The organism is Pedobacter sp. B4-66 (genome assembly GCF_018492665.1).
In the GTDB taxonomy this organism is placed as follows: Bacteria; Bacteroidota; Bacteroidia; order Sphingobacteriales; family Sphingobacteriaceae; genus Pedobacter.
Genome location: NZ_JAFVME010000017.1, coordinates 57672 through 115342 on the forward strand (window position 1 = coordinate 57672; position 57671 = coordinate 115342).

Here is a 57671-nt window from a genome sequence, read left to right on the forward strand (position 1 = left end):
CTTGACGCATTGAAATTATTAAAGGACAAAAACTTTGCTATATTTTTCGTTTCTGCTATCCTTATTTGTATCCCTCTGGCATTCTATTATCAAAATGCACACCCTTTCTTATCTAATATCGGTGTTGAAGGCCCAACAGGTAAAATGGCAATAGGCCAGATTTCAGAAGCGTTGTTTTTACTACTAATTCCTTTCTTCTTTAAGAAATACGGATTCAAGAAAACTATCCTTGTGGGTATGCTTGCGTGGTCTGTTAGGTACTTGTTATTTGCCTACGGAAATGCAGGAGAGCTCAGCTTTATGATCTTAATTGGCATTGCTTTACACGGTATTTGCTATGATTTCTTCTTTGTATCAGGACAGATCTACACCAACTCAAAAGCTGGTGAAAGATATAAAAGTGCTGCTCAGGGATTAATTACCTTAGCTACATATGGTGTGGGTATGCTTATCGGATTTGAAGTTGCAGGATGGATTACAGATACCTACAAAGGTGCTAATGGTGCTGCCGACTGGAAAATGGTTTGGCTAATCCCATCTGGTATTGCGTTGGTAGTTTTCTTATTGTTTGCTTTAACCTTCAACGATAAAAAGAAAATTGAAGACGAAGCAATCGCCCATTAATCTATTTGAACCAAATCAAAACTTAGATAATTAAAACAATGGAACCAGAATTAAGCAGGAGATCTGCACTGAAGAATATTGTTGCCGGAACCGCCGCTTTAGGTGTTTCGGCAGCTCTGCCGGCCTTTGCGCTTGAGCCATATCAGTCAACTATGTTAAAAGGAAATGTGAACCACTCTGTTTGTCGTTGGTGCTTCGGCAATATCGACCTTGATACTTTATGTATTGAAGCCAAAAAAATCGGGATTAAAGCCATAGACATTGTTGGGCCAAAAGATTGGCCTACGTTAAAAAAACATGGCTTATACTCTGCCATGTGCAATGGTGCAGAAATCAGTATAGATGATGGATGGAATGACCCTAAATTTCATGAAACACTGATTAAGAACTACTCAGAAATGATTCCAAGAGTTGCTGAAGCCGGATATTCGCAATTAATCTGCTTTAGTGGAGCTCGCAGAGGAAAAGATAATGAGACAGGTTGGAAAAACTGTGTAGATGGCTTAAAACAAATACTCCCTATTGCTGAAAAGCATAATGTAATAGTTGTTATGGAACTATTGAACAGTAAAGTTGACCATAAAGATTATCAATGTGACAATACTCCCTGGGGTGTTGAACTTTGCAAAAGACTAGGTTCTGAAAACTTTAAATTACTTTACGATATTTACCACATGCAAATTGATGAGGGAAATGTAATCAGTACGATACAAAATAACCATCAGTACATTTCTCATTACCATACTGCTGGTGTACCGGGAAGACATGAGATTGATGATACTCAGGAATTATTTTATCCTGCGGTTATTAAAGCTATTGTTGCAACGGGTTTCAAAGGATACCTGGCTCAGGAATTTATCCCGAAAAACAAAGACGGTATAAAATCGTTAAGAGAAGCAGTAAATATTTGTGACGTATAATTCAAAAAATATGAATTCTAGAAGAAATTTTATTAAACAGGCAGGTATTGCTGTAGCAGGTGCTGCATTATTACCTTCTTTTGCTTGCAGCGGTACTCCAGCCGGACCTGCTCATCCAATAGGTTTACAACTTTACACGCTAAGAGATCTATTACCTAAAGACGTAAAAGGTGTAATAGAGAAAGTAGCAAAGGCAGGATATAAGGAAGTTGAAACTTATGGTTATACTGCTGAAGCAGGATATTGGGGCTTGGATGCAAAATCATTTAAAGCCTTGCTTGATGCTAATGGATTAAAAGCTCCTAGTGGTCACTTCGGATTAGATGGCTTTATTAAAAGTGGAAACCTTGACGAAGTTAAGCCTCTGATTGAAGGTGCGGTTGCACTGAACATGGAGTACCTTACTTGCCCTTATCTTGATGCATCTTTAAGACCTGATGCTGATGGTTACAAAAAAGTTGCGGCAAGATTAAACGAAGCAGCAGAGTTATGTGCAAAATCTGGCTTACAGCTAGGTTACCATAATCATAACTTTGAATTTGATAAACTAGGCGATACTACCGGATACGAAATATTGCTTCAGGAAACTGACAAGAAAAATGTTCAGTTTGAAATGGATTTATACTGGGTTGTAAGATCTGGAAATGATCCACTTGCATTATTTGCAAAACACCCTGGCCGTTTCGTAATGTGGCATGTAAAAGATATGGACAAAGCTGATAACACCATCAATACAGAAGTAGGAAGTGGAAAAATCGACTTTAAGAGCATCTATAAGCACGCCAAGGAATCAGGACTTAAACACTTAATTGTTGAGCAGGAGAATTTCTCAAAGGATCCTTTTGTAAGCATTAAGCAAAGCTTTGATTACGTAAATCGCGAACTGGTTTAAGAAGATATATCTTAACAACAAAAGGGAAGTGGTTTATAAAAATCACTTCCCTTTTTTGTTTATAAGTACCCTGCTTTGCAGAAACATTTACTTAATGCTGAAATATTTCACATCTTTGGGGACTTATTAAACATAAAGCCTTTATAATTAATTAAAAACAAGTAAAAAACAATTAGAAAAAAATGAAAATTGCAGTAGTTGGGGCCACCGGTTTGGTAGGCACCGTAATGTTAAAAGTATTAGAAGAGCGTAACTTCCCGTTAACTGAATTGATCCCTGTAGCATCTGAGAAGAGTGTTGGTAAGGAGATTTCGTTCAAGGATAAGAAGTATGCTGTTGTAAATATGGAGACTGCAATTGCAATGAGACCAGATATCGCATTGTTTTCTGCAGGTGGTGGTACCTCATTAACATATGCACCTCTTTTTGCAGAAGCAGGTACAACAGTGATTGACAATTCATCAGCCTGGCGTATGGATCCTTCAAAAAAATTGATCGTTCCTGAAGTTAACGCAAGTGAATTATCTATTGATGATAAGATCATTGCAAACCCGAACTGTTCAACCATACAAATGGTAGTGGCTTTAAAACCACTTCATGATAAATACAGAATCAAACGCGTTGTAGTTTCTACTTACCAGTCAGTTACCGGTACCGGAGTAAAAGCTGTTGAGCAAATGATGAATGAGCGTAAAGGTATTACTGATGGCCCTATGGCTTATGCATACCCTATCGATTTAAATGTTATCCCTCAAATTGATGTGTTCACTGAAAACGGATACACTAAAGAGGAAATGAAAATGATTCTTGAAACACGCAAGATCATGGGCGATGACAACATTAAAGTTACGGCTACTACAGTACGTATTCCTGTTATGGGTGGTCACTCAGAATCAGTTAACATCGAGTTTGAAAACGACTTCGATCTTGCTGATGTAAGAGACTTACTAACCAAAACAGAAGGAATAATTGTTGTTGATGATCCGGCAAACCTTAAATATCCTATGCCTAAAGATGCTCATGAGAAAGATGAAGTATTTGTAGGCAGGATCAGACGTGATGAGTCTTTACCAAATACATTAAACATGTGGATCGTAGCTGACAACTTACGTAAAGGTGCTGCAACAAACGCCGTACAGATTGCGGAATATTTAGTTAAAAGTGAACTGATATAAGTTTTAACAAATCTAGTACCACTAGATCAATAACGCGGTCGTCATCCTGACGCAGGTCAGGATCTCAGAATAGCAGGACTCATCTTTCTGTTCCGAGGTCCTGAAATAAATTCAGGATTACGACCGTTTTATTTGAATACCGATTGCCAAACTATGTCTAAAAAACCATTCTTACTCCTTTTGTTCTTTCTGAACACGGTTATCGTTCTAGCCCAAACACCTGCGCAAAAACTAGAGCAAGCTTTTAACAACTTACTTGCAGATCCACAAGCTAGCTATGCACTAACATCCTTGTGTGTACTTGATGCTAAAACCGGGCAAATCATATTTGGCAGAAATGAAAATATAGGCATTGCAACGGCCTCGACTTTAAAAACTATTACATCAGCTACTGCATTCGGACTATTGGGCAAAGACTTTCAATACCAAACGACATTGGCTTATAGTGGTACAATTGATTCGGATGGGACATTAAAAGGAAACCTCATCATTGTTGGTGGTGGAGATCCTACCCTTGGTTCATGGAGATACGAAAGCAGTAAGGAAAATGTAATCTTAAATCAATGGGTAAATGTGATTAAAGCGGCTGGGATTAAAAAGATTGAAGGAAAAGTTATAGGTGATGACAGTTTATGGGGTAGCCAAACAACTCCTGATGGCTGGATATGGCAAGATATTGGCAATTATTATGGTGCGGGAGCATCTGCACTTAGTTGGAGAGAAAATCAATTTGACATTCACCTAAGGGCAAATAGAGCCGAAAACAACGTAAGTATCTTAAAAACGGTACCTGAGATGCCTTATATTAAGTTTGTCAACGAACTTAAAGCAGGTGCGCAAGGCACGGGTGATAAAGTTTATTCTTATTTACCCCCTCTAGGCAATACAGCTTACTTAAGAGGAAGCTGGGCAATAGGCATTTCAAAATCAGGAGTTTCTGCCGCCCTCCCTGATCCTTCTTTTGACGCAGCATTTAGATTGCAAGACACTTTAAATCGTATTGGGATAGCTGCTTCTGAAACAGCTACAACAGCACGGCAGTTAACAGTCGAGCAAAAGCCAATGCCAACTGTAACACAAAAACTAGCTACTATCAGTTCCCCTACCCTTGGCGAAATTGTGTACTGGTTTAACAAAAAAAGCGTAAACCTATATGGTGAACACTTATTAAAAACCATTGCCTGGAAATCGGGAAAAGAAGCAACTACACAAAACGGAGCAGCAACCGTAATTAATTACTGGTCAGCAAAAGGAATAGATAGTCGTACTTTAAACATTATGGATGGCAGTGGACTATCACCCGCTACCAGAGTAACCACCGCAGCTATGGCAAATGTTCTTTTTCAGAGCCAAAAAGAAAGCTGGTTTCCCATATTTTACGAGTCTCTTCCAGAAAACAATGGAATGAGACTTAAAAGTGGGAGCATTAGTGACGTTTCTGCCTATGCAGGTTATTACACCGACAAGAATGGAAATAAATACATCATTGTCATAAATATAAACAACTATTCCGGCTCCGGAATCAGCAAAAAATTGTTCAGGGTACTCGATGCCCTTAAGTAAAATTGTAAATTGCGGCAATTATGAAAAATACCTTTTACCTGTTATGTCTAAGTCTCTTAAGTATTCCTGCATTTGGTCAATACGCTCCTAACACCGAAACAACTACAGAAACTATTGCCATCGTAAACAATGCACCTGATATTGCAATTATCCCAGAACCGGTATCGGTTATAAAAAGTGACGGATACTTTGTACTTCCATCAAATGTGGTAATACAAGCACCGGCTATACCGGAAGTTAAACAGGTAGTTACTTTTTTACAGGAAAGGCTTTCTATTCCTACCGGAAGTTATGTGGCTGAGGTCAGCACCCCTTCTACTTCCTCAACCATTAATCTGATTTTAAATGACAAGCAGAACTCGGCATTAGGTGCTGAAGGTTATCAGCTGTCAGTAACACCAAACCACATCACTATAAAAGCAAACAAACCTGCGGGGTTATTTTATGGGGTACAGAGCCTTATTCAGCTATTTCCAAAAGAAATCGAGAGCAAAGAAGCCATTGAAGACATAACATGGAAAGCTCCTTGTGTAGAAATAATAGATTATCCTCGTGTTGGATGGAGAGGCTTAATGTTTGATGTTGCCCGTCACTTTTTTACAAAAGCCGAGGTGAAACAATACATCGATGCTATGGTCCGCTATAAATATAACGTCCTGCATTTACACCTTACCGATGACGAAGGTTGGAGAATAGAAATAAAAGGCTTTCCTAAACTAACTGATGTTGGTGCCTGGAATGTAAAAAAGGTTGGCGAATTTGGGAACTTCTTCCCTCCATCCGCTGATGAACCGCGGAATTATGGTGGCTTTTACACACAAGACGACATAAAAGAACTGGTGCAATATGCTAAAGAAAGATTTGTAAATATTTTACCCGAAATAGATGTTCCAGGTCATAGTTTAGCGGCAATAGCATCTTATCCGGAGCTCTCATGCACACCGGGTGCAGAGAACTATCGTGTACGTTCAGGCGAGCGAATCATGGACTGGTCAAGAGGTGCTCCTCCTATTGCTTTAGTCGACAATACGCTTTGCCCTGCCAATGAAAAAGTATACAGTTTTTTAGATACAGTAATAACCCAGGTAGCACAATTATTCCCTTTCGAATACATCCACATGGGTGGCGACGAGGCTCCTTTCAATTTTTGGGAGAAAAGCGATAGCATTAAAGCCTTAATGAAAAAGGAAGGATTAAAGAACATGCATCAGGTTCAGGGCTATTTTGAAAAACGCATTCAGAAGATTGTGGAATCAAAAGGAAAGAAATTTATGGGCTGGGATGAGATTCTGGATGGAGACATGCCTCAAAACATTGCAGTGATGAGCTGGAGAGGCATGAAATACGGAATTGAAGCCGCCAAAAGAAAACACGAAGTAGTGATGAGTCCTACTACTTATGCGTACCTCGATTACATGCAGGCCGATGCTATTACAGAGCCCAGAGTATATGCTTCATTAAGGCTAAGCAAATCATACGAGTTTGATCCCATACCTGCGGGTGTCGACAAGAAATACATCAAAGGCGGACAAGCTAACCTTTGGACTGAACAGGTATACAACATCCGTCAGGCAGAATATATGACCTGGCCAAGAGGACTGGCAATAGCCGAGTCTGTGTGGTCGCCAATTGAAAAGAAAAACTGGAACAATTTCTTTAATCGCGTTGAGCAGCATTTTAAAAGGCTTGACGTAGCAGAAACGAAATATGCCCCTAGTGTTTATGACCCTATATTTAGCGTAAGCAGATCGGCTGATAAACAGTTAATGATCGAATTAAGCACCGAGGTACAAGGATTGGATATTTATTACAGCTTTGATAACTCATTCCCCGATCGCTTTTACCCTAAGTACACAGAAAAGATGACGCCTCCAAAAGATGCAACTACAATGAGAGTAATTACATACAAAGGGAAACAACCAGTAGGCAGAATGCTTTCTATGCCAATTGATGAATTAAGCAAACGATCTAGAAGATAAGAAATTGAGATACTTTGTCCATATTGGCTACAACGGATTACATTATAACGGCTGGCAAAAACAACCCGGAGTACTAAACGTACAGGGTGTGCTTGAAAAAGCACTTACTCAGGTGCTAAAAACTGAAGTATTTATTAATGGCTGCGGAAGAACCGATGCGCATGTACATGCAAGTCAATTCTTTTTCCATATGGATATAGAACACGAATGGGATTTCGATCTGATGTTCAGATTAAACAAACTCCTACCTGCCAATATTGCCATATTTGACATCATTGCTATGGATGGTTTACAACATGCCAGATTTGATGCCGTCCAAAGATCGTACGACTACTTTATCCACACCTATAAAGACCCATTTTTAAATGGGCTGAGTTCTTTTTATTTGCTACAAGATTTGCATTTTGATAAAATGAAAGAGGCAGTCGATGTACTTCCAAAGTACAAAGATTACAGAGCCTTTTGCACCAGTCCCGATAAATACGAGCACACCATCTGCAATGTCATGTCGGCAAATCTTGCTGTAGATCCCAGCGGAGATAAGTTACGCTTCCAGATCTCTTCAAATCGCTTCCTGAGCAAAATGATTAGGATTATCATGGGGCAAGTTTTAAAAGTAGGCAAAGGACTTTTAACTGTAGATGAATTTGAAAGTTACCTGATCACAAAGCAAACTCCGGAATTAATTACACCCGCACATCCACAAGGATTATACCTATCAAAAGTGACTTACCCTTATCTGAATTTACCAAGAAGAACCTCATTTTCATCGATACTACAGAACCAGGCTGACCTTTCCTGGAAAACATTATAATATATTGATTGTTAATATCTTGCTATTGATTATTTAATCAATTTTAATTAGCTTTAATAGACCATTATAAAATAGGAGGCATTATCATGACTGTTATTCAAAAAATCGAGCACTGGGGCGATGTACATCATGCCAAATGGCTGGACATTATCCGTATTGCATTAGGTATTCTCATTTTCAGCAAAGGCATTGCAATTGTCAGCAATACAGAAGCGCTTCAAAATTTGTTATTGCAAAATAACGTATTTGGCTTTTCCGGAATGATGGCGAGTCTAGCGGTTCACATCATTGGATTTGTGCATCTGGTTGGAGGCCTCCTAATTGCCATCGGACTTGTTACAAGGTTTGCATCTGTAATACAGATTCCAATACTACTCTGCGCCGTTTTCTTTGTAAACCTGTCGCATGGTTTTTCAGCTTTGAACTCCGAATTATGGCTATCAATTATCGTATTGCTATTATTGGTTCTTTTTTGGGTTGTTGGATCTGGCCCCTACTCGGTGGATCACTCCATGAAAAAGAGACAAGATATCAATAGATAAATAGGCTTATATAATAGCGATTCTATGATTCTTAGTATCTTTCGGCATATTTTACATGCATGAAAAGACTACTGCTTGCCGGATTGCTATTATATACTTCGCACAGTTTTGCGCAAGATCCTACATCAACATATTTTGACCTTACCCGTAATGGGTTTAATGAAAAAAACGCCATTGAAACTACAGCTTTTGTGGAACAGCGGTGGCGTTTGCCTGGAAACAAGGGGTTTAATGAAACTATCTATTACGTAGAAGGTCTGTTAAAAAAAGCTGGATTTGTGCAAGAGCAAAATAATGAGTCGGAAGCATTATTAACTTATCGCATTGAAAAACGTCCCATGAAACAAAATGCATGGGACCCAATTAATGCAATAGTAAGCATTGAAGGAGAGCAAGAACCACTGCTTGAGTTTAAAACAAATCGTAATATGATTACGATAAGCTCTGCCTCTTCCCCTCCGGAAGGTACCACAGCAGAAGTAGTTTATCTAAATCCTATAGACATCAGTTCAATTGACGATAAAGACATTAAAGGTAAGATTGTATTTTCTGAAATTGGAACAGGCAGACTGTTCAATGTGGCTATCAATTCAGGAGCATTAGGTGTTTTAGGGTATTCAATGCCTACCTACACACAACCGGAAAAGCATCAAACTTCTATTCAATTTTCAGGGATTAATAATCCGGATGGCAAAGGCTGGGCCATTAACCTATCATACAAAGCTAAAGAACGCTTAAAGAGTGCTTTGGCAAAAGGACCCGTTAAACTGAATGTTAAAGTCGAAACAAACACCTATCCTTCAAATGAGCTAACCATAATTGCCAATGTAAAAGGCAGTACCAATCCTAACGAACGTTTTGTATACAGTGCCCATGTTCAGGAGCCCGGAGCAAATGACAACGCATCAGGTGTTGGTACACTGGCTGAAATGGCAAGGCTTACTGCTGATTTAGTAAAATCTGGAAAGTTGACACCTCAAAGAACATTAACCTTTTTATGGGGTGATGAAATTGTATCAACCCAACGCTACATTAAAGAAGACAGTGAAAGAGCAAATGGAATTATGTGGGGGATGAGCCTCGATATGGTAGGTGAAAACACAGAAAAAACAGGAGGATCTTTTCTCATAGAAAAGATGCCTGATCCTTCAGCAATATGGACTCGAGGTGAAGACAAGCATACCGAATGGGGAGCTGGCGATGTAAAGGAAGATGATCTTTTCCCTCACTACTACAATGACCTGGTTATGAAAATTTGCAGCGACCAGGGCAGACATGTAAACTGGACGGTTAATTATAACCCTTTTGAAGGAGGTAGCGATCATACACCCTTTATTAGAAGTAAAATCCCTGGCTTACTAATGTGGCATTTTACAGATGTGTTTTACCATACTGACAATGACCGATTAGATAAAGTATCTGCCACAACTATGAAGAACGTAGGGATAAGTGCTTTAACTACAGCTTATACACTTGTAACTGCTGATGAAAGCACCGCATTATTTGTCATTAATGAGGTAAAAACCGCAGCTTTAAAGCGATTAAAAACAGAATTCGACTTAAGTAAACAAGCCATTGCTAACGGAAAATCTACTAAACAAGATGAAAAACATATCTTATCAACCTGGGGAAAATACTATACTGATGCACTAGCCACCATCCCTTCTATCCCTATAAAAACAGAAACAACAAGGATAGGTTCAGCAATTAAATTCGCTGTGCTGGAAGTAGAAAAGCAAACCAATCAGGATTTAGAAGCCTTGAGATAGCTGAGCTAATGCTCTATCGGGGGTCAGGTTAATTCCATCCACGATTAAAGCAGCACGTTTATAGAAGCTATCTCTTTCTGTAAGTTTCGATTCTATAAATTTGATGAGTTGCTCTTCACTCATATCTCTTAACAAAGGACGTTTTTCTTTACCTTTCTCCAATCTCTTGGCTAAGGCAATCGGCGGCATTTCTATATAAAAAGTAATTCCATTATTATTCATCCATTCCATATTATCAAAATAACATGGAACGCCGCCACCAGTTGCAACAACACAGTCTGAAGGATAGTTATGTTCTTTAAGTACTTTACTTTCCAGAGCTCTAAATGCATCCTCTCCATTGGCAGCAAAATATTCTCCAATGCTAGAGGCAATCTGATCTTCAAACACCTGGTCAAGATCAATAAAATCAAACCCTAACTTTGAAGCTAATTTTTTGCCTAAAGTACTTTTACCACAACCCATAAATCCAATCAGAAATATCTTCATTCTTAAGCCAATTTTACCCTTGGATCAACAAAGGCATATAAAATATCTACAAAAATATTAATTACTACAAAAACAAAGGCAATAAAAAGTATAGACCCCATAACTACCGGAAAATCCGACATCTCCAAGGCAGTTACTGTAGTACGTCCTAAACCATTATAACCAAAAATATACTCTACAAAAAAGGATCCGGCAAGCAAAGAAGCAAACCACCCTGAAATAGCAGTGATAACAGGGTTTAGTGCATTTCTAAGCGCATGCTTATAGATAATTGCATTTCTGCCCAAACCCTTTGCTTTGGCAGTCCTGATATAATCCTGAGCCAGCACATCTAACATGGCACTTCGAGTTAACTGTACGATTATCGCTAAAGGTCTTAAACCTAAGGTAACCATCGGCAACCAAAGATTTTTCCATGTAGTGACCTCACCCTCAAAAGGATCATAACTGTACAAGCTACCCGACATATTTAATCCGGTATAATCACTTAATACAAAGCCAAAAAACCATGCAATAATAATCCCAGCAAAAAAAGAAGGAGCCGATATTCCCAAAATAGCAAAAGCATTTGCAGTTTTATCAATCCAAGTATCTTTATGAACTGCTGATATAACGCCTAAAAAAATGCCTATAATGGCCGCAAATATCATTGCCGTAAAAGCCAGAATAAAAGTATTAGGGACAGTTTCTGTTAAAATAGTAGTTACATCACGTTTGGTTTGATAAGAGCGGCGTAAATAAGGCCATTTAAGCACAACCACATCATTACCAACAGAAAACAGCTTTACATAACGGTACTTCTCTTCAGTCTCCTTGTTATTGTCATGAAGGCCTATTGGCGAAAGATCATTTAAATAAAGAAAGAATTGCACTGGTCTTGATCGGTCTAAACCGAACTCTTTACGCACAGCTTCTAAAGATTGTACATCAGAACGTTGTCCTAAAGTCATTCGTGCCGGATCGCCTGGCAATACATTAAACAGTATAAAAACGACTACAATTACGCCCGCCATAACGGCAAATCCATAGATGAATTTCTTAAAGGCGTATTGTAACATGGTTATTTAGCGAAATACTTTTCAGCAAGTTCGTCAAAACTAGGCACATTATTATAATGCCATTTATTAATGACTACCCCATTCTTTAATAAAAGTATACCAGGGTTCGCTCTTACCATACTTTTTAAAGGAACAGCATCAGCATAAAAAATTTCGCTAAACAACTTCATTCTTTTGCTGTATTCATCTGCATTTTGTGCTGAGCTGGAGGTTAAAAGCACAGACCTAATATTGAATTGTTCAGTAGCATTTAATGCTATTGCATTTAACTTAGCCATACCCTCCTCATTAGCATCTTTTAAATTATAAGCTACAATTACCAGATTATAATATGGATTCTCTATCAGTTCTTTGGTATAATCAGTACCTGAAGCATCAGTTATTTGAAGGTCTTTAATTTTAGGCTCATAACCTTTTTTAATTAATTTGCTTTCTGGCTCACCTACAATTTCCCAATTCTCATCTTTCCAAATCTCTGTTTTCAGATAATCTTTATCACTCATCACCTTCGTTTCACCTGTCTCCTTATTCTTCATGTTGTACATGATTAAATACTCGTCAAGCTTTGCTCCCGGAGGTATTTTCATCAACTCAGGTAAACTTGCTCCAACTTTGTAAGGCAAGAAATCTAATATTGGCAATCTGCTATAAGTAAACTGACTAAACATTAAAGAGAAAGTAAGCACAATGGCAAATAGGCCACTTTGCCATCCCGCATGGTTTGTAACCGGATTTATCTGGTCCCTGTTTTTAAACAGGTAAACGATCATTGCCAATAGGACAAGGTCTTTAGAGAAGGATTGCCACGGCGTTAAAGGAATAGCGTCACCAAAGCAACCACATGATGTTACCACTTTAAATGCTGCTGAAACAAAGGTTAAGAAAGTAAAGAAGATAATAACAACCAATAAGCCGGTAGTTACTTGTTTACGCCAAAAACCAAAAAGCAATAAAGCTCCCAATACTATTTCAAAAACACAAAGCAGGATAGCAATTCCCGTAGCCATACCGCTAAGGAATGGCATGTGAAATACTTCGAAGTACTCTTGCAATTTATAGCCAAATCCGAGTGGATCATTGGCTTTTATTAATCCTGAAAATATAAAGAGGACACCAACAAATATCCTTGAAAAGTTTAATGCAGCTATCTTCATTGTTTACCAGCTATTTTACTCCTAACTTAATTAAAGCAAAAACAGCATAGTTTAACATATCCTGATAATTTGCATTTACTCCTTCTGAAGCCAGAGTATGGCCAGAATTGTCTTCTATTTGTTTTACCCTTAAAATTTTCATTAAAATCAGGTCTGTTAAAGAGCTGATGCGCATGTCTCTCCAAGCTTCACCATAATCATGATTTTTGGCAAACATAAGTTCTTTAGTGCCACCGACCTTTTCATCGAAAAGCTTTTCAACTCTTTCTACTCCTAGTTCATACGGATCATCTTCTCCAAGTTCAAGTTGCATCATAGCAATTGCACAATAATTAATAATGCCGATATACTCAGAAACTACGTCTTCCCCTACTTTGGATACTTTTTTTTCTTCAAGCGTGCGAATGCGCTGCGCTTTAATGAAAATCTGGTCTGTTATAGAAGACGGGCGTAATATTCGCCATGCCGTTCCATAGTCATTTGTTTTCTTTAAAAAGAGCGATTTACAAACCGCGATTACCGAGTCAAATTCTTGTGAAGTGTTTGTTGCCAAAACGATTAAAATAATAAGTTTACATACGTTTTAATACAGGATCCTAATAGAGTTAAATCATTTAAAGATTTTATCTAAGTTTGTATTCAAACAATGGCTAAAGATACATTTTTAAACCGAAAGACCACACTAAACGTCAAAGGCAAACTGACGGATATCAGTGTTCCATGCGTAATGGGCATACTAAATCTAACTCCCGACTCATTTTACAATAGCAGCAGAGCAGGCTCTATTGACGATGCATTACAGAGAACAGAAGCCTTTCTGAAAGATGGAGCCAAGTTTATAGATATAGGAGCATACTCCTCTCGTCCAGGGGCAGCAGAAATTAGTACTGAGGAAGAGCTAAAAAGGATAGTTCCTGTAGTAGAAGCCATCACAAAAAAGTTACCTGAAGCAGTAATTTCTATTGATACTTTTAGAGCTAAAGTAGCCAAAGAAAGTATTGAGGCGGGCGCCCATATCATAAATGATATTGCATCAGGCGATCTGGATGAAGCCATGTTTGACACTGTTGCTGCACTTCAGGTTCCATACATTATGATGCACATGAAGGGCAATCCACAAACCATGCAACAGGAAACAGCATACAAAGATCTTGCATTAGACATAACGGATTATTTTTCTGCTAAACTTACTCAATTACAAAAGCTGGGAGTAAAAGATATCATTTTAGATCCAGGGTTCGGTTTTGCAAAAACTTTAGACCAGAACTATCAACTGCTAAACCATTTGGAAGATTTTAACATCTTTGAATTACCCTTACTTGTGGGCTTTTCCAGGAAATCTATGATCTATAAATTTCTGGGCTTAACACCTCAGGAAGCCCTAAATGGCACATCAGTATTGAATACAATAGCGCTACTAAAAGGGGCAAGCATTTTACGCGTTCACGATGTAAAAGCTGCGGTAGAATGCATAGCTTTAGTCCAAAAGACACAGCAACAATAAAAAACCATAACTTGGCACTAATGAAAGGCTTAGAATTTGATTTCTTAAAGGTAACAGTTACAGATGCGGTAGACATTATTCTTGTCGCTTTAATTATCTATTACATCTACAACCTGATTAAGAATACCCTCGCAGTAAATCTTTTACTAGGTATGGTTATTATACTGGTAATACATTGGGTTGTAGATGCATTAAAAATGAATTTGCTCTCTACCATCATTAACCAGTTTATAAGCGTAGGAATTATAGCCTTAATCATTATTTTTCAGCCAGAGATAAGGCGTTTTCTCTTGCTCATCGGAAAAAACACTTTCCTTCAGCAAAACAAAGCATGGTGGGGTTATCTATTTGGAAGTAAAAACATAGAACGAGACAACCTAATCCGTATAAAACCTATTATTGATGCTTGCAAAAGCATGAAAAAATCCAGAACTGGGGCTCTAATTGTATTCGTAAAGTTTTACGACGATCAGCTTTTCGCCAACAGTTGCGAACTAATAGATTCAAAAATATCCAAGCGATTACTGGAAAGTATCTTTCAAAAATATAGCCCCCTACACGATGGTGCAGTTGTTATTGCCGAAAACAAGATTAAAAGTGCAAGCTGTATTCTACCTTTAACTGATAATGACAAACTACCACCGCAATTTGGTCTGCGTCACAGAGCCGGAATCGGTGTATCCGAAACCACTGATGCTGTAGCCGTAATTGTTTCTGAGGAAACAGGAGAAATTGCTTATGCCAAACAAGGCAGGGTAAGGATGAATGTATCTTTTGGAGAGTTGGAGAAACTGCTAAATAAAGACTTTTAAATTAAGTGATCTGTTCATGGGCTGGAACAAATTGCGCTGAAGGGCGCAAATGGTTCCTAGGCCCCATCTCAGACACTGAATTTAAGGAAATAGCATGAGGGAATGACCACGAAAAAACAAGCTCACCTCTCCCGGGTAAAATATGACAACCCATCGAGTATAGCTTGAAGCTACTACTAGTAAAGTATAATACTAATTGTAGCATAATAATTAATGTTTCCTATCTCAAAAGCTAGCCCCCCTGCTTTCCTTTAAAATCACCTTCTTCGATGAGACCTAGGCGCTGTTGCTTTTCGCAACAGATGCCAGACTTAGCGAAGAACGGTTATTTTCCTCCCTTTAATTTTGAACTTTACCAAACCCGTGTTTTCCAAAGATTTTAAAGTCGCGGAGATGTTATCAAATCTTGAAACCGACAAACTAAACAACTCCTTACGTACTCCATCATTAGTATAAACTATTTCGACATCATACCATCGGGAAATGCTTTTCATAATAGTTTCCAGACTTTCTTCCTGAAATAAGAACCGCCCATTTTTCCAGGCAACTGCTTCTTTAGTATTTGCAGCTGTTATTTGTAAACCATTTTCACCTCTTATAGACTGTTGATCTGCTTTGATAAGATTATAGTAGTTGATTTGAGCTGCCCCTTCTAATACTGTAGTTATTGTATATTCGTCATCAGGATAACCACTAATGTTAAAACGAGCTGCCTCAACTTCAATTCTCTGTTTCTCTGATACCACAATAAAAGTCACATTAATCGTAGTATCATTACCTGGAATAAGAGATTTAGCAACGATTTTTGGCACTTCAAAATAAGCTTCACCTATTAATTCGACCTTTCTTGCTTTACTTGGAGGGAATGACGCTGGGTAAGTTAATTTTGAACCAGCATTTAACCACACTTTAGTTCCATCGGGTAATCGTACCTGATATTGACCACCTAATGGGGTTTCAAGGCTATTAACACCTTTACTTTTAGTGGCATCAGCATCCGCCCCTTTTTCATTAACAGCATAAGTAATTTGTCCTGTACCTGTACGTATAATACTTGAACCCGACTCCTGGGCTAAAATCCCATTGGGTGCATCATCCAGAATAATCTTTTTACCATCGGCTAAGGTCAATGTTGCTCTGCTGGTACCTGCATGAATATCACGTTTAGCAAATCTGTTTTCTTTTAGTGGTTTTGGATGATGGTTATAAAAAAGTGCACCAATAGCACATGCAATTAATGCGAGACAAGCTATTGCTAAATACCTAAATGCCCAGGTTTTATAAAAAATTGGCTTTTTTTCTGACTCTGTATTCATATTTCTACTCTTTCTTCTGACTTAATTAAATTTAACCTTAATGAATCGGGGTCTGTACAACTGAGGGTCCTTATCAAGATCTTTAAAGAACTCAAAAGAATTAACATTATAACTAATTAAAAGTTCACCTTTTCCAGATAAACTAGGATGTGCCTTGGCATTATACGGAAAATAAGATTTCTCTTTTAATGCATCAGAACAATCCCAAAGCTTTATTATAGGTCCAAAAGGACCAACAGGAGTTTTCCCTAAACGCATCCCTACCGTCCTACTCAATCCACTTTGCTGAAATACCAAAGCATACCTGCCATCAGGCAATACTGATAAACTGAGTTCATTCGATACCTGATCTGTTACCGGTTCCGCTTTCTTAATATCTGTGTTCCAAGTAACACCATCCCAAAAATTCCATTTGGAATAGTCATCAAACTCCTTTGGTTTTACTCTTGCTACCAACAGTTTTTTAGCCATCCCCTTTACGCCGTAAATGTAAATATATCCATCAGGATTAGGAGCACCGGCTTTTGCAGTATTCACAAATATTCCTGCACCAAACGATCCCATTTCTTTTTCCGTTTCGCTTTCACTCAAATAAAAGGGGGTATCCTTTTGTTCAAAATTTTTAAAAGGAGGTTGTTCTTTTTGAGATATTTTTATCAGTGTATTACCTACCTCCGAAAAGCCAAACGCGCCATCACCAACTTGTTTCACTCTGTATCCAAAAATATAGATAGCATCATTTTGTTCCTGATTGACAAAACCATCTCCAAGCCAGTAATAATCTTTAGGGCCAGTTAAAGGAGTTTTTGGCACAAATACAGTTTCGGCACTATCCTTGGCATCATTTTTCGAAAAAAAAGATATATTTTCCTTTACGGGCTTCACTCCTTTTAGTACGGCCACGCTATTGTGGATCATTCTAGCTCCCGGTTCCATTTTACCATCTTTAATCTTCCCGATCATGCTATCGCTAAAAATAAACAATGTTTTTTTAGCTTCGGGCTTGCCAGATTCTACGCCATTTAATGGAATACTGTAAATGCCATCGCCACCAAACCACCCATTCTCTCTTACAAATAAATTTGTCCATGCTGTATCTTCAGTCGCTGTAAATTTTATATTGGTCAAATCCTGAGCATCAGCATTCGCGAACGAGCCTGCTAAACAGCATAACAAAAAGATATTTTTTATGCTTAATGTAAATTTAAGTCTATTCATCAGGCATAAATATATCAAAAGTATTATAGATGTTTTTTAATTAATATTGTATCAATGAAAATTCAATTACACTTTTCGGGGGTATTTATTAAGAGAGTCGTCCTAAGTATGATTCTCTTATCGAGCGCACTAGGCTCCTTCTGTCAGGATCAGAAAGCAATTAAATTTATCTTACTGCTCGACAAAACTGTGCAGCAGATACACAACATTGGTGGATCTGGTTGTTGGTATACAGAAGAAATCGGCAAGCAATGGCCATTAGCTAAAAAGCAACATATTGCAGAGTTACTATTTAGCAGGGAGTTTGACAAAGATGGCAGGCCGAAAGGGATCGGTTTATCGGCATGGCGTTTTAATATTGGAGGAGGCACAGCCGAACAAGGCGATAGCAGCGGAATTGCAGATCCTGCACGCAGAGTAGAGTGTTTTTTATCCCCTGATGGGACTTACGATTGGAGCAAACAGCAAGGTTACACCTGGATGTTACAGCAGGCAAAAAATTATGGTGTAAAGGATCTGATTGCATTTGTAAATAGTCCTCCTGTACAATTTAACAAAAATGGCCTCGGCTATAAATCACAAAAGGATGGATCCACAAACCTAAGACCCGACAAATACAATGCTTATGCAAACTTCCTTACTGAAGTAATAAAACATTATGATAAAAAGAACCTTCATTTTAACTACATCAGCCCTATAAATGAACCCCAATGGGATTGGTTAAAAGAATCCAATCAGGAAGGCAGCCCATGGACAAATGAAGAAATGTTTGAAATCATTAAATCTTTAAACACCAGTTTAGCCAAGCAAAAGCTTAAAACAAAAATTCTTGCTACTGAGGCTGGCCAACTTGATTATCTATATGAAGATAAAGGCCGTACATCTCGTCAAATAGATAACTTCTGGAATCCAAAAAGCCCTTTATATATTGGTGGTCTTAGCAATACTACAAAGTTTGTTGAAGGTCATGGCTATTTTACAGAAAATGGCGACAATACGCTAATAACCGTGAGAAGATCTTTAAGAGATACTTTAAAAAAGTACAAGGGACTAGAATACTGGCAATCAGAATACTCAATGCTTGGCAATGGTTTTAAAGATAAAACTTCGGGCAATCCAAACGAAATGGATCACGCATTATTCCTTGCTAAAGTAATTAACCATGATTTTACCATAGGCGATGCCTCTGCATGGCATTTCTGGAATACTTATGAGCCGGGGAATCCATTAAACCCCCGTTATTTCCTTATTGCTATAAATCCAAAGAGGGCAAAAAATCCTGAAACCATGTACACCATCACTAAAAATTTATGGGCATTGGGACACTACAGTCTATTCATTCGTCCCGGCATGGTTCGGATTGAAACCCAAAGAAACGATGGTTTAAATGACATGGAAATTGCTCAACAGATTATGATTTCTGCATTTAAAGATCCCAAAGGAAAAAGTATTGTTGTAAATGTAATTAACTATACCCACGAAGCTAAAAAAGCTGATTTTGTGTTGGAGGGATTAGCTAAAGGAAAGCTTAAAAAACATTACATAACCTCCGAAAAACAAGACGATAATATACGTCCTTACCCGGTTGATGATACTACCCTACCTCCACGATCAATAAGTACTTTTATATTTTCTGTTCCTTAAAGAAAGGTGTTTTTATTTAAACGCAAAGAGGGTATTTGACAAAATCAAACACCCTCTTTTTATAATTTCTAATTCCTACTAGCAGTACTGGTCAAAAGCACCAATAAGGCTATCAGCAATCATTTGTGCTGGACGGCCTTCAATTTGATGACGCTCAATCATATGAACTAATTTACCATCTTTAAATAAAGCCATTGAAGGTGATGATGGAGGAAAAGGCAACATATAACCTCTAGCCCTATCAACCGCTTCTTTTTCCATACCAGCAAAAACCGTTACTAATTTTGCAGGGTGTTTTTCATTTGCTGCAGCCAATCTTGCTGCCGGACGTGCGTTTGATGCTGCACAACCACATACTGAGTTCACTACTACAAACACAGTCCCTTCGCTTGTAATGGCGTTATCAACTGCTTCAGCAGTTTTTAATTCTTCAAAACCTACATTTGTAAGTTCAGCACGCATTGGCTCAACTAAATATTCTGGATACATATGCTTAATATTTTTATTAATTTTCTTCTTTAAGTATACAAAGGTACTGTACCCACAACTAGCATCAAAACATTGGCGATAAGACCTATATAGTTTTGACCTTCAAATTACTTTGTATCCACTAGCCAGAACACTGTATTTCTCTGTTCAAATCATCATTTCTTGTCTTTCCCTTTCTTTCCAAACTGTCTCGGATAGTAAGATATAGTGGCCATAAAATATTGCTTCAGCACATTCTGTGTCCCTATGGTAAAACTATTGGCATTGCCATAATTGATCACACTGGTGTTCTGGTGTAAAAGATCCAGTGCGGAGAATTTAAATTCTGCGTTATTGCCTTTAAGAAAGCGATAAACCGCACTGGCATTCCAGATGGTAAAATTGATGTCGTCGGCTATAGAGGACGAATTCTTGTTGAAAGTTACATTGCTGTTCAGCGTAAATCTTTTGGTTACATTATAACTACTGCTCAGCGTAGTACCCATATTTGTACCGCTGTATTCGGTATTAAACGCCTCCTGTTTGGAATGCGAGGTATTGTAAGACTGTCCAAATGCAACAGCCAGGTAGCTTTTGTAGGTATAATTGATATTGACGTTTGTATAGGTGTTCAGATTGGTCGAAAAAGTAAAAACACTGTTGGTATATCCGGGGTTTTTATTTGCATTGAAGTTACTGCTCAGACTCAGCTGAAGTTCTGAAGACTTCAGCTTGTACGCCTTTCTGATGTTGCCATAACCGTTGATGTATTTGTGTCCGTTTGCGTTAACCAGGTATACCGTACGCCTGTTTTGTTCATCTATCAACAAACTATCTACAATATTATTGGCAATCAGACCTGCGTTGATACCCACGTAATAATTGAGGGTATTTTTACTTCGCTGGTCATTACTGTCGAACCTAAAAGACAATTCCCGCTGCACCCCTTCTTTCAAGTTAACATTGCCCCTTTGCAGGTAGTACAGGTTGGTGCTGTCCGTGAGCGGTGCCATCTGATTGATATTAGGTATATTGATCTTCGTAGAGTAACTAAGATCATAGCTTCTTGAAGTTTCCCCATATTGGTGATTGTAGAAACTAAGGCCGGCATCAGGAGCAAATCTGCTGTAGTTGCGTTTTAGGTTTTGAAATGACCGGTCAGATTTATTGTCCTGGCTAATCAATAGTTGTTTGGGATGAAACCGGATAGTAAATGATTTATAATAGCGGTTAGACAAGCTTTTCTGAAAAGATTTTTCTATTTTTAGTCCTGGTGTTTCCTCGATCAAGTTAGTGCGGATCTGGTTGTCCAAATAAGCATTTGTTTTGTATACATTAGTCAGAGTGTCCAGATCCTGTACCCTGTTGATGTTTTTATCCGAGTTGAGCACCAGTTTATTGGTGAGGTTAAAGTTTAATCTGGAGTAGTTCTTACTGCCAAAAATTAACCTTTTTACATCCGGTATTGTCAAATTAAATTCCTGTCTTAAACCATCTGAGCTAGTATTGTACTTTCTGTTAAACTTCTGATTGGAAGCTGTGCCGGTAAATGATTTAAACTCGGTGATGTTCAACCGCTCACTTTCGTTATTGTAAGTATTCAAGCTGTATTCGGCATTAAACCCCCTAAACCGTGTTTTGGGGGTAATAATGTATGGAGAATACTGATACTGACCGCTAAACCTGAAACTTTTGTTGTAGTTATTGCTGGTATTTAACGAGTTGTTGGTACTGGTCAGCACATCCTCCACATTGGTAGAACTACGGAAAGTTTGGTTATTGTTTTCTCCCCGGTCGAATTTTACTTCCTGAAAAAATTCTAAATTATGACCTTTTTTGGCATACTCATAATAGGAATCAAACTTTTGTGTCGTGTTGGAAGATTCATTGATGGTCTGGTTCTTCTCGATCACCTTGTCAGTGCTGTTAACAGAGGTCGTAGTTTTGAAATCAGACAGGTAGTCGGTGTTCCTGTCCTGCAAAAAGTAATTGGACTTTAATGTGCTTTTGAGTTCGTAGGTTGGTTTTTCTATGAAATTGTAACTGAAGTTAGCTCCTAGTGCACTGGGCCGGGAGATGCCTTCGGCCCTAAAATCAGGCTGATATTCCACATTGGTACCCACCCCCTTAAACGTGCTGTTGGACATGAGGTCGCCAGTGTTGTCTGCAATCTTATTGATGTTATTAATGGCCCCCACCACAGCAAGTTGCATTTTTGGGGTAAACATATTGATGCTGCCATCGGTCTCAAACCGGTTGTTGGTACCATAACCAAAACCAATCTTACCAAAAAAGCCTATGTCCTTTCCCTTTTTGAGCTTAATGTTCATTTCCAGTGTAGAATCTACCCTGCTGGCACTTCCCTGGTTCCTTGACGTGTTATATACCTGTATTTTTTGAACAGAATTCTTGGCCAGGTTTTGAGTGGCTAGCTTCATGTCGCCTCCAAAAAAGGATTTTCCGTTTACCAGCAGATTTTTGACTTCTTTGCCATTGACGGTGATCTTCCCGTCGCCCCACAGCGTAATGTTTGGGATCATTCTCAGTAAATCTTCTACCACAGCATTGCTGTCCAGCTTAAAGGCGGCAGCGTTAAATTCAAGCGTATCTCCATTCATGCTGATCGGCGGCACAGAGATGACCACATCATTCAGCATGACATCCCTTTTGGTTGCTATAATGGTTTGGAGATCAATCTTATTTTTGTCGGCAGGTATCGTAAACTGTTTTCTGGAAGTCATGTAGCCCACATGGCTGACATCAAGTCTCAAAGGAAGATTGACGGGAAGATTTTTAAAGTTAAATTCACCGTAGTTATTGGTGACCTGATAACTAAGCAAAGTACTGTCTGCTGCTTTATACACAGAAATGGTGGCCGATTTAAGGACATAATTTTGCGCGGTATCCCTCACCAGGCCTTTTACGCTTCCCGGATTGACTTGTTGCGCACGGAGTGTAATACAGGTAATACTCAGCAAAAATGCCAGAGTTAGCTTTGTTAATTTAGACATGGAGCGTTAGTTTTTCTTTGGCTTTAATTTGATGATTACCGGGTTGCTTTTCTTGTTCTGTGTTTTAAAAAATTGTGTTAAAACGGCATCGTACTTCCTGTTTTTTTCTTCATTCTGTTCTTTAGCCGTAAACATTGTCAAAGAAGAATAACTCGTATAAAAATATTCGGGGTTAACGATCAGAAAACCCTTGTTGGTAAAGTCGTATTGAGAGGCTAAATCAGTTACAGGCAGGAATTGGGATATAGAATCGGGTTCAATGTCTGCTATTGAAGTCAGTTCAGTTGTTTTCAGGTTGTAGATAAAAGCCTTTTTCTCATCGCGGCTCCAGTTGAAGTTTCTGACCTGGAAATACAGATTATTGAAATGCAGATAACTGTTTGTCATCTCATAAAAAGCATCCCTGTTTTTCTCATAGTAATCAAATGCTTTCCCTTTGTAAACTGGGTTGGTACCATAGTCCATCGGCAGGGAATTTGCCGCCGGGAAAAATATCTGATAGGCCAAGGAAAGCTTGCTGGAAGTTAGTTTATAAATATTATACTGGTAATTCTTGATGAATAGAAATTCATCAGGATTACCGTAGTCGTATACGCGCCCGCCATGCCACCTGTCATCACCCTTACGGTCTTCGGTTTTGTAAGAAAAATAACTTTCTACTCTTTTATTGTCTTTAATCAGGCTCAAATAATAGTAAGTGCTGTCTTTTTCGTCCTTTTCCAGGAAATTCTGATCGATCACTGTGCCATCGCTGAACTTTTTATAGTTGGTATAGTTTTTCTCTTTAGGTACAGGCACTTTTTTGATGAGCTTACCGGAAAAATCAAAATAATATACTTGTTTGCCCGCCCTTATCTGGATGGTCTGCTTATCATCCTCTTTGACGATATTGAAGCCATAAAAACTTTGATCCTTTACATCCGGATCTTTTTCAAACTTGCTGGCATTGATTTTTGCTACGTATTTGCCAGCTTTAGTAAATATCAGCACTGCTTTAGTTTCTCCATCGTAAACCACATAATGCTCATCGGTCATTTTAAGTTGTTGAATAGCTCCAAAAAGGCTTTCCTTGGTGGTTTCCAGTGGCGTGAAGGTAACTTCATCAAAGAATTGAGAGACCGCTGCACCCCTGGCAGCCAAAGGGTCAATACGGAGGGTTGTCATTTGAGAACTGTCGACTTTACTGGCCTGGCCCATTATTTGGCCATAAGAGAGAATGCAGGTTATTAAACTGCAGAGAGCGAATTTTAACATAAAGGCGTCATTTGGTTTCTTAAATATATTAATTTTCAGAAAACAAATGATTTTATATGAAGTTCAGCCTCTGTTTTTAACACTAATTAACATTCAGACAAAATACCTGGTCCTGCTCATATGGAAATCTTTGTGATCGCAAAAAAGGCCAGAACAATTTGAATTGTACCCATTGATTTTTTGTTGCAATAAATAGACATAAATAGTCGTAAATTTGTGGCTGTTTACTAGAAACTTAATCACATATCAGGGTAACCGATAACCGCAGCTCTAAATATTTCGCTCTTCCATATTCGTATGACGAAACGAAGTATAAAAAGATTGTTGAGGGCAAGTATTTGACCACAACTGACGACAAGAAAGCACAAGATGCTGCGGAACTTGGAGCAATTAAAGCCCTTACTGATGCCGGTGTTTTAAAACCATACTTATCCAAAGCAGAGGCTTATAGATCGATGGCTGAAAGAAAACCTATTAGTTCCTGAAAAGGATGGTGATGGTGGTGCAAAAATAAGGTAAGCAAGATAAGACTTGAAGTACTAGCCAAAACGTCAAATCGCGTTTCTTGGTTCAAGAGCTTTAGAACAGATCAATTTCACAAATAATCAGCAATAATTATAAATTATTTAATAGCAACAACAGGTTCAGATGGTCCTTGATCAGGAGAAATAGAATATTCAATTACAAGCTTCTTACCTTCTATATCTGCCCTTTCAAGCAATTCATAAACGCGATCTGCATCAACGTATAGTGCAGTCATCAGCACCTGTGAATAATCGTCTTTCTTCTTCGGGTATCTCTTTAATAGCTCTTGTCCAGTCATTTTATTCTTATTCAAGAATTGAAATTTAATTTGTAATTATACAACAACAAATACAAACACAAAATATTGCTATTTTTTTTAGTAATTTTGCTTTGCAATTTTTTAGGGGAAAGGATGAAAGCGATGCAATTCTGGATAGATTGCGAGATGCTGGATGGATTGATTATACAATGAAGATATTTTGTACCACATTAAGATACAATAGGTTATAAAATCGACACGTAACATTTCTATTTAATTAACGAACTAAGCGATAAACAAAATAAAAAAACTCTATCATTGTAATAAAATATATTTTAATGAAAAGAATAGCTCTCAATCTAATCGTAGCATGCTCAGTCTTAATTTTTAGCTGCACCAAACAAGGATCTGTTGCTTCGGAAAAAGAAAAACCAAAGGAAGAAAAACCAAAAGAAGAAACAAACGTTCCTTCAATTCCAGATGGCCCAGTATTTCCCGCATTCTCAGGGAAAATAGAAATTAAAGTTACTTTCAACAATAACCCTATATCTGCCACCACCAGCATTCCTAACTTGAAATACAATAAAGGAAAGGCAATACTTATGGAGTTTGATGACTCCGCTTTAACGGTGGTTACAGCTTATGAGAAACTATCAAATACTTATTATACGGATGGAGCTGGTAACAAGAAAAACTACAATGTAGGTTTAGCTGTTAATGGTAGAAATCAATACCATGACAAGGAGATAGGGTTCTATACTGGTTATGCTGCGACATACGCCCAAAGACTCCCTTTGATAGTTAAAGGGATGGATATTATGAATCACTCTTTTTACCATGAAGAAAAAGGTAATTTCAACAATGGTAAAGATCGTGATAAGAACATCAAGGACTTAGATGCACTGATATTGTTAAATCAAGGGTATAAAATGAATACCCTGATTGTTCCAACTAACTTTGTAGGATTTCAAACTGCTTCTGCTGATTTCGGCTATATCGGAGGCGCATCGCAAGGGACATTCGATAAATTCGAGCAAATTGGAAAGTACACTCCCAAGGCTAAGCTAAGCGACATAAAGCCTTTTGACTATTTAGCCATCAGAAGAGGGTTCTCCGATAATTGGTCTAATGATGGTTCACAATGGAACCTGTCCAACGATTTATTTGCCGACGATTCTTTCGACTTTTTTGAAATCGGCACACACGGATTGAAAGACGAAGACGCTGTTAAAAACTTTAATGACTGGATAGACGACATTACCTTGAAAGCTAAGGACAACATGATTTTCTGTAGCCTAAGAGAATTCTTGGAATACCAATACATCAAAGATCACGTTACAAAAACCCAAACAGTTGATGGCAACACATTAACGATTACACTTGATTATTCAACAGTTGCCAATAAAAACATATCATGGTATGATCTTTCATTATTAGTTAATTCTGACAAGGCTATTTCTGGCGTAAGTATTAACAATACGGACTTCGCATTATCGTTCAATAAAGACACTAAACTAATCAATATAGCGAAGCGTAAGATTAAGTGGTAGTCTTAAATGTACGGTGATAAGGTTGGTTTTCGTTATATTTGATAGGCTTACGCAACTTTATAATTATGAAATTTGCAATCAAAAATCCAACTAGATTTAAAAAGGTGTTAGATCAGGTTTGTCTTGATTTAAAAATCGATTTCCCCTATCAACAAAGAATTGAAATGGTAGGCAGTGTAGAAATTATCCATTTTGACGATTCTTTTGCTAATAAGTTAACACCTGAGGCAAAACAAAGACTCATGGAGCACTAAATCAACAGGATTTCATCTTCTATCTAGATTCAAATTTGTTTTATGCCTAATCCTTCCATGCCCGGCCCATCCAGGATATCAAGAATTATTTTCATTGTTATTATTCTATCAGTTTCTTTGTTGTTAAGCTATTTTCTAGGTGAATAGATTATGATTGATTTTTTTACCTATATTTTTATTGATATTCTTGGAGGTAGCATCCAATGAACGATTAAAAAGCTATTCTTCAAGGTTAAAAGGAGAAAGAAGAGTTAGACTCGCTACTCCTTTATTTTTGGTTTGATTATTGTTTCCTGTTAATTATTATATGGAATTTTTAGCTGAAATCTTATTTAACTGTGGCGTCGACATAATCATAGATTGGTTAGGGAGACTTTTTAATGATTCAAAGTAGAACACAACTGGCTTAGGATTACACTCAATCAAACCAAACCTTTCAGCCAGTCTAAACATTGTTTTAAATATCCTTAGTGTTGCTAAGCCTTATCATTGCGAAAAACGCAACACTTTATAGGATTGAAATACAATTATTCTAATGAAAACACAATAAAACGTGAGACGTTGTAAAAAAATCACCAATAGTCAACTACCCTAGGTTAGACCTTGATTGAATAATCGGCAGTTAGTCAGTGGTGTCATTAAGTTCTGGTTAGCATCAAACGCAAAGATTAATCTAATCCGCGTCAAAATGGCCGATATACATGAGGGTAAATGTTTGGAACTCAAAAAACACGAACAATTCTATACCTCTGTTTTTTGTTACCTTAAATAAACATAAATGTTTGTAAATAGTAGTAAATTTGTACCAATGTTATAGAATTGTTGGCACATCGGCGTGCACAAACAAACAAAAAACACAAATAAACAGCTGTATATTAGCAACTTAATAATCTTAAATATGTCATCAGTAGAGACAACTTACGTTCCTTACAAAGTTAAGGACATTTCACTGGCAGAATGGGGCCGCAAAGAAATTGAACTGGCAGAAGCAGAAATGCCGGGTTTAATGTCATTACGCGAAGAATTTGGTCCTTCTCAACCATTAAAAGGCGCACGCATTGCAGGTTGCCTTCACATGACCATCCAAACTGCAGTTTTAATTGAAACATTAGTTGCATTAGGTGCTGAAGTTACCTGGTCATCTTGTAATATATTTTCTACTCAGGATCACGCTGCTGCTGCTATTGCTGCTGCTGGTATTCAGGTATATGCCTGGAAAGGTTTAGATGAGGCTAGTTTCGACTGGTGCATCGAACAAACTTTACATTTCGGCCCTGAGCGTCAGCCATTAAACATGATCTTAGATGATGGTGGTGACTTAACCAATATGGTTTTCGATAAATTCCCTGAGCTTATCGCTAACATCAAAGGTTTATCTGAAGAAACTACTACCGGTGTTCACCGCTTATATGAACGCATGAAAAACGGAACATTGCATTTACCTGCAATCAACGTAAATGACTCAGTTACTAAATCTAAATTTGACAACAAATACGGTTGCCGCGAATCTTTAGTAGATGCAATTCGTCGCGCTACTGATATCATGATGGCTGGTAAAGTAGCTGTTGTAGCTGGTTACGGTGATGTTGGTAAAGGTTCTGCAGAATCTTTAAGCTCACAAGGTGTACGTGTAATCGTTTCTGAAATTGACCCAATCTGTGCATTACAAGCTGCAATGGAAGGTTATGAAGTTAAGAAATTTGCTACAGCAGTTAAAGAAGCTGATATTATTGTAACGACTACAGGTAACTGTGACATCGTTCGTGCTGAACATTTCAAAAGCATGAAAGACAAAGCTATCGTTTGTAACATTGGTCACTTTGATAATGAAATCGATGTTGCCTGGTTAAACAAAAACTATGGTGCTACTAAAGTAGAGATCAAACCTCAAGTAGATAAATATACTATTGATGGAAAAGACATCATCCTATTGGCTGAAGGTCGTTTAGTAAACTTAGGCTGTGCAACTGGTCACCCAAGCTTTGTAATGTCTAACTCATTCACTAACCAAACTTTGGCTCAATTAGAATTATGGATCAATACTGATCAATATGAGAACAAAGTTTATGTACTTCCTAAGCATTTAGATGAAAAAGTAGCTCGTTTACACTTAGCTAAAATCGGTGTTGAACTTGATGTTTTAGATGCTCATCAGGCAGAATACATTGGTGTTCCGGTCGAAGGTCCATTTAAACCTGATACTTACAGATACTAATATTTAGATTCTTATCTTTATACAAAAGGGATTGCGCTTGCAATCCCTTTTTCGTTTTAACACTCTAGTAAAACAAAGGATGTAGTTCGGATTTCAAAAGCCTCATAAGAGCCTTGTAAAAGACTATAGTCAAACCAGAGTCAGAGGAGAGTCTGACTTGAGTCTGAGTTGAGTCTAAGAAATCATAAACCTCATAACTTCTCAGGAAGGGTACTCGCATTCCCATCTCTTATTGCTTGGTAATGAGGCGACATAATCTCTACTCCTGCTTCATCAAACGCTTCATGAATATTTTTATGCATTTCTGAATAGATAATAGCCATAATACTTGGATCACTGATGTAGGCATTTAGCTGATAAGATACATACCAATCATCCAAACTTGTTTGCAGCACAAAAGGTGTTCTATCTTTAATTACACCTTCAGTTGCCAGCGCTGCGTTAATTAGCAGCTCCTGAATTTTTGTCCATGGGATATCATAACCTAAAGTAAGCGTACTATGGATAATCAATCCTTCATTATTAGACATACTGGTATAATTAACCGTATTTCCGTTTAAAATAGCACTATTAGGAATTGTGATGATCTCGTTTTTGATTGTTTTAACACGGGTAACCAGCAACGACTTCTCTAAAACCGCCCCGGTAGTATCGCCAATTTTCACCACATCGCCAATTCTAAAAGGTCGCATATAAGTAATTACCATACCTGCCACGCCATTACTAATTGCTGATGATGATCCAAAAGATATGAGAATGCCCAGAAACACAGATACGCCTTTAAAAATAGCCAGATCGGAACCGGGAATATATGGCCAGATCATTACCAGCATAAAAGCATTCAATAAAATCTTAACAATATTAAAAGTAGGCTTTGCCCAATCCGGATAGAACCCATTAATCTTTAACCTTTCATTTTCAACTTCTTGAGCTAAAAATCTGATCGCTTTTTTAACATAATGGAATACCCCAACTATTACCGCAATTGCAATTAGATTCGGGAAAAAATCAATTATGGAGCTAAATATATTCTTTAATGGATTTAACGCGAAGCTAATTAAACTGTCACTCCAGGGTTTTGTCCATGGGAAGAGGCGAAAAATAAAAGGAAGTGTGAGGTAGATCAGCAAAAGGATTACTACTATTTTAATCAGGTTCAGAAACTTACTGATTATGATCAGCTCCCTTTTTCTGTCTATGAGCTCATAGTCCTTGATCTTGAGGTGGCCAATCCTTTTATGCAATTTAAAACTCAGCCAACTATTGAATCTATTCGAATATTTATTGAGGAAATATATACATATCCCTAACACAATAATGATGAGCAAACCCAAACCTGCCCGCTTTAAAAGTTCTGTTACATTGGTCTCTTTCCGATAGTTATTGATGTTGTTAATAATAATTTCCTGATAAGCTTTGGCCATAACCTCCTTATCCATCTTTACAGAATCTGCATCAGCTTTAGAAATGCTCATTAAAACATCGCCTTTATATACAATCCCAATAAGGGTAGAATCATTAACTGTGATTAAAGAATCAGGCACAAAAAGAAGGTCCTCAGATAAGGCTTCCACTCTCGACGAAGTCCGTTCTGCCCTTTCCGACGCAGACAGCGAACCCAACTTATTTTTAATATGAAACAGTGTATCCGTATGTGCAACTACAGGATAGCCTTTAAAAACAACAGAATCCTTTTGTGCATAAACAGCATGCTGAACACAAAAAAGAGCAATAAATGAGATCAATAATTTTAAAGACATATATCGAATGATTATAACTAACAGCAAAATACAGAAATTAATTTTCTGTTTATCACGCTTCTATTTTTTTACCTTTACTTGCATATTTACATTTTGGGCTAACACTATTCAATTTATGACAAAACTTTCAGTAAACATCAACAAAATAGCAACGCTTCGTAATAGTCGTGGAGGAAACAATCCGGACCTTGTTAAAGTAGCTTTGGATTGTGAGCGCTTTGGATCTGAAGGAATAACCGTACACCCAAGGCCCGATGAAAGACACATCAGATATCAGGATGTTTATGATTTGAAAGCAACAATAGCTACAGAATTTAATATTGAGGGTAACTGCAGAGAGCAAAAATTTGTTGATCTTGTTTTAGCAAATAAACCAGCGCAGGTAACTTTGGTGCCAGATGCGGAAGGCCAAATCACCTCGAACCATGGGTGGGATACCATTAAACATAAAGACTATCTGAAAGAAATGGTTTCCTTATTCAAATCTGAAGGAATTCGTGTTTCTATCTTTGTAGATCCGGTAGTTGAAATGGTAGAAGCTGCTGCTGAAAGTGGAACAGACAGAATTGAACTGTACACTGAAGCTTATGCTCATAATTATTACGACAACAGGGAAAAAGCCATTTTACCTTATGTTGCCGCAGCCCATAAAGCCAATGAAATAGGATTAGGCATTAATGCAGGTCACGATCTGGATTTACATAACTTAAAATACTTTGCAGAAAGCATTCCGGGATTACTGGAAGTTAGTATTGGCCATGCATTAATTAGTGATGCACTTTATTTGGGCCTCGAAAACACAATACAACTATATTTAAAGCAATTGAAACATTAAACTATATGCTTCTCCTATGAAAAAATTCACGTTATTGGCTTTCGCAGCAACATTTGCATTCTTTATTTCATCGTGCAAAAGTGGCGACAATTTAGATGAAGGTACTGCTGAAGATGTAATCTCCACACACCTCAAGGCAAATCCTGAATATGAACAGACTAAAATAGATATAGGAGAAATTAAGTTTAGAAGTAAAAACGACCAATTAGAACTTCAAAAGTACAAGGCGCTGGAAGAAAAGGGACTTGTTGAGATGAAACTTCAAAACCAGAAAAAGAAGTTTTTATCAAAAGACAGCGTTTACTTTTATTTAATCACTTTGACAGACAAATCGAAACCTTACGTTCTTAAACATGATGCACATAGCGCCGATGTTAGAGCCGTTAATTATGTACTTGATGACGAGAAACCAATTACCCTTATAAAAGGAGATTCGAAAATAGCTCGTGTTACGGTTTCTCTTAAGAAAGACATGACTGATTTCTCCATATTTTATAAGGATAAAAACGTCGGCAGTAACTTCATTACCAAAACTTATAAGTTGAAGTTTAAAAAAGACATTGGCTGGATATTCGCGGGTGGTTAAAAGGCTATTTTTTTATTACCTTTGCGCAACTTTTTATTCAAAGAATACATGAGCTTAAACATTCATTACCAAGAAGACTTTAAAGATCGCCACATTGCGCCTAATACAGATGATACAAACGCAATGCTAACTACGCTTGGCGTAGGTTCTGTTGACGAATTAATCGAACAAACTGTTCCCCAAAAGATCAGGTTGAAGCAACCATTAAATTTGCCAAAAGCAAAATCTGAAACAGATTACCTAAGCAGCTTAAGACAAACTGCTTCTTTAAACAAAGTTTTCAAATCATATATCGGTCAGGGATATTATGACACCTTAACACCCGGTGTAATTTTACGTAACGTAATGGAAAACCCGGGATGGTATACTCAATACACTCCTTATCAGGCTGAAATTGCTCAAGGTCGTTTACAGGCTTTGTTGAATTTCCAGACAATGGTTATTGACCTTACAGGTATGGAAATAGCAAATGCATCACTTCTTGATGAAGGTACTGCTGCTGCTGAAGCTATGTTTATGCAATATAGCTTACGTAAAAACTCACAAGCTACTAAATTCTTTGTTTCGGGATTGTTGTTTCCTCAAACAATTGACATCTTAAAAACCCGCGCTAACCCTTTTGGAATTGAACTGGTAATTGGGGATCATGAATCGTTTGAGCTAAATGAAGAGTTCTTTGGTGCTATCATTCAATATCCTGCCGGAAACGGTGAGGTATTTGACTATACGGGCTTCGCTCAAAAAGCGCATGAAAAGAATGTTAAAGTTACTGTTGTTGCTGACCTACTTAGCTTAACCTTATTAACTCCTCCGGGAGAGTGGGGTGCTGATGTTGTGGTTGGTACAACACAACGTTTTGGTGTACCAATGGGTTTCGGTGGACCTCATGCGGCATTCTTTGCAACTAAAGAAGAATACAAACGTTCTATTCCAGGTCGTATTATCGGTGTAACAATCGACAGCAATAATAACTATGCTTTGCGCATGGCGCTGCAAACAAGAGAGCAGCATATCCGCAGAGATAAAGCTACTTCTAACATTTGTACTGCACAGGCTTTATTGGCTATTATGGCTGGCTTTTACGCGGTATATCATGGTCCTAAAGGATTAAAACTTATTGCAGAACGCACACATGGTTTGGCTATCACTTTAGCGAAATCATTAGAAAAAATAGGCTACAAGCAACTAAACAAAGCTTACTTTGACACCATCCAGTTAGACCTTGGTAACCTTGTTGATTCTATTCACAGAGAATGTATCGACAATGAAATCAACCTTAACTATAAAAGTAGCGTAGTTACCATCGCATTAGATGAAACTACATCGTTTGAAGACATTGCACTTTTAACTAAAATATTCTCAAAAGTAAAAGCAATTGCTGCTGATGCTGTTGAGCTAGCTGATGATAAAAACGTTGAAACTGTAATTCCTGCAAACTTACAACGTACTTCGGCATATTTAACGCATCCGGTATTTAACGCACACCATTCTGAACATGAAATGTTGCGCTACATCAAATCATTAGAGACTAAAGATCTTTCTCTTTGCCACTCCATGATCGCCTTAGGTTCATGCACAATGAAACTAAATGCAACAACTGAGATGATTCCTGTTACTTGGCCAGAATTTGGCAAAGTACATCCATTTGCTCCTGCTGATCAGGTAGCTGGTTACTATACTGTATTTAACGAGCTTGATAAATGGTTAAGTGAAATTACCGGTTTTGCTGCAATGAGCTTACAACCAAATGCTGGTGCTCAAGGTGAATATGCGGGCTTAATGGTCATCAGAGCTTACCACCAGGATCGTGGTGATAACCACCGTAACATTGCTTTGATCCCTTCTTCTGCGCACGGGACCAACCCTGCTTCTGCAGCTATGGCAGGAATGAAAATTGTGGTTGTAAAATCATTAGAAAACGGAAACATTGATGTTGAAGATTTAAGAGCTAAAGCAATAGAACATGCTACTAATCTTTCTTGCTTAATGGTAACTTACCCATCTACACATGGTGTGTTTGAAGAAAGTATTGTGGACATCTGTAACATCATTCATGAAAATGGTGGTCAGGTTTATATGGACGGGGCTAACATGAACGCTCAGGTTGGTTTAACCAGTCCTGCAAATATTGGCGCTGATGTTTGTCACCTTAATTTACATAAAACATTCTGTATCCCTCACGGCGGTGGTGGGCCTGGTATGGGTCCAATTGGTGTTGCAAAACACCTTGTTCCTTACTTACCGGGACATGCTGTGGTAGACATCAATAATGAGAAATCTATTCATGCAGTTTCTTCGGCACCTTGGGGTTCAGCTTCAATTTTAATCATATCTCATGCTTATATAGCAATGATGGGTGGTGAAGGATTGACTAACGCTACTAAATATGCAATACTCAATGCCAACTACATGAAAGCTCGCTTAGAGCAACATTTCCCTGTATTGTATTCAGGTGCTAATGGTCGTTGTGCACACGAAATGATTTTAGATTGCAGAGGCTTTAAAAACTTCGGCATTGAGGTTGTTGATATTGCAAAACGTTTAATGGATTATGGCTTCCACGCTCCTACAGTATCTTTCCCTGTTGCCGGAACATTAATGGTTGAGCCAACTGAAAGTGAGCCTAAACATGAATTGGATCGTTTCTGCGATGCTTTAATCTCCATCAGAAAAGAAATCACTGCAGTTGAAGCTGGCGAACTGGATAAAACTGATAACCCATTAAAAAATGCACCGCATACTGCAGCAGTGGTAACTGGTAATGAATGGAATCATGGCTATAGCAGACAAACTGCTGCTTTCCCATTACCTTATGTGGCTGCTTACAAATTCTGGCCATCAGTTGGAAGAGTAAATGATTCATTTGGTGACAGATCTTTAGTTTGTGCTTGTCCGCCGATTGAAAGCTATGCGGAAGATCTAGCTTAAAAAAAAACTTACCATAGGTCAATTCAAGTAGTTAAACCTTTTGATACATTTGTTTTATAAAATGTATCAAAAGGCTAAGATAGATCTTAGCATTAAAAATTAAACTATAAGACAATGAAATTAAAAATCACTTCCCTGGCATTACTACTAATAGTATTTGTCTCTTCGGCATTTATTGCGCCCGCATTTAAACCTACCTCCTATAAAGTTGATACTGAAAAATCATCATTAACATGGGTAGGTAAAAAACTAACTGGCAGTCATAATGGAACTATTGATCTTCAGTCAGGAAGTTTAGTTTTCAATGACAAAAAACTTGCAGGTGGTAACTTCATTATCAACATGGCAACAATTAAGGACGCTGATAAAAGTGAGAAGTTAGAAGGGCACTTAAAAGCTGATGACTTTTTCGGAGTTGATAAATTTGCTACCTCTGCTTTTGTGATTAAAAAAATTGCTAATACCGGAGCAAATACTGCAAATGTAACAGGAGACCTTACTATTAAAGGCATTACAAACTCTATTACTTTTCCTGCAACTATCGCTTGGAATGCTGATGGAACAGTAACAGCCACCGCTGAGAAAGTTCTTGTTGACAGAACTAAATTTGGAATTAAGTTCAGATCAAAGGGTGTATTCCCTGACGTTGGCGACAAAATGATCTATGATGATTTTGAACTAGCCATCAAATTGGTAGCTAAAAAATAATATATATATAAAAAAAGCCATTATTCATTTAATGGCTTTTTTTTTGCATTCATATTTATATCTGTTGAAACATCTAAATATGTTTTACTTTTAGGATAAACATTTTCTCTTTTGCACTAAATTTTATGACAAACTCTAAAATCAATATGCTTGTTATTGATGATGATGACATCAATATATTTATCATAAAAAAAGTGATAGAGAAAACGGGATACGAAGTAGATATGATTTCGAAGAGCAACGGGCAATTAGCTGTAGATTATTTGTCCAGTATAACCCACAATGTGGATATTTTTCCACACGTCATTCTGGTAGACATTAACATGCCTGTGCTAAATGGCTGGGAGTTTCTGGAAGCCTATGAAAAACTAAATATACTGAAGCCTGATATTTATCTCTATATGCTTTCCTCTTCTGTTTACGAGTATGACATTGAAAAGGCTAAGACTTTCAAATCTGTTAATGGATTTATTTCTAAACCATTAACCGTCGAAAGGCTTAAAGAACTCTTACAGTTAGTTACTCCTTAGCTTATTTTAAACTGTCCTTCCGTATACGTGATGTGGCCTGTAGCCTTACTCTTTGCATGATAAAATAAACAGTTCCAATTCTCTTCAGCGGCTTTCTTTCCAAATTCCTCTCTTAGCTCCATTGCCTTTCTTCCATCAAAGTCATACTTGGCAATAAATCTTCTTAGCAGTTCCTCCGGCTCTGGTAAAACATCACCTCCAAAAAACACCTTATCTACACCATCACTCAACAAAAACACCTGATGAAATGGGCAGTGTGCCCCTGTTAGTTCATAACTGATCTCATCAGTTAGCTGCCCTGAGTTTTCAACAAATTTTAGCTGAGCATTGCGTTGTAAGAATTCAAATATTTCAGTCTTATAAGAGGATGAAGTATTTGTAAAAGCACTTTCCCATTCTCCATGCTGAATAACGTAAGTTGCATGTGGAAAACTCAACTCCACAGTACCGTCTTTCTTATTATGGATCATACCCCCAGAATGATCAAAATGCAAATGAGACATCAAAACCATATCTACATCATCGGGATCAAAGCCAGCTTTTCTAATATTATTATGTAAAATCAGCTGACCATCTTCATCACTGTATCCTAAACCTGTATCAAACAAAACAAGGCTATCTTTTAACTTAACCAAAAATGGCTGTACATGAATAAAAAGAGAGGCGGGACGATCTTTAGGATTATCCTTTTCCGCATTAAAAGGTATAAATTTTTTGGTCGCGTCTACAGAATAAGATCCTTCGTATAAAGTGAAAACTTGCAATGGCGTAGTTATTAGTAAGAAAATTAAATGATATATTTACCACAATATCATTGCAAAGATAGGGAACCTCAATGAAGTTAACACTCTGGCAATAAAATAAACAGAAGTTCAGGCAAGCTTTGTAGAGAAAAAGAAGACAGGTATTAGATGAAAAAAAGATGGGTGCAAGCCGTAAAGGGCAATACAGAAACGACAGATTTGCTTGCACAACAATTAAATATAGATAACAGCTTAGCGCAAGTATTAATTCAAAGAGGCGTTTCTTCCTTCGATATTGCACGCGATTTTTTTAGACCGCAGATGTCTTTTTTACATGATCCTTTTTTAATGAAGGACATGGATAAAGCCATTGAACGAATTGACACGGCTCTTGCTAAAGGTGAAAAGGTATTAATTTATGGAGATTATGATGTAGACGGCACAACATCTGTTGCCCTTGCATTTAGTTTCTTTAATCAATTCACATCTGATATTGAATATTATATTCCTGATAGACATAAGGAAGGCTATGGCATTTCGACGACAGGGATTGATTATGCAGCAAAACATGGTTTTACTTTAATCGTCGCTCTTGATTGCGGGATAAAATCTAATGACAAAATTGCTTATGCAAACACCTTAGGTATAGATTTCATTATTTGCGATCATCATTTGCCCGGTGAAGAACTACCAGCCGCAATTGCAATACTAGATCCAAAACGTAATGATTGCCCCTACCCATTTAAAGAACTCGCGGGTTGTGGTATTGGCTTTAAATTGGCACAGGCTTATTGTCTAACACATCAACTACCTGCAGAAAGATATGAGCAATACATTGACCTGGTAATGGTTAGTATTGCAGCGGACATCGTCCCTGTAATTGATGAAAACAGAATCCTCGCATACCACGGGTTAATCAAATTAAACACAAAGCCGTGCATTGGATTAAAGGCATTAATGGAAATTTCGGGCAAGAATAAGGATTACACGTTGACAGATGTAGTTTTCACATTAGCCCCCCGTATTAATGCTGCCGGAAGAATGGATCATGCATCAGAGGCGGTTAAAATGTTACTTTGTACTGAAAACACACTTGCTCAGGAGCAGAGTTTATTCATCAATCTTCAAAACACGGAGCGCAAAACCTCCGATCAGAACATTACTGCCGAGGCACTTGCCTTGATTGAAGAATGTGAAATTCTCGTAAATAAAAGGACAACAGTAGTATATCATGAAAGTTGGAATAAGGGCGTAATTGGTATTGTTGCTTCAAGACTAATTGAGAAATACTATCGCCCAACAGTTGTACTGACAGCTTCTAATGGATTACTTACCGGCTCTGCCCGATCCGTTGCAGGATTCGATTTGTATGAGGCACTGCTTGGTTGTGAAGATCTATTGGTTCAGTTTGGGGGGCATAAATTTGCTGCCGGATTAACTATAAAACCTGAAAATATCGAATTGTTTTCTGATCGTTTTGAAAAGATAGTAGCTTCAACCATTACAGATGACTTGTTAAGTCCTGAAATTAATATAGATACGGAGATCAATTTCAGACAAATAGACGGTAAATTTCAACGTATTGTAGCACAAATGTCTCCATTTGGTCCACTGAATATGGCTCCTGTTTTTGTTTCACATAACGTATATATTACAGGGAAACCTTACGTTGTAGGTATAAAACATTTAAAATTAAATTTAAAACAACAAAATTCCACTATTTTTGAAAGCATTGGATTTGGGTTAGCAGAGTACGAGTCGCTGTTGCAACCAAACCGCCCCTTCTCTGTATGTTATACAGTTGAAGAAAATATATGGAAAGATCAACGGCGCTTGCAACTAAACATTAAAGCGATAGAAATTGATAACTAATAAACTTAGATGATATTAAGAGCTGAAAATCTGATAAAAAAATATAAACAACGTACTGTTGTTAATGACGTTTCATTTAGTGTTAGCCAAGGTGAAATTGTTGGTTTATTAGGCCCAAATGGGGCTGGAAAAACAACATCCTTCTATATGATTGTAGGCTTAATAAAACCAAATGAAGGAACAATATATTTAGACGACGAGGATATTACTACTGATCCGATGTACCGAAGAGCTCAAAAAGGCATTGGGTATTTGGCTCAAGAGGCTTCAGTTTTCAGAAAACTTTCTGTTGAGGATAATATCATGGCCATTTTAGAGATGACTAAAATGAGCAAAGAAGAACGCCATGAACAGCTGGAAGAGTTGATTAACGAGTTTAGCTTACACAAGGTGCGCAAGAACCGTGGCGACCTACTTTCAGGGGGAGAACGCAGAAGGACTGAAATTGCGCGAGCACTTGCAGCTAGTCCAAACTTCATTTTATTAGATGAACCATTTGCAGGAGTAGATCCAATTGCCGTTGAGGAAATTCAATCTATCGTAGCTAAACTAAAACAAAAAAATATCGGCATTCTAATTACCGACCATAATGTACAAGAAACTTTATCGATCACAGACAGAGCATACTTGCTGTTTGAAGGAAAGATTCTTGAATCTGGCACCCCAGAAGTACTTGCTGCCAATGAAATGGTAAGAAGAGTATACTTAGGCTCCAATTTCGTATTACGAAGTAAAAACTTATAATTCACTACTTAAACAAAAGCATGGCAATTGTAAATTCAATTTTTACCTGGTATATGAAAAAGCGCGTTCACCAGATAGAGCTTTTTATGAAGTACCCACATGATGTACAGGAGGAATGGTTCCACAAACTAATCTCAAGTGCTGAAGATACTGAATGGGGAGAAAAATATGATTACCGTACTATTGAAACCCCGAGACAATTCAAAGAGCGTATTCCTATACAAAATTACGACACTTTAAAGCCATATATAGAAAGAATGCTTAAAGGAGAACAAAACATTCTCTGGCCTTCGGAAATCAAATGGTTTGCCAAATCATCAGGGACTACTAGCGACAGGAGTAAGTTTATTCCGGTATCGGAGGAATCTCTACAGGAATGCCATTTTAAAGGAGGTAAGGACCTGCTTTCCATATTTTGTAACAACAGACCAGAAAACCAGATCTTAACAGGGAAAGGGCTTGTTTTAGGCGGGAGCCATCAAATAAATCAGCTTAACGAAGACTCTTTCTATGGAGACCTTTCGGCAGTACTGATTAAAAACCTGCCAATGTGGGCAGAATACTACCGCACACCAAATATTTCCATTGCTTTAATGGATAATTACGAAGAGAAAATGGAGAAAATGGCTATGGCCACCATTAAAGAAAACGTAACAAACATTGCTGGAGTACCTACCTGGACAATAGTTTTAGCTAAAAAGGTTTTGGAAATTACCGGAAAATCTAACTTATTGGAGGTTTGGCCAAACCTGGAGCTTTACATTCATGGTGCCGTAAATTTTAAACCTTACAGAGAGCAGTTCAAAGAACTGATTCCTTGTGATTATATGTATTATCTGGAAACCTATAATGCTTCTGAAGGTTTTTTTGGTATCCAGGACGAAGTGAATTCCGACGAACTTTTACTGATGCTTGATTATGGCATTTACTATGAGTTTTTGGCAATCGAAAAGTTAGATGATGAAAATCCCGACACATTAACACTTGAACAGGTAGAACTAAATAAAAACTACGCTATTATTATTTCTACAAATGGTGGTCTATGGAGATACATGATTGGAGATACTGTTCAGTTTACAAGCCTGTCTCCCTACAGAATAAAAATAACAGGAAGAACAAAACATTTCATAAATGCTTTTGGTGAAGAGGTTATTATCGACAATGCTGAGCAAGCAATATGCAAAGCCTGCGATGCCACAGGAGCAGTTTTTAAAGACTATACCGCCTGCCCTATTTACTTTAAAGGAGAAGAAGTAGGAGGCCATGAATGGATCATTGAGTTTGATCAACAACCTAATGATTTTGAACATTTTGTCGATGTTTTAGACCAAACTCTAAGGGAGGTTAATTCTGATTATGATGCCAAAAGGTTTAAAGACATGGCATTGAGACGTCCTACAGTACATAATGCGCCCAACAATACTTTCTACAACTGGCTTAAATCGAAAGGCAAACTTGGAGGACAACATAAAGTTCCAAGATTGGCAAACGACAGAAAATACGTAGAAGAAATATTGCCTCTGATGAAATAATTTTTTTTGTACAAGATAATGGTGGTTTAGTTTTTTTTAGTTAAATTTAAATAGCTAATTCTTAATCGCTTATGAAAACAGTACAACAAATACTTAATACTAAACCTGTACAAATTTTCTCAGTTACAGAAAATTCATCTGTTTTAGAGGCGCTTCAATTGATGATGGAAAAGAATGTAAGTGCGTTGCTTATTCTTGAAGGTCAAAAATTACAAGGTATATTTACAGAAAGAGATTATGCCCGCAAGATCATCTTGTATGGAAAATCATCTGCAGGAACTCCAATTGGGGAGGTTATGACTGCTGATCCAATCACTGTACTACCTACCGATAGTATAGACCTATGCATGCAGATCATGACAGACAAACATATCCGACATCTACCGGTAATGCTGAACAACCAGGTGCTCGGAATGGTTTCTATTGGTGATGTGGTTAAATTCATCATTGCTGACCAGAAACAAACCATATCCCAACTAGAGAATTATATCAGTAGTTAAAGAACTTTATTAATCTAATATTTAACAGCAACTCAATTACACTGAAAAGGTCGTATCACGTGAATGATACGACCTTTTCTTATAATGTCAATCTGGATTAAATACCTACCAGATCTTAACTCTTTTCTCTGGAGCTAGATACAAGGAATCTGTTGGTTTTACATTAAACGCAGTATAAAACTCCGGAATGTTTCTAACCACACCATTAACCCTAAACTTAGCAGGCGAATGAGGGTCTGTACCTACCTGATTTCTCAAGGCCTCATCTGTAGATTTATTTAACCACACCTGAGCCCATCCAAGTAACACCCTTTGCTCACCGGTAAATCCATCCATAACCGGTGCAGGTTTACCATTTAAGCTTGCTTTATACGCCTTTAATGCAATGCTCAACCCACCAAGGTCACCAATATTTTCCCCAAGAGTAAAATCACCATTCACGTTAAGGTCAGGAAAAACCTTAAACTCACTGTATTGCGCCTTTAAAGCATTTGTTCTCTTTTTAAATTCACTTTGATCCTTGGCTGTCCACCAGTTACGCATAGCACCTGTGCCATCAAATGTACTGCCCTGATCATCAAAACCATGACCTATTTCATGACCAATTACAGCACCAATACCTCCATAATTTACAGCATCATCAGCTGTCATATCAAAAAATGGCGGTTGAAGTATTGCGGCAGGGAACACAATCTCATTCATACTTGGATTATAGTATGCATTAACAGTTTGTGGTGTCATACCCCATTCTGTACGATCAACAGGCTTGCCTAACTTATTAAAAGTGCGATTATATTCAAATTCGGTTGATCTTTTTTCATTACCAAACAAATCATTCTTTACTATTTTCAGTTTGCTATAGTCTCTCCATTTATCAGGATATCCAATTTTTGGAGTGAACTTGCTTATTTTGTCAAGTGCTTGCTTTTTAGTTTCAGCACCCATCCAATCCAATTCTTTAATACTAACTTCATAAGCTTTCAATAAATTGCCTACGAGTTTTAACATACGTTCCTTAGCTGCAGGTGGGAAATGTTTTTCAACATACAATTTGCCCACCACTTCTCCCAAATTCCCGTTAACTACATCAACGGCCCTGCGCCATTGTGGCTTCTGTTCCTTAACACCATTTAAAGTTTTAGCGTAGAAATTGAAATTTTCCTGATCAAGCGCAGTGTTTAAAGAAGTTGCAGAACTTGTAACTGCACTCCATTTAAGATAATTCTTCCAGGTATCAAGCGAAGTATTTTTCAAAATATCGTTTAGATCCTTTGTATATGCCACCTGAGTAACAATCAAAGTATCATGATTCTTAACTCCGGCTTCTGTGAGCAATGTATTCCATTCAAAATCAGGGGTTAATGTACTCAGACTCTTAATTGGATAGCTATTGTAAAGTCCAGCCATATTCCTGGTTTCTTCCTTTTTCATTTGCTTAGAAGCAATCAGCGTTTCAAGTGCCATTATCTGAGCAGATTTAGCTTTCGCATCAGGAACACCAGCAAGAGTCAGCATGTTCTCTATATGTGCCACATACTTAGTACGGATGTCAGCAGATTTCGCATCTGTTAACGAATAGTATTCGCGATCAGGCAAACCAAGTCCACCCTGCCAGGTATAAAGCATATACTTCCTTGGATCTTTCAAATCCTCACCCACACTAACATTGAAAGGAATCATATTCCCTATTTTGTTAGCATAAGCAAAATAAGCAGCCAAATCTTTTCCAGAAGCAATCGCATCAATCTTTTTAAACTCAGCAGTTAAAGGTGCTAGTCCTATAGAGTCCCGAACTTTCATGTTCATATAAGACTCATAAAAGTCGCCTATTTTCTGCTCATCTGAACCTTCTGCAGGATTTCCCTTTGCAGCATTCTCAATTATCGCCTTTACGTCTTCCTGTGCCTTATCATTCACCATAGCTCCTACTCCATAAGACGCCTTATCCGAAGGAATTTTGGTGTTTTTCATCCAGGTACCATTCACATAGGCTGTAAAATTGTTTCCAGGAGTTACCGTAGTATCCATATTTTTCAGGATGATACCTGAATGCAGTTCTTGCTTTGGCTCCGAACTATTACAGGATGCCATCAACAGCAAAGAACAGGCAGTCAATGGAATACTAAAAGATTTTTTGATTTTCATTTATCTAAGAATTTATGAATAAGATATAAGTGTTAAACCAAATTTAACAAAAGATTATTACCTAACTTCCATCTAATCCATAATATCTTAATTACCTTATTCCAACATAAATTTCCACTTCTGCATCCTCAGGATTTTTAGTCTTTTCCCCGTACACCTCAAAATCAGCAACATAGGACCTATTCAAGTCAGTATTCCAGATCTTTTGCCAACCTTCATATACCACTCCATCCATTAAATTACCCTTAGCAATTAACTTAAGATATTCTCCACCTTCAATGGTTAGCCCTGTCATTCCATCAGGAATCTCTTCAAGAGAATTCACTCTACAACCTACCAGAGTGGTGTAAGGTTTCATGTAATCACCCTCATAATCTGTATACACACCGTAAAGGTCGTTTCCAATTTTATTAGGAATTTTTGAGGCTATACCTTCCGAATAAAATCTACCCCAAAGCGCAGGAATATCTCTTGCCCCTTCACCATTTTGATTACTTGTTCTAACTGTTATCCCTATAAGCGAGATGCCCTCAATCTGTTCTTTTTCCATAAAAATACTTCTTTAATGATTTCTTAGCACAAAAGTAGAGCAGCAATTTGACAACAGTATGTCAGGGGTTAGATTTTTCTTTACACAATTGAAAATATTCAGGCAGAGTTAATTTATGCGGGTCAAATGTCTGTGTAAGCACCGTCAAATGCTTTATTCTATCTAATCTGAAAGACCTATATTCATTACGGAGTCTGCAAAATGCAATCATTAGCCAGTTATCTTGGGTACTGTATACCGCAAATGGCTCCAACACTCTCGAAGTTTCTGCATTATCCTCTGCAACGTAAACAATCTCCAACAACTTAAAACCTGTGAGCGCAAGTTGAATTGAAGACAAATTGTTACTTGAACGGTCGCTTTCAATGTTATTTCGTATTGCAATTCTTTCCGAAAGTAGATTTACATTATCCTTCGTGTTGCTTTTCAGTACTGATTTTATCTTTGTTACGGCATCCGAATATTCATTAACAAATGAAGTATCCTTATTCCTCAGCACCAACTGTTCTGCAGTGATTAATGCATTTGCCTGACTTTCTGTGAAGCTGATAGGTGGCAAACTATATCCATCAACAAGAGAATATCCTTTTCCTTCTTGAGTAAATATTGGAATTCCACCATCTTGCAAACACCTGATGTCTCTGTAAATAGTTCTAATACTTACATTAAATTTCTCAGAAAGATAGGTAGCCGTAGAAAGTCTTCTTGTTTGAAGCTGGGTAAGTATGGCTACAATCCTGGATAGTCTTGATGTTTCGGTTTGCATTGAAAAATTTTAACCATCAAATATACATCCAATTAAGTACTCCATTTAAATTCATTTACCAACTGTTTTAAATCAGCTTCAGTTACTTCAGAAGGACTTGAAAATTGTTTTTTCAATATATGCTTTGGAACATTCAATGAGCCATTATTTGTTCTGATAATTGCGCCATTTTCGATCTGTCTATATGCGTGAAAATCGCCAATCATTGGATCTAACTCTGTAAGTCTGATCAGTAATTCGTAAAGTACGTATAAGGGTGTTGTCACACCACAAATATAGATTAACTGCATTTTAATGCACAATTATCATTATGTTAACACATCCTAAACCCTTAACAATAGATTCATCATAATCAATACAGATAAAGCTATATTACCATTTTTCATAATAATCAATTTTTAATGCTGGCTTAATATTGACACCTTAATTTTATAGTAATCACCAAACATTAAGATTATGATCAGCACAAAGATTCTTTACAATGCTGTTTTTAAAACAGATCAAGTTGATGACCTTGATAAATTTCAACCTTTGCCTGAACCTACTGGTAGTTACCCCTATCGATTAAACCTCGGAAATCGTTTAAGTGAAACTGTTCCAGGGAAAATGGTTTTTCATATGGTTGGTGATACCGGTGGACTAAAATCCGCTGACGCTCAGAAGCAAGTAGCCGAAAAGATGGCTGAACAACACTTAAATGCAGCTAACGAACACGATAAACCTGCATTCCTATATCACCTTGGTGATATAGTATATCACTATGGAGAAGCAGAGCAGTACGACGAACAGTTTTTAAAACCATTCGAAACCTATCCTGCACCCATTTATGCCATTGCCGGAAATCACGACACAGATATAAATCCAGACTGTGATTCACATTATGAAAGCCTCGAGGCATTCTATACTGCATTTTGTAATACCTGCCCTAAAACAATTCATTTCGGCACTCAAAGCAATAGAAAAAGCCAGGTTCAGCCACATGTGTTTTGGACAATGGAGTCACCTTTGGCAACAATAATTGGCCTTCACACCAATGTTCCAAAATATGGTCATATCACTAAAGAACAAAAAAACTGGTTTATTAAAGAGTTACAAAATGCAGCCAAGTTTCGCTCCGACAAAGCTATAATCGTTTGCATGCACCATGCCCCTTATTCTGCAGATACAAATCATGGATCAAGCAAACCAATGATAGAATTTTTAGAGAGCTCATTTGAAGAAGCAGGCGTAAAACCAGATATCATTTTTAGTGGCCACGTACATAACTACCAACGCTTTACTAAACAATATCAAGACGGAAAAACACTCCCTTTCATTGTTGCAGGAGCTGGAGGTTTCGACGAATTGCACCAGCTTGCAGATCCATTCGATAGTAATTACAGTACAAAAAGTGATTTATTCAATCAGGTTCAACTGGATAACTATTGTGATAACAGACATGGTTTTTTAAAAATATGTATTGAAAAAACGCCTTTCAGCTTTACTATTCAAGGAGAGTATTATACTGTATCAGGCTTAAACATTGATGAAGAAGCCAGTTTATTTGATAGATTTACAATCGACCTGACCGGAAGGTGATAATAGTCAGCTTTTTACAGCAAAACCGCTGATTGTGACACTATAAGGACAGATTTTTCTACAAATTTCAGGAATTTTGTTTCATTAATCATTACTGCGTAAACTTAACATTTATGCATATAGTATTGATTTTTAAGCAATAGTAATTTCGTAAATTTATAGAAAAGGACCCAAAATGACAGATTTGGATAAAAGTATAACAGTTGGAGCACTATTTGGCTTCGTCATACTGCTAACCTTGTTTGAAATGTACTTTAGTTACATCCATGATAAAAAATATTATCAACGACGTGACACCCTTACCAATGTGTACCTGATGGCCAGCGCCTTTGTTATCAATATCCTTACAAAAGCCGGAACCTTTATGTTACTTCAGTATTTCTATGTTCATTATCGTTTATTCCAGATTTCCAACACACTGGTTTATTGGATTGTACTAATTCTGGCCCAGGACTTTTTATACTGGTTCTTGCATTATACTGGGCACTATGTTCGTTTCTTTTGGGCAATGCATGTTACCCATCATTCTTCCGAACATTTTAACCTTACCACCGGCTTCAGATCTACAGTATTTGAGCCCCTATATAGAGTATTCTTCTATTTGCCTTTGGCACTAATGGGGTTTAATGCTTTTGATATTCTGTTTGCCTATCTGATTACTCAGATTTATGGCAACATTGTACATACCAAATCTGTTGGAAAACTACATCCGATAATTGAATATCTTTTTGTTACACCCTCACATCACCGCGTCCATCATGCCAGCAATTTGCGCTACCTGGATAAGAACATGGGGATGGTTTTGATCCTATGGGATCGGATATTTGGAACATTTCAAGAAGAGATAGCTGAAGAAGAAATAAAGTATGGATTAACCACGCAACCTGAGGATGTAGGCCCTGTAAATATCATTTTCCATGAATTTATTGCACTCTATGCTGATGTTAAAAAAGCCCCTACATTTAAAGATAAATTGAAATACATTTTTTATCCTCCGGGCTGGAGCCACGACGGCAGCACACAAACGGCACGGGTAATGCAACGGCAATTATAAAACCATTTTAGCTTTTACTTCATTAATTTTTGAAAGATATGCTTCAAGAAGCGCGGGATTTACAATCCCCGCTTCCTGATCAAAGTTCTCATAAAATGAAGGCAATGAAAAGGTAGCTAATACTTGAGCACCTAACTTAGGAAGTCTGACTACTGCAGCATTCATCACATTACCACCTCCAAATCCTCCGGGCGAAGTGCTCATTAGCAACATTGGCTTACTTTGAAAAAACTTACTATTGGTACGTGAGCACCAGTCCATTACATTCTTAAAAGCTGTACTGTAACTGCCGTTATGCTCTGCCAAAGAAAGTACAATCAAATCTGTTGCCGATATGTGATCTATAAGTTTATATGCCTTATCCGGATAGCCATCATTTGCTTCTCTATCTACAGAGAACAGTGGCATCTCAAAATCATTTAGATCCAGCAATGTGACCTCATGCTCCTTAAAAAAAGAAGTGGTATGAATAACCAATTTACGATTAATTGACTGGTGACTACTGCTTCCAGCAAAGGCTAAAATCTTCATTCGATATATTTAGTTCTTAATATTTCTACTTTGTTCTGGCAATGGAACAAAATCAGTTTCACCCGGCACAGGGGCAAAAGATTGTGAAATCCATTTTGTCTTTGCCTCCTCAATTCTTTCGCGGGTTGACGCTACAAAATTCCAGTAAATAAAACGTTCTTCAGGGAAAGGCTCTCCACCAAATATGTATATAGTCGAATTTTCAAGCATTACAAATTCGCAAAGCTTGCTGTCCTTGGCAACCAATAGCTGTTTAGGCTCAAAAACATGTCCTTCACTTTCAATTCCACCCTCAAGAATATACAATGCACTTTCACCAAACAAATCCTTACCTATTTTAACCGCCTGCTGTTTAGTAGCTTTTAACTCCAAGAAATAAAGCGGACTATATACCGGAACGGGCGAAAAATGGCCAAACACATTACCGGCAATAAGTTTAAAATCAATCCCATTTTCTGTCCACCGTGGAATTTCCTCTTCGTTAAAATGAAAAAACTCAGGATCCATTTCCTCCAGAACCTTTGGCAAAGCAACCCATATCTGCAAACCATGGAGCATTTTATTAGAAGTCCTTAAATAAACCGGAGTTCTTTCAGAATGAACAATGCCACTCCCGGCAGTCATCCAGTTTACCTGCCCTGGTTGAATTTCCGTTTCATTGCCCAAACCATCTTTATGTATAATGACTCCTTCAAAAAGATAAGTTAAAGTAGAAAGTCCAATATGGGGATGAGGAGGAACATCCAGATTTTCATGATCGCTTAAACATGTTGGCCCCATGTGATCTACAAAAGCAAACGGCCCCACCATTCTTTTTTCACGGAAGGGTAAGAGTCTGCCTACCATAAAATTACCAATGCTACTTGGTCTTTCTTCGATAATCAAGTGAATATTTGACATGTTATTTATAAGATTTTAACTGTTAGGACTAACAGCTGGGTTTGATGTAATGCTTCGTGAATTTACGTGAATTCCCTTACTATTACAAGGTTTTTCAATAAAATCAAACGGCCCTACAGTATAAATTGCAGGGCCGTCTAATCATTTACGAGTAGTTTCTAATTGTTATTGCTTATCCCACCACACTCTACCCGTTAGTTTATCTCCTCCTGGTACTGCAGCCGAAGCTTCTTTATAATTAACTCCATTACTAACATCCTCCTCTACAGGATAAGGGAAACGACGCGGAATAGTTCCGCCAGTTACATTGCCTGGATATACAACTGGAGTTAAATTCGGAACTCCAGTTCTGCGCCAATTGCTCCATGTTTCATAGAAATCAAGCATTGTGATGGTATGCAACCAATATTGAGTATTAATTTGCTGTAAACCATTTGCAGGATTATAAGGATGAGCTGTAACAAAACCGGCAGCAATACCATCTGTAATCGTTAAATCCGCATCATACTGACCAAGAAACGTGATTGCCTTTTTAACACCTTCTGCATAATGATCGGAAGCAGAGCCACCTATCCCCCATCTTTGAGATGCCTCAGCCAACAGCAACTCACTCTCTGAATAAGTCAAAATAAAGGTTAAACCATTCTTTTTTATCATAGCCGGATGTGGTGAGGAATATTCCGGAAAAGAAGTGAAAGAAGCATCTTGTCTGATGTCGCGATCAGCAACCCCACTCAAGTCTTTACCATTAGGCATTCCTTTCTGAACCGCGGGATTAGCACTAAATTCTCCGTTCTGGATTTTGCTCGCCTCATCTGTATACAACTTTATTACTGCAACTTTACCCAAACGAGGGTCATTGTTGCTTTTTAAAGCATCAATAAATGTTTTAGACCATTTAACATAATAATGTTCTTGTCCCCCATCACCATTTAAAACCTGGCTATTTCTGTTTTGGGTAACTCTGGCGCCTGAAACATCGTGCCTTACAAAAGCATTATCATCGTTACTGATCATAGTTTTCCCCACAACCTTTTGTGCATACGCTTTAGCTGTATTTTCATCAACTTTTGTTAGCCTCATTGCAATACGTAGTAAAAGGGAATTACCAAAGCGCTTCCATTTTTCTATATTACCCTGATAAACAACGTCACCTGTAACTTTGTCTCCATCCACTTTTAACGCATTAGTTGCCTCCTCTACTTCCTTCAACAAATCCATATAAATTGCCTGCTGTTTATCGTATTTTGGCGCAAGGTTTCCACTATAAAACCCCACACCTGCTTCCGAATAAGGTGCATCCCCATAAAGATCCGTAATGCGTTCAAATATGAGTGCTTTCCATAAACGCGCTACCTGATGAACATTAGCAAATTTTGGTTTATCTTTTGTGAATTGTACCACATCAACAATAGGTCTTACCTGCTCTATGTATGCACCAACTGCATTATTACCCCAATAAGCTGATGTGTAACCTGCATTAAGAAGGTATTTATCTCCTGCCCAATAACTAACAACACTCGAAAGCCCCTGCATCATAGTTGCAGAATAAATTAGGTTTCCCCTCCAGGTATCGTAAGCAAAATCGATACTTCCGGTATAAGTAAGCTGAGCAGTAGTTAAAATATAATTCGGATCAAAGTTAGTAGGGCCGTAGGCTATCGGATTGGTATTAATGTCTTTAAAATCTTTTGTACAGCTGGTTCCTACTAGAATACCAACAAGTAACATTAGGCTATATTTATTTGATATATTCGTTTTCATTGTTCTGGATTTTTAATAATTAAAACTTAACACTTAGGTTTACACCAAAAGTTCTTACTGGTGGTACACCTCCTAATTCCAATCCTGGAAAAGTAGCATTGTAGCTTGATTCAGGATCGATGTTATCTGTTTTCTTCATCAGAATGAATAGATTTCTTCCAACCAGACTTACATTTAAGCTCTTAATTTTATTATTGAACATTTTTGCAGGGAAATTGTAACCAAGTGTTAGCTGTCTGAATTTGATGAAGCTAGCATCCTGAACAAATTTATGTGATACATTCTCGGCTGTTGCTTTGTAAAAGTCCGAAGCTGTGGCGCCTAATTCTTCCCGGTTCTCAAGTGTAGCTTTATGCAAGCCAAAAAGATAGCCGTAGTAATCAGTTGCTGAGAAAAGTTTGCCTCCCCATTTACCATCAATCAGGAAAGATAGGGTTACACCATTGTATGTAAATTCGTTATTCCATCCCGCAAACCATTTGTTATAAGCAGAACCGTAGCTTTTTAACTCTCCTTTTTCAGGTGCTCCCAAAGCTCCCTTTACAATTTCTCCATTAGCATCGTATTTATAATCATAAGCTGTAACCTGAGCCGCTGCTTTACCAGGTATATTTTGTAAAAACCCTACTCCTGTACGTGAGGTAGCCAATGATTGGAAGGTTACACCTTTTGCAAGGGAAAGTACTGTATTGTCATTATATGTTCCATTTAGGGATGAGGTCCAGCTAAATTTCTCATTTTTAACTGCAACTCCTGTGATTAACATTTCCACCCCCTTATTTTCAATTTCGCCTGAATTAAGCACCGCTCCGGCATACCCGGTTGTACTTGATGTAGTCACAAAACTGATTTCATTTTTAGACCGTTTTTTATACCAGGTTGCATCAAGGTTTAAACGATCATTAAAAAATCTTAATTCAGTTCCTATTTCAAGTTCAGAAGCCGTTGAAGCTTTCAGTTGTGAGTTCGGAATATTTATGTTATTTATAATTGCAAGAGGGTTTCCATTTAAACTTTCACTTCTAAAACCGTAAGTTAACAATGTTTGATAAGGATCTGTAGCCTGCCCTACAATGGCATAACCTGCTCTTAATTTACCAAACGATAATGTTTCAGATTTAAGCAATTCTGAGAACACAAATGAGCCACTTATTGATGGATAAAAAACACTCAACTTATTATCCCTTCCTGGGGTTGCCAAAGTAGAAAACCAATCAGATCTGCCACTACCGGTTAAATAAAGTATATCACGATAAGCAAACTCCAAGGTCCCATACACAGAATGGGTTTCAGATTCAAACTCGACGGCTCCAACCGATTTATTTTTTGCATTAAGGATATTGTAAACCCCGAAAACTGCAAAATCAGTTCCATTATTTGTTGTCTGACTGATTTGAGTATTTCTAAAACTAGCTCCAACATTTGGAGTTACCGTAAATTGATCTTGAATAGTAAATGACTTTCCTAATAACACATCAGCATTTACATCAGCAAATTTTGTTTTCTGCTCTGCAATCTTTCCTGCCGGATAATAGGCCGTTCCCGAAGGCACTACATTTTTATAAGTATCATTATAAGAATCCCTACCAACACGTCCTTGCAAAAACAAACCATTGTCAAAAGTATAACGGGCATTAAAAGAGCTTATCAACCTATCTCTCTTGGTATTGTTTACAAACTCATTTGCAGCAAACCATGGGTTAGTAGCAAAAGGATTTCCTTTATTATATTGAATCTCATTCCCATCAGCATCTTTACCTGCCTTAAGGCTATTTACACTAACCGATGTTGGCAAAAATGCGACGTTATAGTTTGCATTACCTGCTCCATCCGATAGCATAGGTCTGTTCTTTGCCTGCTCTAAAATATAATTTGCACGTGCATCTATGGTTAAACGCTTTACAGGTTCGAAAGTCCCTACAAGATTAAAGGATTGTCTATTTAGGCCAGAGTTTGGAACCACAGAATTGTTATGTACATCATTTGCTGAAAAGCGGATTGCACCACCTTCAAATGTTTTATTTAAAGCAAGCGTATTTGACCAGGTACCACCATTACGATAAAAATCTTCGATGTTGTTTTTCTGAGCGGAATAAGGTCTCGAGACACCATCAAACTGTGGCACACTACTACCATCTAATTTCGCTCCCCAACTCGAACCACCAGCTTGAGCAGCAGTAACTGCATCTTTCGGTTTAATTCCGCTTGCACCCTGTCCATACACATACTGCCAGTCGGTCCTGTCCATTATTTGCTCTACAACATAATTGGTATTAAAATCAATGCTATTTCCTTTCCCACTTTTGGTGGTGATTAGGATAACTCCTGCTTTAGCTCTTGAGCCATAAAGCGCAGATGCCGCAGCACCTTTTAACACTGAAATACTTTCTATATCATCAGGATTTAAGTTACCAACAGCATCCCCCAAATCCGGTGCATTATCCCACTGGCTACCTGAGTTTCCATTTGGATTTACATTATTTAAGCCAACCGGTTTATTCTCCATTGGCACGCCATTAATTACATATAATGGCTGATTATTTTGACTAAGACTGGACACACCACGAATAGTGACACTTGTAGCCGAACCCGCACCACCTGATGTTGAACTAATATCTAAACCTGCAACTTTACCAACTAAGGCATTGGCTACATTGTTTTCTCTCGCTTGTGTTAAAGATTCCCCTTGAACCTGAGACACAGAATAGCCTAGCGCCCTACGCTCTTTTTTAATGCCCAATGCCGTTACTACAACTTCGCTTAACAACTTGGTATCTTCAGTTAATACAATTTGTAAATCTGCTTTGCCATCAATAGGCACTTCCCTTGTTTGGAAACCGGCAAACGAAACTACTAAAACTGCGTTTGGAGGTACCGATATTGAAAACTTACCATTTATATCCGTTGAAGTTCCTGCCCCCGTTCCTTTAATTCTAACGGTGGCTCCTGGTAAAGGGCCTCCATTCGAGTCCTTGACGATACCACTGACCCTCACGTCCTTTTTTCGACTGATTACAATCAGCCCTGCTCCGGAAACAGAATAATTTAAATTGGTGTTGTTAAATATTACAGCTAAAACATCTGTAACTAAAGTGTTTTTTACCGACAATGTTATATCCTTGTTTATAGGAACATTTGACGAACTGTACACAAAATGATAATCACTTTGCTCTTCAATAATTTTCAAAACCTTGCCCAGCTTCGCCTTTGTAACATCTAACGATATCTTTTGCTGCGAAAAGACAGATGCCGAGACATTGAGACATGTGATAAAAATTATAATACAGATTAGTTTCATTAAAATAATGAATTTTAAGAACATCCTTACATGGGGACGCACTTGCAGTAAGTAATAATTAATCATATTTTTGTTTTTTTGGTTGCTTTAGTATTTGGCAGCAATCTGTTTGCGCATAAAACTGCCATTTGCTTATATCAAAAAAATTATTGGGGCGGTGCGTCAACACCGTCCCTTTCTAATTTATTTAGATATGGTAATTTGATTCCCTTTTATTTCATATTTAAAATGTTCTGCTTTTTGTAATGCGATTAATGCCTGCTCTATATTTTCTTGCCTAAATGTTGCTGTAAAGTGATACTTTTCAACTTCATGATCCTTAAATACGATCTCTACATTAAACCATCTCTCTAAATCACCCTTAACTTCAGCAAAAGATTGATCTAAAATTTCCAGTCTGTTTTCAGTCCAGGCCATCTCCATGATGGTGCTATCATTAACTTTAGTATATTGATTAATTGCGATTTGCGGATGTACTGTAGTAGCTTTCTGCGATTTGATTTTATCGGGCAACTCTTCAATTTTTTTATAAAAAGTAACTTTCTGACTTGGCCTCAAAGTTATAGAGCTCCCTTTGGTGCCCTTTCCTTCCATTACAATTAAGCCTTTAATCAGCACTGTTTCGGAAGTTGCCTCTCCCGGATATATTTTCACATTAAATGAAGTACCAAGTACATTGATATCGAAATCCTCGGTATGCACTTTAAAAGGCTTATTCTTATTGTGTGTAACATCAAAAAACGCCTCTCCGACCAAATTAACCTCTCTGTTTTTATCATTGAAATTCTTATCCACAGTTAATACACTTTTTGCATTAAGCAAAACCACAGAACCATCCGGCAAAGTGATTTTTTTCTTCTCGCCACCTTTTGTACTAAAATGAGTGATTAAGCTAGCGTTTGGGATAGTTTCTTTAGGATTATTTTTATAGACAACCGCGATGCCGACTATGACCAGAATTGCGGCAACAATTTTTAGCCACAGATAATTTTTGCGGATAGGGATAATACTGACCTCTTGCTGAGGTTCAATATTACTTTTCAAGAGATCTACCTGTTTATTTAGTGGTTTTTTATTCCCACTTAGTATCACATACAGGCGTTTAGCTTCTGCAATTACGGCCTCCTGCTCAGGATGTGCTTTAATATAGTTTTCCCAGTAGCTGATGCAAAGTTTATCGGTACCCGCACAATATAGCTGGAAGGTATTATCTACTAGAAAGTCTTCAACATTGAAAAGACTACGATCAATCATAATATTTGGCTTTTATAATACCAGTGCCAAAAAACTTATGTTTTTCCTAAGGAAATTTTACTTTTTTTATTTTACTAGTCTTTCAACTCCTTACGCAATATCTTAAGCGCATCATAAACCGTATTGTAAGCAGTTTTTATAGTTTGTTGAGTTTGCTCAGCTATTTGCTCATAGCTCAATCCATCAAAGAACTTTAAATGAATCAATTGTTTTTGTCTGAAGGTTAATTTCTCTAGTGCAGTTTTCAGTTTATACCTTACCAGCTCATCAGTTTGAACTTTTACGATAAATTCCTCATACGACATTTCCATCCACTCCCCTTCGGCACCTGCGTTTTGCAAAGCATCATTAATTTTACGCTTACGCTCCAGCAATCGTAAAATCTTACGTTTTAAAAATGTACGTAGGTAAGCCGGCACATTATCAACTCTGTTTAGTTGTTCATGTTTTTCCCAAATGGTAATGAATACCTGATCAGTTGCCTCACCTGATGTTTCAGCATCTCCACAAACACGGATACCAAAATTAACGAGGTCATAATAGAGTGCTTTATAGAGATCAAAAAATGCCCCATTATCACCTCCACGGATACGTTCCCATAATAAATGATGCAAGAGCTTATTCTCCATTTGGTTAATTTAGATTAAGACAATGTTAAGAAAATCCATGGAATATTTACGCGATGTGATCTTATTTATTCTTGTTAATCAATGCGATAAGCAAAAACGCACAAACTGCCTTCAAGACGTCGATTCCCTCTTAATCAAGCTCGATTTTAGAATGTGATTCTCATTCGGATCAAAATACTTTTTATCTAATATTTTAAACAAAATATCAGCAGCTTCCTTTCCAATTTCAAAAGCAGGCTGTTCTATTGTAGTTAACGATGGATTTAAAAGCGGAGCAGTATTGAGGTTAGAAAAGCTTATTATTTTTAAATCTCCCGGAATATTCAAGTTTAACTCGCGGGCAACATAATAACACGGCAACGCCAAATCTTCAATTGAAGAAATTATAGCATCAGGTTTCTCAGAAGACACCATTGCTTTTATATTTTCATAATTCTTGCTGATGTCTTTATCGTAGTTAACCACCATTGCATCAGTATAAACCATGCCATGCTCTTCTAAAGCCTTTTGATAGCCGGCAAACCTATTTTTACCCGTTACCAGATTATTAAGCGCAAATAAATAAGCAATTTTTTTACAGCCACCTTCTATCAAATGGCGAGTAGCACTGTAAGCACTTTCATAATCATCGGTAGTTATTTTAACCGCATCTATATCTTCAAAAACCCTATCGAAGAAAACAACGGGTATCTTTTTAACCAGCTCTTTAAAATGCTCATTATTATTTGTGTTGCTCGATACTGATATCAAAATCCCATCTACCCTACCACTCAACAAGCTATCAGTAAAAGCAATTTCTATTTCGCTGTTTTCATGTGTTTGATAGATCAGCACATGATAATCACGTTTTCTGGCAATTTCTTCAATACCATTTATAGCCAATGAAAAGAAGTTATTGGCAATCTCCGGAATAATAACAGCTATGGTTTTTGTTTTATGACTGCGAAGATTACTCGCCGAAGGATTACGCTGGTACTTTAATTTCTTAGCCAGATCCCAAACCTTTTGCTTGGTTTCTAAACTAATCTCGTAACTGTCGTTTAATGCTTTTGAAACAGTGGCAATAGATATATTTAACTCTTTGGCTAGCGTTTTTACAGTTACGGTTTCCTTCATATATACAGCAATTTGGATGATGATTTAGCAAAAGGCAGCTATTCACTTAAACGTATTCGTAAATAAAATGCCCGCTTAAACTCAGAATTAATATTTTTATATACAGTTTTGATAAGTAAGACCACCCCAAGGTTTTGCCTTTAACCAAATGTAACATAATTAATTTAACTCATTTATATGGGGGAAACTGATTTAGCGCAAACCAAATATGAATCACCTTGACATCGCCGATTATGTAGTTTTCTTTATTTATTTTATTGCGATAGCCGGCTATGGCTATTACATTTATCATAAGAAAAAAACTACCTCCAATAGTGCGAAGGATTTTTTCCTGGCAGA

The 57671-nt window shown here is 37.6% G+C and carries 51 protein-coding genes (2 of these 51 cut by a window edge); 28 read left to right on the plus strand and 23 right to left on the minus strand.

All coding sequences use genetic code 11. The annotated features are described in order from the left end of the window. From J1905_RS22140 to J1905_RS22180, 9 genes are all read left to right on the plus strand, one after another. Positions 1-624, plus strand: partial view of a nucleoside permease gene (locus J1905_RS22140; RefSeq protein ID WP_214229388.1) — the 3' portion only. The gene continues 618 nt to the left of window position 1, outside the view; only the last 624 of its 1242 coding nucleotides appear in the window; its start codon lies off the left edge, out of view; the stop codon is at positions 622-624. A gap of 38 nt (positions 625-662) precedes the next feature. Next, on the plus strand, positions 663-1544 hold the full coding sequence (locus J1905_RS22145; RefSeq protein WP_173093694.1) for a hydroxypyruvate isomerase family protein: 882 nt from the start codon (positions 663-665) through the stop codon (positions 1542-1544). A 10-nt stretch (positions 1545-1554) separates the two neighbouring features. Continuing rightward, positions 1555-2436: a sugar phosphate isomerase/epimerase family protein gene (locus tag J1905_RS22150; protein ID WP_214229389.1), complete on the plus strand. Its 882-nt coding sequence runs from the start codon at positions 1555-1557 to the stop codon at positions 2434-2436. Between the two features lie 182 nt (positions 2437-2618). After that, positions 2619-3611 carry an aspartate-semialdehyde dehydrogenase gene (locus J1905_RS22155; protein WP_214229390.1) on the plus strand — a complete coding sequence of 331 codons (993 nt, stop codon included), beginning with the start codon at positions 2619-2621 and terminating at the stop codon, positions 3609-3611. 153 nt (positions 3612-3764) lie between these two features. After that, entirely contained in the window at positions 3765-5174 is a 1410-nt protein-coding gene (gene dacB, locus J1905_RS22160) for a D-alanyl-D-alanine carboxypeptidase/D-alanyl-D-alanine endopeptidase (RefSeq protein WP_214229391.1), read from the plus strand. 20 nt (positions 5175-5194) lie between these two features. Next, entirely contained in the window at positions 5195-7153 is a 1959-nt protein-coding gene (locus J1905_RS22165; protein ID WP_214229392.1) for a beta-N-acetylhexosaminidase, read from the plus strand. A 4-nt stretch (positions 7154-7157) separates the two neighbouring features. Then, the gene (locus tag J1905_RS22170) at positions 7158-7967 is read left to right on the plus strand and encodes a tRNA pseudouridine synthase A (RefSeq protein ID WP_214229393.1); all 810 of its coding nucleotides are present in this window, start codon (positions 7158-7160) and stop codon (positions 7965-7967) included. A gap of 86 nt (positions 7968-8053) precedes the next feature. After that, positions 8054-8509, plus strand: a complete 456-nt coding sequence (locus J1905_RS22175; protein ID WP_214229394.1) for a DoxX family protein — start codon at positions 8054-8056, stop codon at positions 8507-8509. A gap of 59 nt (positions 8510-8568) precedes the next feature. Continuing rightward, positions 8569-10278, plus strand: coding sequence for a M28 family peptidase (locus J1905_RS22180; protein WP_214229395.1), 1710 nt, complete (start codon positions 8569-8571; stop codon positions 10276-10278). Here J1905_RS22180 and J1905_RS22185 read toward each other — a convergent pair. The 4 genes from J1905_RS22185 to J1905_RS22200 are packed head-to-tail and all read right to left on the minus strand — an operon-like array spanning position 10261 to position 13532. Then, positions 10261-10767, minus strand: a complete 507-nt coding sequence (locus tag J1905_RS22185; RefSeq protein ID WP_214229396.1) for a shikimate kinase — start codon at positions 10765-10767, stop codon at positions 10261-10263. The genes J1905_RS22180 and J1905_RS22185 overlap by 18 nt on opposite strands. A gap of 2 nt (positions 10768-10769) precedes the next feature. Next, entirely contained in the window at positions 10770-11825 is a 1056-nt protein-coding gene (locus J1905_RS22190) for an ABC transporter permease (RefSeq protein WP_214229397.1), read from the minus strand. Between the two features lie 2 nt (positions 11826-11827). Continuing rightward, positions 11828-12979: a BT_3928 family protein gene (locus tag J1905_RS22195; protein WP_214229398.1), complete on the minus strand. Its 1152-nt coding sequence runs from the start codon at positions 12977-12979 to the stop codon at positions 11828-11830. A gap of 10 nt (positions 12980-12989) precedes the next feature. Next, positions 12990-13532, minus strand: coding sequence for a DUF1599 domain-containing protein (locus J1905_RS22200; RefSeq protein ID WP_173093675.1), 543 nt, complete (start codon positions 13530-13532; stop codon positions 12990-12992). A 93-nt stretch (positions 13533-13625) separates the two neighbouring features. Between J1905_RS22200 and folP the strand changes: the two genes are divergently transcribed. Next, positions 13626-14483, plus strand: a complete 858-nt coding sequence (gene folP, locus J1905_RS22205; RefSeq protein WP_214229399.1) for a dihydropteroate synthase — start codon at positions 13626-13628, stop codon at positions 14481-14483. A 20-nt stretch (positions 14484-14503) separates the two neighbouring features. Further along, complete coding sequence (gene cdaA, locus J1905_RS22210) at positions 14504-15295, plus strand: diadenylate cyclase CdaA (RefSeq protein WP_173093671.1); 792 nt, start codon at positions 14504-14506, stop codon at positions 15293-15295. A 311-nt stretch (positions 15296-15606) separates the two neighbouring features. On the opposite strand, the gene J1905_RS22215 is transcribed toward cdaA, so the two are convergent. Both J1905_RS22215 and J1905_RS22220 read right to left on the minus strand, forming a co-directional pair. Further along, positions 15607-16611, minus strand: a complete 1005-nt coding sequence (locus tag J1905_RS22215) for a FecR family protein (protein ID WP_214229400.1) — start codon at positions 16609-16611, stop codon at positions 15607-15609. Between the two features lie 21 nt (positions 16612-16632). After that, on the minus strand, positions 16633-17829 hold the full coding sequence (locus J1905_RS22220; protein ID WP_214229401.1) for a DUF5005 domain-containing protein: 1197 nt from the start codon (positions 17827-17829) through the stop codon (positions 16633-16635). A gap of 54 nt (positions 17830-17883) precedes the next feature. On the opposite strand from J1905_RS22220, the gene J1905_RS22225 reads away from it, so the two are divergent. After that, positions 17884-19473, plus strand: coding sequence for a glycoside hydrolase (locus J1905_RS22225; RefSeq protein WP_214229402.1), 1590 nt, complete (start codon positions 17884-17886; stop codon positions 19471-19473). A 78-nt stretch (positions 19474-19551) separates the two neighbouring features. Here the strand turns inward: J1905_RS22225 and J1905_RS22230 are convergent, their stop codons facing one another. The 3 genes from J1905_RS22230 to J1905_RS22240 all read right to left on the minus strand — a co-directional run bounded on the left by J1905_RS22230 (position 19552) and on the right by J1905_RS22240 (position 24206). Beyond that, positions 19552-19962: a BrxA/BrxB family bacilliredoxin gene (locus tag J1905_RS22230; RefSeq protein ID WP_214229403.1), complete on the minus strand. Its 411-nt coding sequence runs from the start codon at positions 19960-19962 to the stop codon at positions 19552-19554. A 155-nt stretch (positions 19963-20117) separates the two neighbouring features. Continuing rightward, positions 20118-22952, minus strand: coding sequence for a carboxypeptidase regulatory-like domain-containing protein (locus J1905_RS22235; protein ID WP_214229404.1), 2835 nt, complete (start codon positions 22950-22952; stop codon positions 20118-20120). A 6-nt stretch (positions 22953-22958) separates the two neighbouring features. After that, positions 22959-24206, minus strand: coding sequence for a DUF4934 domain-containing protein (locus J1905_RS22240; RefSeq protein ID WP_214229405.1), 1248 nt, complete (start codon positions 24204-24206; stop codon positions 22959-22961). A 338-nt stretch (positions 24207-24544) separates the two neighbouring features. On the opposite strand from J1905_RS22240, the gene J1905_RS22245 reads away from it, so the two are divergent. After that, positions 24545-24691: a hypothetical protein gene (locus J1905_RS22245; protein WP_214229406.1), complete on the plus strand. Its 147-nt coding sequence runs from the start codon at positions 24545-24547 to the stop codon at positions 24689-24691. A gap of 137 nt (positions 24692-24828) precedes the next feature. Here the strand turns inward: J1905_RS22245 and J1905_RS22250 are convergent, their stop codons facing one another. Further along, positions 24829-25044: a hypothetical protein gene (locus J1905_RS22250; RefSeq protein ID WP_214229407.1), complete on the minus strand. Its 216-nt coding sequence runs from the start codon at positions 25042-25044 to the stop codon at positions 24829-24831. A gap of 284 nt (positions 25045-25328) precedes the next feature. On the opposite strand from J1905_RS22250, the gene J1905_RS22255 reads away from it, so the two are divergent. The 3 genes from J1905_RS22255 to ahcY all read left to right on the plus strand — a co-directional run bounded on the left by J1905_RS22255 (position 25329) and on the right by ahcY (position 29009). Further along, entirely contained in the window at positions 25329-26540 is a 1212-nt protein-coding gene (locus J1905_RS22255) for a hypothetical protein (protein WP_214229408.1), read from the plus strand. A 65-nt stretch (positions 26541-26605) separates the two neighbouring features. Then, positions 26606-26794: a hypothetical protein gene (locus J1905_RS22260; protein ID WP_214229409.1), complete on the plus strand. Its 189-nt coding sequence runs from the start codon at positions 26606-26608 to the stop codon at positions 26792-26794. 898 nt (positions 26795-27692) lie between these two features. Next, complete coding sequence (ahcY, locus tag J1905_RS22265; RefSeq protein ID WP_048906320.1) at positions 27693-29009, plus strand: adenosylhomocysteinase; 1317 nt, start codon at positions 27693-27695, stop codon at positions 29007-29009. Between the two features lie 191 nt (positions 29010-29200). On the opposite strand, the gene J1905_RS22270 is transcribed toward ahcY, so the two are convergent. After that, positions 29201-30769, minus strand: a complete 1569-nt coding sequence (locus tag J1905_RS22270; RefSeq protein ID WP_214229410.1) for a mechanosensitive ion channel family protein — start codon at positions 30767-30769, stop codon at positions 29201-29203. A gap of 115 nt (positions 30770-30884) precedes the next feature. On the opposite strand from J1905_RS22270, the gene J1905_RS22275 reads away from it, so the two are divergent. The 5 genes from J1905_RS22275 (at position 30885) to J1905_RS22295 (ending at position 36356) form a co-directional block, all read left to right on the plus strand. Then, on the plus strand, positions 30885-31604 hold the full coding sequence (locus J1905_RS22275; RefSeq protein ID WP_214229411.1) for a pyridoxine 5'-phosphate synthase: 720 nt from the start codon (positions 30885-30887) through the stop codon (positions 31602-31604). A 16-nt stretch (positions 31605-31620) separates the two neighbouring features. Beyond that, positions 31621-32190 carry a hypothetical protein gene (locus tag J1905_RS22280; protein WP_214229412.1) on the plus strand — a complete coding sequence of 190 codons (570 nt, stop codon included), beginning with the start codon at positions 31621-31623 and terminating at the stop codon, positions 32188-32190. Positions 32191-32238: 48 nt separating this feature from the next. Then, positions 32239-35118, plus strand: a complete 2880-nt coding sequence (gcvP, locus tag J1905_RS22285; RefSeq protein ID WP_214229413.1) for an aminomethyl-transferring glycine dehydrogenase — start codon at positions 32239-32241, stop codon at positions 35116-35118. A gap of 114 nt (positions 35119-35232) precedes the next feature. Further along, positions 35233-35826: a YceI family protein gene (locus tag J1905_RS22290; RefSeq protein WP_214229414.1), complete on the plus strand. Its 594-nt coding sequence runs from the start codon at positions 35233-35235 to the stop codon at positions 35824-35826. A gap of 125 nt (positions 35827-35951) precedes the next feature. Then, complete coding sequence (locus tag J1905_RS22295) at positions 35952-36356, plus strand: response regulator (protein ID WP_214229415.1); 405 nt, start codon at positions 35952-35954, stop codon at positions 36354-36356. Here the strand turns inward: J1905_RS22295 and J1905_RS22300 are convergent. Next, positions 36353-37120 carry an MBL fold metallo-hydrolase gene (locus J1905_RS22300; protein ID WP_214229416.1) on the minus strand — a complete coding sequence of 256 codons (768 nt, stop codon included), beginning with the start codon at positions 37118-37120 and terminating at the stop codon, positions 36353-36355. The two genes, J1905_RS22295 and J1905_RS22300, sit on opposite strands and share 4 nt — an antisense overlap. Positions 37121-37267: 147 nt before the next feature. Here J1905_RS22300 and recJ point away from each other — a divergent pair, with 147 nt between their 5' ends. The 4 genes from recJ (at position 37268) to J1905_RS22320 (ending at position 41747) form a co-directional block, all read left to right on the plus strand. Then, the gene (recJ, locus tag J1905_RS22305) at positions 37268-38971 is read left to right on the plus strand and encodes a single-stranded-DNA-specific exonuclease RecJ (RefSeq protein WP_214229417.1); all 1704 of its coding nucleotides are present in this window, start codon (positions 37268-37270) and stop codon (positions 38969-38971) included. A gap of 9 nt (positions 38972-38980) precedes the next feature. Then, entirely contained in the window at positions 38981-39715 is a 735-nt protein-coding gene (gene lptB / locus J1905_RS22310) for an LPS export ABC transporter ATP-binding protein (protein WP_214229418.1), read from the plus strand. A 20-nt stretch (positions 39716-39735) separates the two neighbouring features. Next, the gene (locus tag J1905_RS22315) at positions 39736-41247 is read left to right on the plus strand and encodes a GH3 auxin-responsive promoter family protein (RefSeq protein WP_214229419.1); all 1512 of its coding nucleotides are present in this window, start codon (positions 39736-39738) and stop codon (positions 41245-41247) included. A gap of 71 nt (positions 41248-41318) precedes the next feature. Next, positions 41319-41747 carry a CBS domain-containing protein gene (locus tag J1905_RS22320; RefSeq protein WP_214229420.1) on the plus strand — a complete coding sequence of 143 codons (429 nt, stop codon included), beginning with the start codon at positions 41319-41321 and terminating at the stop codon, positions 41745-41747. Between the two features lie 105 nt (positions 41748-41852). On the opposite strand, the gene J1905_RS22325 is transcribed toward J1905_RS22320, so the two are convergent. From J1905_RS22325 to J1905_RS22340, 4 genes are all read right to left on the minus strand, one after another. Continuing rightward, on the minus strand, positions 41853-43892 hold the full coding sequence (locus J1905_RS22325; protein ID WP_214229421.1) for a M13 family metallopeptidase: 2040 nt from the start codon (positions 43890-43892) through the stop codon (positions 41853-41855). 91 nt (positions 43893-43983) lie between these two features. Beyond that, positions 43984-44442 carry a GyrI-like domain-containing protein gene (locus J1905_RS22330; protein ID WP_214229422.1) on the minus strand — a complete coding sequence of 153 codons (459 nt, stop codon included), beginning with the start codon at positions 44440-44442 and terminating at the stop codon, positions 43984-43986. 61 nt (positions 44443-44503) lie between these two features. Next, entirely contained in the window at positions 44504-45208 is a 705-nt protein-coding gene (locus J1905_RS22335; protein WP_214229423.1) for a helix-turn-helix transcriptional regulator, read from the minus strand. A gap of 32 nt (positions 45209-45240) precedes the next feature. Further along, positions 45241-45498, minus strand: a complete 258-nt coding sequence (locus tag J1905_RS22340) for a hypothetical protein (RefSeq protein WP_214229424.1) — start codon at positions 45496-45498, stop codon at positions 45241-45243. A gap of 166 nt (positions 45499-45664) precedes the next feature. Here J1905_RS22340 and J1905_RS22345 point away from each other — a divergent pair, with 166 nt between their 5' ends. Together J1905_RS22345 and J1905_RS22350 are read left to right on the plus strand one after the other, a co-directional pair. After that, positions 45665-46786, plus strand: coding sequence for a metallophosphoesterase family protein (locus tag J1905_RS22345; RefSeq protein ID WP_214229425.1), 1122 nt, complete (start codon positions 45665-45667; stop codon positions 46784-46786). 175 nt (positions 46787-46961) lie between these two features. Beyond that, positions 46962-47840 (plus strand): sterol desaturase family protein, encoded by an 879-nt coding sequence (locus J1905_RS22350; protein ID WP_214229426.1) that lies wholly within the window; start codon positions 46962-46964, stop codon positions 47838-47840. Here J1905_RS22350 and J1905_RS22355 read toward each other — a convergent pair. From J1905_RS22355 to J1905_RS22385, 7 genes are all read right to left on the minus strand, one after another. Then, complete coding sequence (locus J1905_RS22355; protein ID WP_214229427.1) at positions 47835-48371, minus strand: NADPH-dependent FMN reductase; 537 nt, start codon at positions 48369-48371, stop codon at positions 47835-47837. The two genes, J1905_RS22350 and J1905_RS22355, sit on opposite strands and share 6 nt — an antisense overlap. 9 nt (positions 48372-48380) lie before the next feature. Next, positions 48381-49271, minus strand: coding sequence for a pirin family protein (locus J1905_RS22360; RefSeq protein WP_214229428.1), 891 nt, complete (start codon positions 49269-49271; stop codon positions 48381-48383). 165 nt (positions 49272-49436) lie between these two features. Next, positions 49437-51035, minus strand: coding sequence for a SusD/RagB family nutrient-binding outer membrane lipoprotein (locus tag J1905_RS22365; RefSeq protein WP_214229429.1), 1599 nt, complete (start codon positions 51033-51035; stop codon positions 49437-49439). 19 nt (positions 51036-51054) lie between these two features. Continuing rightward, the gene (locus tag J1905_RS22370) at positions 51055-54333 is read right to left on the minus strand and encodes a SusC/RagA family TonB-linked outer membrane protein (protein ID WP_250318170.1); all 3279 of its coding nucleotides are present in this window, start codon (positions 54331-54333) and stop codon (positions 51055-51057) included. Positions 54334-54516: 183 nt separating this feature from the next. After that, positions 54517-55587 carry a FecR family protein gene (locus J1905_RS22375; RefSeq protein WP_214229430.1) on the minus strand — a complete coding sequence of 357 codons (1071 nt, stop codon included), beginning with the start codon at positions 55585-55587 and terminating at the stop codon, positions 54517-54519. A 74-nt stretch (positions 55588-55661) separates the two neighbouring features. Next, positions 55662-56216, minus strand: a complete 555-nt coding sequence (locus J1905_RS22380; RefSeq protein WP_173090509.1) for an RNA polymerase sigma factor — start codon at positions 56214-56216, stop codon at positions 55662-55664. A gap of 111 nt (positions 56217-56327) precedes the next feature. Beyond that, a complete protein-coding gene (locus tag J1905_RS22385) occupies positions 56328-57332 on the minus strand; it encodes a LacI family DNA-binding transcriptional regulator (RefSeq protein ID WP_214229431.1) in 1005 nt (334 codons plus the stop codon). 208 nt (positions 57333-57540) lie between these two features. Between J1905_RS22385 and J1905_RS22390 the strand changes: the two genes are divergently transcribed. Then, positions 57541-57671, plus strand: the beginning of a protein-coding gene (locus J1905_RS22390; protein WP_214229432.1) for a sodium/sugar symporter. 1498 nt of this gene lie beyond the right edge of the window; the window shows 131 of its 1629 coding nt (coding positions 1-131); its start codon is at positions 57541-57543; its stop codon lies beyond the right edge, outside the window.

Coding starts and splice junctions, on each gene's coding strand:
- J1905_RS22230 (WP_214229403.1), bottom strand. CDS start 19,962: ATGTATCCAGAATATTTAGTTGAGCCAATGCGTGCTGAACTTACAAAT.
- J1905_RS22290 (WP_214229414.1), top strand. CDS start 35,233: ATGAAATTAAAAATCACTTCCCTGGCATTACTACTAATAGTATTTGTC.
- J1905_RS22325 (WP_214229421.1), bottom strand. CDS start 43,892: ATGAAAATCAAAAAATCTTTTAGTATTCCATTGACTGCCTGTTCTTTG.
- J1905_RS22165 (WP_214229392.1), top strand. CDS start 5,195: ATGAAAAATACCTTTTACCTGTTATGTCTAAGTCTCTTAAGTATTCCT.
- J1905_RS22155 (WP_214229390.1), top strand. CDS start 2,619: ATGAAAATTGCAGTAGTTGGGGCCACCGGTTTGGTAGGCACCGTAATG.
- J1905_RS22255 (WP_214229408.1), top strand. CDS start 25,329: ATGAAAAGAATAGCTCTCAATCTAATCGTAGCATGCTCAGTCTTAATT.
- J1905_RS22345 (WP_214229425.1), top strand. CDS start 45,665: ATGATCAGCACAAAGATTCTTTACAATGCTGTTTTTAAAACAGATCAA.
- J1905_RS22185 (WP_214229396.1), bottom strand. CDS start 10,767: ATGAAGATATTTCTGATTGGATTTATGGGTTGTGGTAAAAGTACTTTA.
- J1905_RS22380 (WP_173090509.1), bottom strand. CDS start 56,216: ATGGAGAATAAGCTCTTGCATCATTTATTATGGGAACGTATCCGTGGA.
- J1905_RS22180 (WP_214229395.1), top strand. CDS start 8,569: ATGAAAAGACTACTGCTTGCCGGATTGCTATTATATACTTCGCACAGT.
- J1905_RS22315 (WP_214229419.1), top strand. CDS start 39,736: ATGGCAATTGTAAATTCAATTTTTACCTGGTATATGAAAAAGCGCGTT.
- J1905_RS22270 (WP_214229410.1), bottom strand. CDS start 30,769: ATGTCTTTAAAATTATTGATCTCATTTATTGCTCTTTTTTGTGTTCAG.
- J1905_RS22375 (WP_214229430.1), bottom strand. CDS start 55,587: ATGATTGATCGTAGTCTTTTCAATGTTGAAGACTTTCTAGTAGATAAT.
- J1905_RS22280 (WP_214229412.1), top strand. CDS start 31,621: ATGAAAAAATTCACGTTATTGGCTTTCGCAGCAACATTTGCATTCTTT.
- J1905_RS22350 (WP_214229426.1), top strand. CDS start 46,962: ATGACAGATTTGGATAAAAGTATAACAGTTGGAGCACTATTTGGCTTC.
- J1905_RS22340 (WP_214229424.1), bottom strand. CDS start 45,498: ATGCAGTTAATCTATATTTGTGGTGTGACAACACCCTTATACGTACTT.
- J1905_RS22145 (WP_173093694.1), top strand. CDS start 663: ATGGAACCAGAATTAAGCAGGAGATCTGCACTGAAGAATATTGTTGCC.
- J1905_RS22220 (WP_214229401.1), bottom strand. CDS start 17,829: ATGAATAGACTTAAATTTACATTAAGCATAAAAAATATCTTTTTGTTA.
- J1905_RS22370 (WP_250318170.1), bottom strand. CDS start 54,333: ATGAAACTAATCTGTATTATAATTTTTATCACATGTCTCAATGTCTCG.
- J1905_RS22235 (WP_214229404.1), bottom strand. CDS start 22,952: ATGTCTAAATTAACAAAGCTAACTCTGGCATTTTTGCTGAGTATTACC.
- lptB (WP_214229418.1), top strand. CDS start 38,981: ATGATATTAAGAGCTGAAAATCTGATAAAAAAATATAAACAACGTACT.
- J1905_RS22320 (WP_214229420.1), top strand. CDS start 41,319: ATGAAAACAGTACAACAAATACTTAATACTAAACCTGTACAAATTTTC.
- J1905_RS22365 (WP_214229429.1), bottom strand. CDS start 51,035: ATGAAAACGAATATATCAAATAAATATAGCCTAATGTTACTTGTTGGT.
- J1905_RS22295 (WP_214229415.1), top strand. CDS start 35,952: ATGACAAACTCTAAAATCAATATGCTTGTTATTGATGATGATGACATC.
- J1905_RS22175 (WP_214229394.1), top strand. CDS start 8,054: ATGACTGTTATTCAAAAAATCGAGCACTGGGGCGATGTACATCATGCC.
- J1905_RS22195 (WP_214229398.1), bottom strand. CDS start 12,979: ATGAAGATAGCTGCATTAAACTTTTCAAGGATATTTGTTGGTGTCCTC.
- cdaA (WP_173093671.1), top strand. CDS start 14,504: ATGAAAGGCTTAGAATTTGATTTCTTAAAGGTAACAGTTACAGATGCG.
- J1905_RS22335 (WP_214229423.1), bottom strand. CDS start 45,208: ATGCAAACCGAAACATCAAGACTATCCAGGATTGTAGCCATACTTACC.
- J1905_RS22225 (WP_214229402.1), top strand. CDS start 17,884: ATGAAAATTCAATTACACTTTTCGGGGGTATTTATTAAGAGAGTCGTC.
- recJ (WP_214229417.1), top strand. CDS start 37,268: ATGAAAAAAAGATGGGTGCAAGCCGTAAAGGGCAATACAGAAACGACA.
- folP (WP_214229399.1), top strand. CDS start 13,626: ATGGCTAAAGATACATTTTTAAACCGAAAGACCACACTAAACGTCAAA.
- J1905_RS22360 (WP_214229428.1), bottom strand. CDS start 49,271: ATGTCAAATATTCACTTGATTATCGAAGAAAGACCAAGTAGCATTGGT.
- J1905_RS22260 (WP_214229409.1), top strand. CDS start 26,606: ATGAAATTTGCAATCAAAAATCCAACTAGATTTAAAAAGGTGTTAGAT.
- J1905_RS22355 (WP_214229427.1), bottom strand. CDS start 48,371: ATGAAGATTTTAGCCTTTGCTGGAAGCAGTAGTCACCAGTCAATTAAT.
- J1905_RS22215 (WP_214229400.1), bottom strand. CDS start 16,611: ATGAATACAGAGTCAGAAAAAAAGCCAATTTTTTATAAAACCTGGGCA.
- dacB (WP_214229391.1), top strand. CDS start 3,765: ATGTCTAAAAAACCATTCTTACTCCTTTTGTTCTTTCTGAACACGGTT.
- J1905_RS22330 (WP_214229422.1), bottom strand. CDS start 44,442: ATGGAAAAAGAACAGATTGAGGGCATCTCGCTTATAGGGATAACAGTT.
- ahcY (WP_048906320.1), top strand. CDS start 27,693: ATGTCATCAGTAGAGACAACTTACGTTCCTTACAAAGTTAAGGACATT.
- gcvP (WP_214229413.1), top strand. CDS start 32,239: ATGAGCTTAAACATTCATTACCAAGAAGACTTTAAAGATCGCCACATT.
- J1905_RS22275 (WP_214229411.1), top strand. CDS start 30,885: ATGACAAAACTTTCAGTAAACATCAACAAAATAGCAACGCTTCGTAAT.
- J1905_RS22240 (WP_214229405.1), bottom strand. CDS start 24,206: ATGTTAAAATTCGCTCTCTGCAGTTTAATAACCTGCATTCTCTCTTAT.
- J1905_RS22190 (WP_214229397.1), bottom strand. CDS start 11,825: ATGTTACAATACGCCTTTAAGAAATTCATCTATGGATTTGCCGTTATG.
- J1905_RS22150 (WP_214229389.1), top strand. CDS start 1,555: ATGAATTCTAGAAGAAATTTTATTAAACAGGCAGGTATTGCTGTAGCA.
- J1905_RS22385 (WP_214229431.1), bottom strand. CDS start 57,332: ATGAAGGAAACCGTAACTGTAAAAACGCTAGCCAAAGAGTTAAATATA.